Annotated in this window: 48 protein-coding genes (2 of these 48 running past the window's edge); 27 read left to right on the top strand and 21 right to left on the bottom strand. The window is 69.5% G+C overall.

Going from position 1 to position 57,050, the window contains the following annotated elements:
- The 12 genes from ACZ5LB_RS13000 to ACZ5LB_RS12945 all read left to right on the top strand — a co-directional run.
- On the top strand, positions 1-223 hold the final stretch of the coding sequence (locus ACZ5LB_RS13000) for an O-antigen ligase family protein (protein ID WP_464602653.1). 932 nt of this gene lie to the left of the window's left edge; 223 of the gene's 1,155 nt are visible here — the last part of the coding sequence; its start codon lies beyond the left edge, outside the window; the stop codon is at positions 221-223.
- A complete protein-coding gene (locus ACZ5LB_RS12995; RefSeq protein WP_464602652.1) occupies positions 220-1,362 on the top strand; it encodes a glycosyltransferase family 4 protein in 1,143 nt (380 codons plus the stop codon). The genes ACZ5LB_RS13000 and ACZ5LB_RS12995 overlap by 4 nt, the downstream gene beginning before the upstream one ends.
- Entirely contained in the window at positions 1,359-2,606 is a 1,248-nt protein-coding gene (locus tag ACZ5LB_RS12990) for a glycosyltransferase family 4 protein (protein ID WP_464602651.1), read from the top strand. Before ACZ5LB_RS12995 ends, ACZ5LB_RS12990 begins: the two co-directional genes overlap by 4 nt.
- Complete coding sequence (locus tag ACZ5LB_RS12985) at positions 2,596-3,603, top strand: GNAT family N-acetyltransferase (protein WP_464602650.1); 1,008 nt, start codon at positions 2,596-2,598, stop codon at positions 3,601-3,603. The genes ACZ5LB_RS12990 and ACZ5LB_RS12985 overlap by 11 nt, the downstream gene beginning before the upstream one ends.
- Positions 3,604-3,610: 7 nt before the next feature.
- On the top strand, positions 3,611-4,585 hold the full coding sequence (locus tag ACZ5LB_RS12980; RefSeq protein WP_464602649.1) for an ATP-grasp domain-containing protein: 975 nt from the start codon (positions 3,611-3,613) through the stop codon (positions 4,583-4,585).
- Positions 4,582-5,262, top strand: coding sequence for an HAD family hydrolase (locus tag ACZ5LB_RS12975; RefSeq protein ID WP_464602648.1), 681 nt, complete (start codon positions 4,582-4,584; stop codon positions 5,260-5,262). Before ACZ5LB_RS12980 ends, ACZ5LB_RS12975 begins: the two co-directional genes overlap by 4 nt.
- Positions 5,259-5,870, top strand: coding sequence for a sugar transferase (locus ACZ5LB_RS12970; protein ID WP_464602647.1), 612 nt, complete (start codon positions 5,259-5,261; stop codon positions 5,868-5,870). The genes ACZ5LB_RS12975 and ACZ5LB_RS12970 overlap by 4 nt, the downstream gene beginning before the upstream one ends.
- Positions 5,867-6,538: a PIG-L deacetylase family protein gene (locus ACZ5LB_RS12965; protein WP_464602646.1), complete on the top strand. Its 672-nt coding sequence runs from the start codon at positions 5,867-5,869 to the stop codon at positions 6,536-6,538. Before ACZ5LB_RS12970 ends, ACZ5LB_RS12965 begins: the two co-directional genes overlap by 4 nt.
- Positions 6,539-6,551: 13 nt before the next feature.
- Entirely contained in the window at positions 6,552-7,685 is a 1,134-nt protein-coding gene (locus ACZ5LB_RS12960) for a DegT/DnrJ/EryC1/StrS family aminotransferase (protein ID WP_464602645.1), read from the top strand.
- Between the two features lie 265 nt (positions 7,686-7,950).
- Positions 7,951-9,384, top strand: a complete 1,434-nt coding sequence (locus ACZ5LB_RS12955) for a hypothetical protein (protein ID WP_464602644.1) — start codon at positions 7,951-7,953, stop codon at positions 9,382-9,384.
- Between the two features lie 40 nt (positions 9,385-9,424).
- The gene (locus tag ACZ5LB_RS12950; RefSeq protein ID WP_464602643.1) at positions 9,425-10,567 is read left to right on the top strand and encodes a hypothetical protein; all 1,143 of its coding nucleotides are present in this window, start codon (positions 9,425-9,427) and stop codon (positions 10,565-10,567) included.
- 117 nt (positions 10,568-10,684) lie between these two features.
- A complete protein-coding gene (locus ACZ5LB_RS12945; protein WP_464602642.1) occupies positions 10,685-11,959 on the top strand; it encodes a two-component system sensor histidine kinase NtrB in 1,275 nt (424 codons plus the stop codon).
- Here the strand turns inward: ACZ5LB_RS12945 and ACZ5LB_RS12940 are convergent.
- The 9 genes from ACZ5LB_RS12940 to ACZ5LB_RS12900 all read right to left on the bottom strand — a co-directional run bounded on the left by ACZ5LB_RS12940 (position 11,949) and on the right by ACZ5LB_RS12900 (position 26,483).
- Positions 11,949-13,184 carry a thiolase C-terminal domain-containing protein gene (locus ACZ5LB_RS12940; RefSeq protein ID WP_464602641.1) on the bottom strand — a complete coding sequence of 412 codons (1,236 nt, stop codon included), beginning with the start codon at positions 13,182-13,184 and terminating at the stop codon, positions 11,949-11,951. The genes ACZ5LB_RS12945 and ACZ5LB_RS12940 overlap by 11 nt on opposite strands.
- A gap of 10 nt (positions 13,185-13,194) precedes the next feature.
- Complete coding sequence (locus ACZ5LB_RS12935) at positions 13,195-14,526, bottom strand: 3-hydroxyacyl-CoA dehydrogenase family protein (RefSeq protein ID WP_464602640.1); 1,332 nt, start codon at positions 14,524-14,526, stop codon at positions 13,195-13,197.
- A 12-nt stretch (positions 14,527-14,538) separates the two neighbouring features.
- Complete coding sequence (locus ACZ5LB_RS12930) at positions 14,539-15,315, bottom strand: enoyl-CoA hydratase/isomerase family protein (protein ID WP_464602639.1); 777 nt, start codon at positions 15,313-15,315, stop codon at positions 14,539-14,541.
- Between the two features lie 15 nt (positions 15,316-15,330).
- Positions 15,331-15,864 (bottom strand): biotin/lipoyl-containing protein, encoded by a 534-nt coding sequence (locus ACZ5LB_RS12925; protein WP_464602638.1) that lies wholly within the window; start codon positions 15,862-15,864, stop codon positions 15,331-15,333.
- 10 nt (positions 15,865-15,874) lie between these two features.
- Positions 15,875-17,395, bottom strand: a complete 1,521-nt coding sequence (gene accC, locus ACZ5LB_RS12920; RefSeq protein WP_464602637.1) for an acetyl-CoA carboxylase biotin carboxylase subunit — start codon at positions 17,393-17,395, stop codon at positions 15,875-15,877.
- Positions 17,396-17,406: 11 nt separating this feature from the next.
- Entirely contained in the window at positions 17,407-18,963 is a 1,557-nt protein-coding gene (locus tag ACZ5LB_RS12915) for an acyl-CoA carboxylase subunit beta (protein WP_464602636.1), read from the bottom strand.
- A gap of 211 nt (positions 18,964-19,174) precedes the next feature.
- Positions 19,175-20,314 (bottom strand): acyl-CoA dehydrogenase family protein, encoded by a 1,140-nt coding sequence (locus tag ACZ5LB_RS12910; protein ID WP_464602635.1) that lies wholly within the window; start codon positions 20,312-20,314, stop codon positions 19,175-19,177.
- A gap of 86 nt (positions 20,315-20,400) precedes the next feature.
- Positions 20,401-23,520 (bottom strand): fused isobutyryl-CoA mutase/GTPase IcmF, encoded by a 3,120-nt coding sequence (icmF, locus tag ACZ5LB_RS12905; RefSeq protein ID WP_464602634.1) that lies wholly within the window; start codon positions 23,518-23,520, stop codon positions 20,401-20,403.
- A 101-nt stretch (positions 23,521-23,621) separates the two neighbouring features.
- Positions 23,622-26,483, bottom strand: coding sequence for an immunoglobulin domain-containing protein (locus tag ACZ5LB_RS12900; RefSeq protein ID WP_464602633.1), 2,862 nt, complete (start codon positions 26,481-26,483; stop codon positions 23,622-23,624).
- A 249-nt stretch (positions 26,484-26,732) separates the two neighbouring features.
- On the opposite strand from ACZ5LB_RS12900, the gene ACZ5LB_RS12895 reads away from it, so the two are divergent.
- Entirely contained in the window at positions 26,733-27,314 is a 582-nt protein-coding gene (locus tag ACZ5LB_RS12895) for an HD domain-containing protein (RefSeq protein WP_464602632.1), read from the top strand.
- Here ACZ5LB_RS12895 and ACZ5LB_RS12890 read toward each other — a convergent pair.
- Complete coding sequence (locus ACZ5LB_RS12890; protein WP_464602631.1) at positions 27,298-28,677, bottom strand: MFS transporter; 1,380 nt, start codon at positions 28,675-28,677, stop codon at positions 27,298-27,300. The two genes, ACZ5LB_RS12895 and ACZ5LB_RS12890, sit on opposite strands and share 17 nt — an antisense overlap.
- A 126-nt stretch (positions 28,678-28,803) precedes the next feature.
- Here ACZ5LB_RS12890 and ACZ5LB_RS12885 point away from each other — a divergent pair, with 126 nt between their 5' ends.
- Entirely contained in the window at positions 28,804-29,766 is a 963-nt protein-coding gene (locus tag ACZ5LB_RS12885) for a 4Fe-4S binding protein (RefSeq protein WP_464602630.1), read from the top strand.
- A 12-nt stretch (positions 29,767-29,778) separates the two neighbouring features.
- Here the strand turns inward: ACZ5LB_RS12885 and mqo are convergent, their stop codons facing one another.
- The 7 genes from mqo to ACZ5LB_RS12850 form a co-directional block, all read right to left on the bottom strand.
- Complete coding sequence (mqo, locus tag ACZ5LB_RS12880) at positions 29,779-31,263, bottom strand: malate dehydrogenase (quinone) (protein ID WP_464602629.1); 1,485 nt, start codon at positions 31,261-31,263, stop codon at positions 29,779-29,781.
- A gap of 96 nt (positions 31,264-31,359) precedes the next feature.
- Entirely contained in the window at positions 31,360-33,417 is a 2,058-nt protein-coding gene (locus ACZ5LB_RS12875; RefSeq protein ID WP_464602628.1) for a dipeptidyl-peptidase 5, read from the bottom strand.
- Between the two features lie 135 nt (positions 33,418-33,552).
- Positions 33,553-35,307 carry a cytochrome c biogenesis protein gene (locus ACZ5LB_RS12870; protein ID WP_464602627.1) on the bottom strand — a complete coding sequence of 585 codons (1,755 nt, stop codon included), beginning with the start codon at positions 35,305-35,307 and terminating at the stop codon, positions 33,553-33,555.
- A complete protein-coding gene (locus tag ACZ5LB_RS12865) occupies positions 35,304-36,473 on the bottom strand; it encodes a cytochrome c biogenesis ResB family protein (protein WP_464602626.1) in 1,170 nt (389 codons plus the stop codon). The genes ACZ5LB_RS12870 and ACZ5LB_RS12865 overlap by 4 nt, the downstream gene beginning before the upstream one ends.
- Entirely contained in the window at positions 36,466-37,074 is a 609-nt protein-coding gene (locus tag ACZ5LB_RS12860; RefSeq protein ID WP_464602625.1) for a hypothetical protein, read from the bottom strand. Before ACZ5LB_RS12860 ends, ACZ5LB_RS12865 begins: the two co-directional genes overlap by 8 nt.
- An 83-nt stretch (positions 37,075-37,157) precedes the next feature.
- A complete protein-coding gene (locus ACZ5LB_RS12855) occupies positions 37,158-37,568 on the bottom strand; it encodes a hypothetical protein (RefSeq protein WP_464602624.1) in 411 nt (136 codons plus the stop codon).
- A 168-nt stretch (positions 37,569-37,736) separates the two neighbouring features.
- The gene (locus ACZ5LB_RS12850; protein ID WP_464602623.1) at positions 37,737-38,270 is read right to left on the bottom strand and encodes a hypothetical protein; all 534 of its coding nucleotides are present in this window, start codon (positions 38,268-38,270) and stop codon (positions 37,737-37,739) included.
- Between the two features lie 175 nt (positions 38,271-38,445).
- Between ACZ5LB_RS12850 and ACZ5LB_RS12845 the strand changes: the two genes are divergently transcribed.
- The 13 genes from ACZ5LB_RS12845 (at position 38,446) to ACZ5LB_RS12785 (ending at position 51,429) form a co-directional block, all read left to right on the top strand.
- Complete coding sequence (locus ACZ5LB_RS12845) at positions 38,446-38,913, top strand: RrF2 family transcriptional regulator (RefSeq protein ID WP_464602622.1); 468 nt, start codon at positions 38,446-38,448, stop codon at positions 38,911-38,913.
- Positions 38,914-39,425: 512 nt separating this feature from the next.
- Entirely contained in the window at positions 39,426-39,623 is a 198-nt protein-coding gene (locus ACZ5LB_RS12840) for a hypothetical protein (RefSeq protein WP_464602621.1), read from the top strand.
- A complete protein-coding gene (locus tag ACZ5LB_RS12835) occupies positions 39,598-40,086 on the top strand; it encodes a QcrA and Rieske domain-containing protein (RefSeq protein WP_464602620.1) in 489 nt (162 codons plus the stop codon). The genes ACZ5LB_RS12840 and ACZ5LB_RS12835 overlap by 26 nt, the downstream gene beginning before the upstream one ends.
- Positions 40,083-41,372, top strand: a complete 1,290-nt coding sequence (locus tag ACZ5LB_RS12830) for a cytochrome b N-terminal domain-containing protein (RefSeq protein ID WP_464602619.1) — start codon at positions 40,083-40,085, stop codon at positions 41,370-41,372. Before ACZ5LB_RS12835 ends, ACZ5LB_RS12830 begins: the two co-directional genes overlap by 4 nt.
- 10 nt (positions 41,373-41,382) lie before the next feature.
- Positions 41,383-43,197: a c-type cytochrome gene (locus tag ACZ5LB_RS12825; protein WP_464602618.1), complete on the top strand. Its 1,815-nt coding sequence runs from the start codon at positions 41,383-41,385 to the stop codon at positions 43,195-43,197.
- Positions 43,181-44,575: a cbb3-type cytochrome c oxidase subunit I gene (locus tag ACZ5LB_RS12820; protein WP_464602617.1), complete on the top strand. Its 1,395-nt coding sequence runs from the start codon at positions 43,181-43,183 to the stop codon at positions 44,573-44,575. Before ACZ5LB_RS12825 ends, ACZ5LB_RS12820 begins: the two co-directional genes overlap by 17 nt.
- A gap of 19 nt (positions 44,576-44,594) precedes the next feature.
- Positions 44,595-45,164, top strand: coding sequence for a cbb3-type cytochrome c oxidase subunit II (locus ACZ5LB_RS12815; protein WP_464602616.1), 570 nt, complete (start codon positions 44,595-44,597; stop codon positions 45,162-45,164).
- 2 nt (positions 45,165-45,166) lie between these two features.
- Positions 45,167-45,340, top strand: a complete 174-nt coding sequence (locus ACZ5LB_RS12810) for a hypothetical protein (protein ID WP_464602615.1) — start codon at positions 45,167-45,169, stop codon at positions 45,338-45,340.
- Entirely contained in the window at positions 45,333-45,632 is a 300-nt protein-coding gene (locus ACZ5LB_RS12805) for a hypothetical protein (protein WP_464602614.1), read from the top strand. The genes ACZ5LB_RS12810 and ACZ5LB_RS12805 overlap by 8 nt, the downstream gene beginning before the upstream one ends.
- A 10-nt stretch (positions 45,633-45,642) precedes the next feature.
- Positions 45,643-47,571, top strand: a complete 1,929-nt coding sequence (locus ACZ5LB_RS12800; RefSeq protein ID WP_464606311.1) for an FAD-dependent oxidoreductase — start codon at positions 45,643-45,645, stop codon at positions 47,569-47,571.
- Complete coding sequence (locus ACZ5LB_RS12795) at positions 47,568-48,887, top strand: 4Fe-4S dicluster domain-containing protein (protein ID WP_464602613.1); 1,320 nt, start codon at positions 47,568-47,570, stop codon at positions 48,885-48,887. The genes ACZ5LB_RS12800 and ACZ5LB_RS12795 overlap by 4 nt, the downstream gene beginning before the upstream one ends.
- A gap of 2 nt (positions 48,888-48,889) precedes the next feature.
- The gene (locus tag ACZ5LB_RS12790; RefSeq protein ID WP_464602612.1) at positions 48,890-49,045 is read left to right on the top strand and encodes a hypothetical protein; all 156 of its coding nucleotides are present in this window, start codon (positions 48,890-48,892) and stop codon (positions 49,043-49,045) included.
- Between the two features lie 2 nt (positions 49,046-49,047).
- A complete protein-coding gene (locus ACZ5LB_RS12785) occupies positions 49,048-51,429 on the top strand; it encodes a heavy metal translocating P-type ATPase (protein WP_464602611.1) in 2,382 nt (793 codons plus the stop codon).
- Position 51,430: 1 nt separating this feature from the next.
- Here ACZ5LB_RS12785 and ACZ5LB_RS12780 read toward each other — a convergent pair whose 3' ends face one another.
- The 4 genes from ACZ5LB_RS12780 to ACZ5LB_RS12765 form a co-directional block, all read right to left on the bottom strand.
- On the bottom strand, positions 51,431-52,108 hold the full coding sequence (locus tag ACZ5LB_RS12780) for a DUF1648 domain-containing protein (protein ID WP_464602610.1): 678 nt from the start codon (positions 52,106-52,108) through the stop codon (positions 51,431-51,433).
- On the bottom strand, positions 52,084-52,347 hold the full coding sequence (locus ACZ5LB_RS12775) for an autorepressor SdpR family transcription factor (protein ID WP_464602609.1): 264 nt from the start codon (positions 52,345-52,347) through the stop codon (positions 52,084-52,086). The genes ACZ5LB_RS12780 and ACZ5LB_RS12775 overlap by 25 nt, the downstream gene beginning before the upstream one ends.
- Before the next feature lie 56 nt (positions 52,348-52,403).
- A complete protein-coding gene (locus ACZ5LB_RS12770; protein WP_464602608.1) occupies positions 52,404-55,628 on the bottom strand; it encodes a S41 family peptidase in 3,225 nt (1,074 codons plus the stop codon).
- A gap of 67 nt (positions 55,629-55,695) precedes the next feature.
- Positions 55,696-57,050 carry the 3' portion of an NHL repeat-containing protein gene (locus tag ACZ5LB_RS12765; RefSeq protein ID WP_464602607.1) on the bottom strand. Its footprint extends 646 nt past the window's final position, so 1,355 of the gene's 2,001 nt are visible here — the last part of the coding sequence; its start codon lies beyond the right edge, outside the window — the gene reads right to left on this strand; its stop codon occupies positions 55,696-55,698.

Here is a 57,050-nt window from a genome sequence, read left to right as displayed (position 1 = left end):
GGAGGTCACCCTCGAATCGGGGTGGGCCTGCGGCGCCTGCACCGCGCTGGTGCTGGGGGCGGCCCTCCGTGCCGCCCGGGCGCGCACGGACCGGGCCGAGGGACGGATCCTCTTCGCGGGCCTGGTCTTCTGGATCGTCAACGCCCTGGTGAGCGGGGACGTGAACGACAACCGGCCCCTGTTCGCCTTCGTCTCCGCCGCCCTGTGCCTGGGGGCCCCATGAGCCGCATGGCCGTGGTCACCACCGCCCATCCCTGGGGGGACCCCCGCGTCTTCGGGCGTGAACTGGCGGCCTGCCTGGAATGGGGACTGGAGGTGCACCTCTTCGCGGTGCCGCCGGCCCGGGAGGGATGGAGGCCGGAACCGGGGCTGCGGCTCCACCCCCTGCCGCACCGGGGCAGCCGCCTGGGGCGGATCGGCGCGGCCCTGGGTGTCTGGCGCCGCGTCCTCCGGGAGGGGCCCTTCCGGGTGGTGCACTTCCACGACCCCGAACTGCTCCCCGCCATGGCGCTCCTGGGCCTCCTGTCGCCCGGGACCTTCCTCCTGTACGACATCCACGAGGACCTGCCCCTCCAGTTCCGTTCCAAGGCCTACCTGCCCCCCTGGGCCCGGCCGGTCCTGGAGCATCTGGCGGCCTGGGCCATGGGACTGGCGGGAAGGCTCTTCGATGGTTTCGCCCCCGCCACCGAGGCCATCGCGGGCCAGTGGCCCCCCGCGGCCACCCGGGTGGTGCACAACTACCCCCGGGCCGTCTTCTGCGTGCCCCCCCGGGCGCCGGATCCCCGGCGGGTGCTGTACATGGGCGGTCTCTCCCGCGGCCGGGGCATCCCCCTCGCCCTCGAGGCCATGTGCATGGCCCGCCGCAGCGTGCCGGACCTGCGGCTGGAACTGGCGGGCTGGATCCTGGAGCCTGAGGTGGGCGCCCTCGTGGAGGCCGCGTCCCGGGAGGGCTGGTGCCGCCACGTCCCCACCCTGGATGCCGGGGCCCTGGCCGCCCACGCGGCGGGGGCGGGCATCGGCCTGGTGACCCTGCTCCCCCTGCCCAACTACCTGGAATCCCTCCCCACCAAGCTGTTCGAGTACATGGCCCTGGGGATCCCGGTGCTGGCCTCGGACTTCCCCCTGTGGCGCCGGCTCGTGGAGGACAGCGGCGCCGGCCGCGTGGTGCCGCCCGAGCCCGGACCCGTGGCCCGGGCGCTGGTGGAAATGGCCCTGGACCCCGAAGCGCTCCGGACCCACGCCCTCCGGGGCAGGGCCGCCTACCGGGAGCGGTACCGGTGGGAGGCCGAGGCCCCCAACCTCCGCTGGCACCTGGAACGGGCCGGCGCCCTGGAGCGGATCCCCGCGAAGGAGACCCCATGAACATCCTCCTCGTCAATGCCTATGCCCTGGCCCCGGACCAGCCCGGGGGCACCCGCCACTTCTCCCTGGCCCAGGCCCTCACGCGCAGGGGGCACGCCGTGGTCATCGCCGCCTCGGGCTTCGACCACCTCACCCGCACCGCCTCGGTGCCCCGGGGGGAGGCGGCCCGGCGCGAGACGCGGGAAGGGGTGGTCTTCGTGCGGCTGCGTACTCCTCCCTACCGGGGCAACGGGGCCGGGCGGCTGTGGAACATGCTGGCCTTCGCACGGAGCGTGGGAACGGTGCTGCCGCGGTACCTGGGCTCCTGGCCGGACGTGGTGGTGGGCAGCAGTCCCCACCCCTTCGGCGCCCGGGCCGCGCTCCGCCTGGCCCGGCGCCTGGGGGTGCCGTTCGTGCTGGAGATCCGGGACGTGTGGCCCCAGTCCCTCACGGACGTGATGGGCGTGTCGCCCCGGCACCCCATCGTCTGGGTCCTGGAGCGCATCGAGCGGGAGCTGTACCGGGGGGCGGACCACATCGTCACCCTCCTGCCCAAGGTGGCGGGGCGGGTCGCCGAACGCGGCGGGGATCCCGGCGCCATCACCTGGGTGCCCAACGGCATCGACCTGGCCATGGTCCCGCCCGTGGCCGAGCCCCGGGACGGGGACACCTTCACGGTCATGTACGCGGGTTCCCACGGGGTCACCAACGCCCTGGACGTGCTCTTGGACGCCGCGGCCATCCTGCAGGAACGCGCGCCGCACCTGCCCAGGCGCCTGGCCCTGGTGCTGGTGGGCACCGGCCCCGAGAAGCCCCGCCTGGAGGCCAGGGCCCGGAGCCTGGGCCTGGCCAACCTGACTTTCCGGCCCCCCGTGCCCAAGCGGGACGTGTACGCCCTGCTTTCCCAGGCCGACGCGTTCTGGGTCAGCTCGGCGGACGCGGGCCTCTGGGAGCACGGCATCAGCTTCAACAAGCTCTACGACTTCATGGCCATGGGACGGCCCACGGTCATCGGGGTGCGCTGCTCCACCAACCCGATCCAGCTCTCCGGCGGGGGCCTGACGGTGCTTCCCGGCAGCGCCCAGGCCATGGCCGATGGGGTCGAACGGCTCCTGGCCGCGGGCCACGGGCGGCGGCTGGCCATGGGCGCGAAGGCCAGGAGCTTCGTGGAGGCCAACTTCGACATGCGCCGGCTGGGGGAAGCCTTCGAATCGGCCCTCCTGGAAGCCCTGGCCACCGGTTGCGGAGGCGCCCATGCGTCGTGAATTCATCGGACCTTCGGACCCCGCCTGGGCCGCGTTCCTGGAGGCGGCTCCCCACGACTTCTACCACCTGCCGGGCTATGTGGAGCTCTGCGCCCGCCGGGACGCGGGCGAGGCCGCGGCCTTCCTGGCCGAGGAGGGCGGGCGGGCCATGCTCATGCCCCTGGTGCTGCGCCCCGTGCCGGGAGCGGCGTGGCGGGACGCGTGCGCGCCCTACGGGTATCCCTGTCCCCTCTTCCGCGGCGGGCCCACGCCGGACCAGGTGGGGGCCTTCCTGGCCGCGTTCGCCGAGGCCGGCGCGGGCGAAGGCCTCGTGAGCGCCTTCTTCCGGCTCCACCCCCTTCTGCCGGCCCCGGACGGACCCTTCGAGCGGTACGGCACCCTGGTGGACCACGGGCAGACCGTGTACCTGGACCTGGAACTGCTCCCGGAGGAGCTGGAGCGCCAGACCCGCGTGAACCACCGCGCCGACGCCCGCAAGCTCCTGGGCGAGGGGTTCCGGGTGGAGGTGGACGGCTGGGACCGCCTGGCGGCCTTCGTGGACATCTACGAGGCGACCATGGCCTACCGCGGCTCGGACGCCGCCTACCGCTTCGACGCCGCCTACTTCCGCGACCTGCGCGGGTGCCTGGGGGAGCGCCTCCACCTGTGCATGGTGGTGGCCCCCGAAGGGGAGGCGGCGGCGGGGGGCCTCTTCACCGACATGGGCGGCCTGATGCAGTTCCACCTGGCGGGCACCGCCCCCGCGTTCCGCCGGGCCGGGCCGGCCAAGCTCATGCTCCTGCACATGCGGGACCAGGCCCGGCACTGGGGTGCCCGGAGGCTCCACCTCGGCGGCGGGGTGGGCTGCGCGGAGGACTCCCTGGCCTTCTTCAAGCAGGGCTTCTCGCGGCTCCGGGCTCGCTTCTCCACCTACCGGATGGTCCTCCTGCCCCGCATCTACCGGGAGCTGGCCGCGGACCCCGCCGGCGACTTCTTCCCCGCCTACCGCCATCCCTGAGGACGCCATGGACCCCTTGAATCCCCGCCCCTTCACCCTGCTGCGCACCGCCGCGGGCTCCCCCCCCACGGTGAGCCAGTACCGCCACTTCCGCGAGCTGGGCTGCCGCATCGTGGCCGCCGACTGCGACGGCCGGAGCGTGGGGTTCGCCTTCGCGGACGCCGCCTACGTCGTGCCGAGGGTGGGCGACCCCGGCTACCTGGACCGCATGGTCGAGATCTGCGGCCTGGAGGGGGTGGATCTCTTCCTGCCGGCCCTGGACGAGGAACTGGCGCTCTGTTCGGCCCACCGCGACCGGTTCGCCGGGGCCGGAACCAAGGTGCTGGTCTCCGGCCCCGAGGCCCTGGCGGTGTGCACGGACAAGCTCCGGACCTTCGAGGCGTTCCGGGACCTGGGGATCCCCACGCCCCGCACCCTGCCCGCGTCCGAGTACCGGGAGGGCGCCTTCCCGTCCTATCCCGTGGTGATCAAGCCCCGGGCCGGCCGCGGGGGCACCGGCGTGCACGTGGCGCGCTCCCACGCGGAGGCGGCGTTCTTCGCGTCCTACGTGGCGGACCCGGTGGTCCAGGAACACTGCCCGGGCGAGGAGCTGACCCTGGACGTGCTGGCGGACCTGGACAGCGAGGTGGTGATCCTCTCGCCCCGAAGGCGCCTGGCCGTGGATTCGGGCATCTCCTCCAAGGGCGCGACCTGCTGGAGGGACGATCTGCTGCCCCCGGTGCGCCGCATGGTGAAGGCCCTGGGACTGGTGGGGCCGGTGAACGTGCAGTGCTTCGTGGACGGCGCCACGCGCTTCACGGAGATCAACGCCCGCATCGCGGGCACCGCCATCCTCACCCAGGCCGCGGGGGTGCCCTACTTCCAGGGGATCCTGGACCTCTGCCGGGGCCGGACCCCCGAACCCTGGCTCAAGGCCGCCGCGCCACTGGTGATGTTCCGGTACTGGGAGGAATCCTTCCTGACCCCCGGGGGCGGAGAATGAGCGCAACCCTGCTGGCGGTGGGCTTCGACCTGGACTACACCCTCTGGGACCATGGCGATTTCGCGGCCTCCTTCTTCGGGGCCATCGCCTGCGAGCTGGGGGGGCGCCTGGGCTGCAGCGGGCGCCGGGTGGAGTGCGTCCTGGCGGACACCCTGGCCCGGCTCACCCTGGGCCATCCCCGCCTCTTCGACGAGGCCCTGCTCCGCATGGGCGTGGAGGACCCCGGCCTGGTGGCGGAACTGGTGGAGCGCTACCACCGCCACCGCCCCCCCCTGCGGCCCTATCCCGGCGCCCTGGACGAACTGCGGCGCCTCCGGAACCGGGGCTACCGCACGTTCCTGGTCACCGACGGCCTGAGCGACACCCAGCGCTACAAGGTCGAGGCGCTGGGCCTTCGGCCCTGGTTCGACGAGCTGGTGTTCACGGGGGACTTCCCCCGGATCCTCCACAAGCCCAGCCCCTTCCCGTTCCTCCTGGCCTGCCGGAGGCTGGGCGTGAGGCCCCGGCAGTGCGCCTACGTGGGGGACAACCCCCTGTGCGACTTCGAGGGGCCCATGCGCCTGGGGATGCTCACCATCGGCGTGCCCACCGGGCCCTTCGCGGGGCGGCCGTCGCCCCCGGGCCATCCACCCGAGCGCCTGGTGGCGGGCCTCGGGGAACTGGGAGGCCTCCTGTGAGCCGGCTCAAGCGCGCCTTCGACGTGGCCGGGAGCCTGGCCCTGCTGGCGGCCCTGGCGCCCCTCCTCGCCGCCGCGGCCCTGGCCGTGGCGCTGGACGGCCCGGGCCCCGTCCTCTTCCGCCAGCGGCGCCTGGGCCTGGGGGGCCGCCCCTTCACCATCCTGAAGTTCCGCACCATGGCCGCCGGGGACCCGGAGGCCGAGACCCGCCGGGACGACCCGCGCATCACCCGGGTGGGGGCCGTGTTGCGGGCCTGGCGCATCGACGAGCTGCCCCAGCTGGTGAACGTGCTGCGGGGGGAGATGAGCCTGGTAGGGCCGCGGCCGCTGCTGGAGCGCTACCTGCCGTACTATTCCGACCTGGACCGGCGGCGCATGGAGGTCCCGCCGGGCATGACGGGGTGGCAGCAGGTCCAGGGCGCCGCGCGCCACGGCTGGCGGGAGCGGGTGGACCTGGACGTGTGGTACGTGGACCACCGGAGCTTCGGGCTGGACCTGCGGATCCTGGCGCTCACCGTGGGCGTCGTCCTGCGGGCCGACAGCGCCTACGCCCCCGACGGCTCCCAGCGCAGCGGCATCCCCGACGGGGCCCCGCGGGAGCGCCCATGAGACCCGTCACGAAGCTCGTGCTGGCGCCCCATGCCGACGACGAGGTCCTGGGCCTGGGGGGCGCCATCGCCCGGTGGGCCCGGGAGGGCCACGCCGTGCACGTGGTGGTGGCCACCCGGGGGTACCCCCCCGTCTGGTCCCCCGACGAGGAGAACGCCTGCCGCGCGGAGGCCCTCCAGGCCCACGCCCGCCTGGGGGTGGCCTCGGCCCGGTTCCTGGACCTGCCCGCCGCGGAGCTGGACACCCTCATGCACCGGGAGCTGAACCGCCACCTCCTGGACGCGGTGCGGCGCCTGGCCCCCGAGGAGCTGTACCTTCCCTTCCCGGGCGACCTGCACCGGGACCACCAGCTGGTGTTCCATTCCGCGCTGGTGGCCGCGCGCCCGGGCAATCCCGGCTATCCGCGCAGCATCCACGCTTACGAGACCCTTTCCGAAACCAACTGGAACGCGCCGTCCCTGACCCCGGGGTTCATCCCCCACCATTTCGTGGACATCGGCGAAACCCTGGAGGACAAGCTCGACGCCTTCGCCCTTTTCCGGACCCAGGTGAGGCCGCCGCCCCACGAGCGGTCCCTGGAGGCGCTGCGCGCCCTGGCGGTCCTGAGGGGCGCCACCGTGGGCCTGGCTGCGGCCGAGGCCTTCGTCACCATTCGCACCGTCGACTGACGGGGAGGAACCCATGCTTCGAACTTCCGAAATCACCATGTCCAGCGCGGACCTGGACGAGAGCGACATCCGCTCCGTCGTGGAGGTCCTGCGCGGCGGGCGCCTGGCCCTGGGCCCCGCGGCCGCCGCCTTCGAGGAGGCCGTGGCCGCCTACGCGGGCGTGGCGCACGCCGTCGCCGTGAGCTCGGGCACCGCCGCCCTGCACCTCGTGGTCAAGGCGCTGGGCCTGGGTCCCGGGGACGAGGTGCTGGTGCCCAGCTTCACCTTCGCGGCCTCCGTCAACGCCGTCCTCTACGAAGGCGCCACGCCGGTGTTCGCCGAGGTCGAACCCGTCACCTTCAACCTGGACGTGGAGGACCTGGAGCGGCGGATCACCCCGCGCACCCGGGCCATCGTGGCCGTGGACGTCTTCGGCCACCCCGCGGACTGGGACGGCCTGGCCCGGGTGGCCCGCAGGCACGGCCTGGCCCTCGTGGACGACTGCTGCGAGGCCCTGGGCGCCGAGTACCGGGGCCGCCGGCTGGGCTCCTTCGGCGCCGCCGGCACCTTCGCGTTCTACCCCAACAAGCAGATCACCACCGGGGAGGGCGGCATGGTGGTGACCTCCGATGCGCGCCTGGCCTCCCTTTGCCGCAGCCTGGCCAACCAGGGGCGGGAGGAGGGTTCCAGCTGGCTCCACCACGGCCTCCTGGGCCACAACTACCGCATGGACGAGATGAGCGCCAGCCTGGGCCTGAGCCAGATGGCGCGCCTGGAGCGCATCCTCGAACGGCGCGAACGGGTGGCGACGATGTACGGGGAGCGGTTGTGGCGCGTGCCCGGGGTCCAGCCGCCCCGGGTGCTCCCCCACGTGCGGGTGAGCCGGTTCGTGTACGTGGTGACCCTGGAGGAGGGCCTGGACCGGGACCGGACCCTCGAGGCCATGGAGGCCGAGGGCGTCCCCGCCCGGGGCTACTTCGCCCCCATCCACACCCAGCCCTACATCCGCCAGCGCCTGGGGAACCTGGAAGGCACCCTCCCCGTCACCGAGGGCCTGGCCCGCCGCACCCTGGCCCTGCCGTTCCACAACCGCCTGGCCGAAGGGGACGTGGACCACGTCCTGGCCGTCCTGGGGCGTAGCCTCCGCCGCACCGGGACCCGTATGTAATCCTTGGCCGGTTTCCCAAGCCCAAAAACACCAACCCCGCGCCCGTCCCGTTTCTGGATTCTGGATCCAGGATACGGAATGGGCCGTTCTTTGTTGATTTCTAAACATTGTAAATAAAGAACAAATAGCGGCACCACCTCCTGGCACCGCCCTTGCTCCTTCCGGATCGCCCCGCCCCGTCGGGTGAGGCGACCGAGGGAACCACGGACTGGTTTGCGATTCGGCCCGTCGCGGCATGCGGCGCGGCCCTGGAGGAGGTGCGCCCATGAAGACGCTCGATTCTTTTCTGTTCACCACGAGCCTGGTCGCCCTGGGCTGTTCCGGGCAGGCCGCCCAGGGCGGCAGCAGCACCCCCAAGGCCCCCGTCCCGGCCCTGACGGCCCCCGCCCCGGTGGGCGGCACCGGCGTCATCCGCACCCCCGCCCTGGTGTCGGCGGGCATGACCCGGATCCAGGCCTTCGTGCCGGCCCAGGCCGGCGCCACCTACCAGTGGTCGGTGACCAACGGGAGCATCCCGGGCGTGACGGCCAACGCCGCGGTGTACTACGACGCCCCGGCCTCCGGCGTGGTCTCCCTGGCCTGCACCGTCACCGTGGCGGGCCTGGCGACCACCTACACCCAGGACGTGCCGGTGGTGCCGGTCATGCCCCTCACGCCCTTCTACTACGGATCGGGCTTCAGCGCGGATTCGCTGGCCAACACGGTGGTGGGCGGGCCCAGCGGGAACGTGGTGAGCTACCGCTTCCAGGCGAGGTACACGACGCCCCTGGAGGGCTTCCGCATCTTCTTCATCTGGTCCACCACCAAGCCCGGCTACAACGCGGGCCTGGGGGGCACCGTGCGGGTGGATCTCTTCGCCGACGACGGCACCGGCGCCCACCTGCCCACCGGCCCAGCCCTCGCCACCACCTCGTACGGAAACATCATTCCCCAGAACAACTTCTATCCCAAACTCACCTTTCCCAATCCGGTGAACCTGACGGGCGGCGGCCTGTACCACCTGGTCTTCACGAACATCGACGTGGACCCCGTGGCCAACTACGTCTCCCTGGACACCCTCTACACCGACGCCCAGACCGCCCCCATGCAGCCCGTCATCAGCGACGCCACCTTCGCGGTGCTCTTCAAGCCCGCCGGGGGCGCCTGGAGGCTGCGGCAGGGCTACACCCCCACCCTGGAACTGGACTACAGCACCGGCAGCCAGGGCAACGGGTACATGGAGGTTTGGTCCACCAACCCCAAGGCCGTCTCCGGCGCGGCCTCGGTGCGGGAGGCCTTCAAGGTCTCCGGGCCCAGCCGGAACTTCAGCAAGGTGAACGTGCGCCTGAGCCGCACCGCCGGTTCCAGTCCCTTGACGGTGCGGGTGGAGGAGGCCGACGGCACCCTCGTGGACGAGGCCGACATCCCCGCCGACCGGTTCCCCCTGGGTGTCCCCGCCTGGGTCACGGCCGCCTTCCCCCTCAGCCACGTGCTCAACACCGGGGTCGCCTACAACCTCGTACTCAGCTGCCCCGGGGACACCTCCTTCTCGGCCTTCCCCATGCGCAAGGGACGCGACAAGGGCTTTTCCAACTCGACCTTCTTCCCCGACGGCTACGCCCAGTTCACCACCACCGGCGCCGCCGGGTGGAAGGGATGGGACATGTGGGGCACCCAGAACCTCACCTTCAGCGACCTCCAGTTCGCCTTCGTACCGTGAGGCCCCCGGGTGGCATCCAATCCCCCAAGAACGTGATGCCATGCGCGTGCCGGCCTTCCTCCTGCTCCCCCTGCTTCTCCAGGCCCAGGCCGGGACCTACGGGTCCCGCATCCAGGGGGACTCCCTGGCGAACACCCCCATCGGGCCCCACGGCAACCAGGTGAGCTACCGCTTCCGCGCCAGGCCGGGCGGTCCCTTGCGGGGCCTCCGGCCCTTCCTCATCTGGAGCTTCCGCAAGGCGGGGTACCACGGCGGCACCGGCGGGACCCTCAAGGTGGAGATCCAGACGGACGACGGCAGTGCCGCCCATGCGCCGTCGGGACGGGTGCTGGCCACCAGCCGGCAGACCCTCAACCTGGTGCCCGCCAGCGACCGGTTCTACCCCCTGGTCGCCTTCGACCGCAAGCCCGTGCTGGCCGCCGGAACGCTCTTCCACGCCGTGTTCACCAACGCGGATCCCCGCGCGGGCGTGAACTTCGTTTCCGTCAACGCCATCTTCTCCCGCACCGCGGGGGCCCCCATCCAGCCCACCCTGCCGGACGAGGACTGGGCCATGCTCTTCCGGAGCGCCGCGCACCCCCGCTGGGAACCCCGGCGCACCCCGGGCACCGCCGAGGGATTCACCCCCATCCTCGAGGTGTACTACGAGGGCGGTGCCTCCCAGGGGGTCGGCTACATGGAGTTCTGGATGGGGGCGCCCCGGCCCGTGGACGGGTCGGCCTCCGTGGGCGAGGTCTTCACGGTGACGGGGGCCTCCCGGACGGTGGAGGCCGTCCACCTCCGGGTCCGGCGCCTGGCGGGCAAGGGGCCCCTGGCGGTGCGCATGGAATCCACCGACGGGAAGGCGCAGGCCGAGGCCGCCTGCGACCCGGCCTGCCCCCCGGTCAGCGCCTCCTGTGCCATGGGCGGGTGCGGATGGGTGGAGGCCACCTTTCCCCGTCCGCCGCCCATCCTCCAGGGGGGCCATACCTACCGGCTGGTCCTCGGGGCCCGCGGGGATGGCCGCTTCGAAGCCTTCCCCATGCGGAAGGGGACGGACAAGGGCTTCACCGCGGCCACCCTGTTCGCGGATGGTCATGCGGAGTTCAAGGACAAGGGTGGCTGGAAGGGGTGGACCCAGTGGGGCCAACCGAATCGAAAGGATTCAGATTTGCAGTTTTATTTTACGTTATCTGAAAAATAGTACCCTGGAGGTGCCTATGGGTTGCGGGATGCTATTAATTAATAATACTGATGGGTGCACCGACCCCCGGTCCCACCCGAGCCTCGTCACCCAATGCGCATTCCGTGGTTGCAATCCGTGTTCGCCCCTTCCAGCCCGCGACTGGGCCGGGGACTCCTGGGTGCCTGCGCCCTCCCCGCAGCCTACGGGCTGGTGGCTTCAGGCGGGCTGAGCGCGGGAGCCCAGCGGACGCTGCTCCTGGCGGGCGCCCTGGCGACGGCCGCCTCCCTGGCGACGCTGGCCGTGGGCGCGCTCCGGGCCTACCGCACCAAACTGGACGACCAGGCCCTGGGGAAGGTGCTGCAGGGCTCGCCCCTGCCCACCCTGGTCCTGGACCGGGAGGGCCGGGTCCAGGGCCACTGGAACCGGGCGGCGGAGGAACGCTTCCGCCTTTCCTCCGCCCAGGCCCTGGGAAAGCCGCTGCCCGTGGCCCTCCCCGGCCTCCGGCAGGAGCTCGGCCGGCTCCTGGAGCGCGCCTTCCAGGGGGATACCTTCACCGGCATCCGGGGCCAGGGCCTCCCGGGATCCGGTCCCACGTTCCCCTTGACCCTGTGCATGACGCCCCTGCGCGGCCCCGGAGACGCCGTGGAGGCGGTCCTGGTGATCCTCCTGGACGCCTCCGAGGCCCTGGGCATCGAGCGCCAGCTCCTGCACAGCCGCAGCCTGGAGGCCGCCGGGGAGCTCCTCAGCACCGTCACCCACGACGTGAACACCATCCTCACGAGCATCCTGGGCTGCAACGAGCTGCTGCTGCGGGACCCCCACCTGAGTCCGGACCAGAAGCGCCGCCTGGAGGTCATGCGCAGGGGCGCCAGCCGGGGCCATGACCTGGCCGCACGGCTCCTCCGCCACGTGCGCAGGGCACCGGCGGAGCGGCGGAAAACGGACCTGAACGACCTGGTGCAGGAGGTGGCAGGGCTTCTGGAGGACGCGGCAGGCTCCGGGGTGAAGATCCGGTGCCAGCTGGAGCCGGACCTGCCGGCCCCCCTGGTGGAGCCCACCGAGATCCACCAGGTGATCCTGAACCTGGGCACCAACGCCCGGGATGCCATGGCGGGCGGCGGAGACCTCACCTTCCGCACCCGGCTGGCCCGTCCGGGCGAGGCGCCGGAACTGCCGGACCCCGTGATCCTCCTGGAGGTCCAGGACACGGGCAGCGGGATCCCCGCCGAGGTGCGGGAGCGCATGTTCGAGGCGTACTTCACCACCAAGGTGGAGGGGAAGGGCACCGGGCTGGGGCTGGCCATGGTGGCCCGCATCGTCCAGGCCCACGGCGGCCGGGTGGGTTGCACCAGCCGGGAGGGCGAGGGCACGCTGTTCCAGGTCTTCCTGCCCGTGGGCGTCAGCGCCTGAGGATCATCGACACGACGGTCTTGTCGTTGCCGCCCATGGACACCAGGATGCCGTGGTCCTTCCGGACGTCCACCTGGTAGCCGGCGGCACGGCCGGTGAGCTGCCGCCACAGGTCCACGGCCATGCGCACCCCGGTGGCGCCGGTGGGATGGCCGTAGCCCACCAGGCCGCCCCCCGTGTTGGTGGGCCAGCGCCCGTCCCGGCGGGTGACGCCTTCCAGCACCGCGTCGGCGCCGCCCCCGGGCGGGGCCATGCCCAGGGCCTCGGTCAGCAGCACGCCGGAGATGGTGAAGCAGTCGTGGACCTCGGCGACGCCCATGTCCGCGATGCTGGTGCCGGCCATGGCCATGGCCTGTTCGGCCGCCCTGCGGCAGGTGGTCATCTCCGTGAGGTCGGGCGGGGGCGCGGTGAGGTTGGCGGCCATCTGGCCGTAGCCGGCGAGTTCGACCACGTCCTCCCGGGCCAGGCCCAGCCGTCGCCAGCCTTCCTCGGAGGCCACGAGGATCGAGGCCGCGCCGTCGGAAACCTTGGAGCAGTCGTAGAGGTTCAGGTGGTCCGTGAAGCTCTTGGGGTTGGGCGGGGTGAGGCCCTGGGCCAGGAGATCCTTGGCCGAGTTGAAGTGCTCCTGGGCGTCGGGGTTGAGCCGGGCGGATTCCACCGCGTTGCGGTACCAGTGGGCGAAGGCTTGCCTGGCCTTCTCCGGGCCCACCTTGGCGGCATACGCGCCGGCGCGGTCGGAGAACTTGCCGGGGAAGAAGTAGGCGTGGCCGTCCTTGCGCTCCCCGTCGTACCATCCGGCTCCCGCGAGGAAGTCCGCGCAGTAGATGGCCTTGACGGTGTTCTGCACCTCCACGCCCATGACCAGGACCACGTCGGCCATGCCGCTGAGCACGCTCTTGACGGCCGAGGCCAGGGCCAGGCCCCCGGAGGCGCAGGCCCCCTCCACCCTGAGGCTGGGCTTGTACTCCAGCGCGGGGTGGACGATGGTGAGCAGCGAGCCCAGGTGGCCCTGGCGGTTGAACCGCGCGGCCATGAAGTTGCCGATGACGCTCTCGTCGATGGCGGCGGGGTCCCCGATCTGGGCCAGGGTGGCCGCGCCGGACTGGCGGATGTAGTGGTCCAGGCCCGGCCGGGGGGACCGGGGATTGAACTCGGGGCGGCCGGTGCCCAGGCTCGTGGTGTAGGCGCCGGCGGCGAGGTAGACGGGCTTGTGCAGGGTCTTCATGGTTCCGCTCTCAGTCCAGGTAGTCGTTGATGGGGCCGTACAGGTGGAAGAAGCCCAGGGTCAGAACGGCGTTCACGTCCTCGGCCCGGGCGGCCACGCCCTGGCGCACCAGGTCCAGGGCCGCCTCGCGGCTGTCCTCCGCGTGGTTCCGGGCCATGCCGGCGCCCAGGGAATCCAGGCCCTTGAGGGCCGCGAAGTAGGCGCGCAGCCGGCTTTCCTTGCCGGGGTCCCGGGAGAGGGCCTTCCAGGAAAGGGACGGGTCGGGGTGGAGCCCCAGCCGCCCGTCCAGGTCGGCGGTGAAGGCCGGGTCCATGGGCACGTACTCCCGCGTGGCCGGATCGAAGATGCCCGCGGGCCGCCCCTTCTCGTACCGCAGGAAGCCGTCCTTCTGGCCCCCGGAGGAGGTCTGGCCCCCCCGGACGCCCATTTCCAGGAGCGTGTCCACCAGGTCGGAGTGGAGGCCCTCCTGCAGGTACTTGTCCATGACCCGGAGGATGAGCTGGAACACGTCGATGCCCACGTAGTCGATGAGCTGGAACATGCCCATGGGCCGCAGCAGCCAGTCCCGGCTCACCTTGTCGACCATGTACACCGCCTGGACGAACCCGTAGTCCCGGGCCAGGTGCTCCATCTCGCGGATGCACCGCAGGCCGTCCCGCATGAAGTGGCCGTTGCCGATGAAGCCCGCGATGTCCCGGGCCGGAACGGTCTTCTTGCGGAGGGCCAGGGCCAGTTCCTCCGAGGCCGCCACCAGTTCGGGATCGCACCCTTCGGGGACGATGAGCTCCACCAGTTTCTGGACCGCGGGCGGGTTGTAGAAGTGGAACCCGATCATGCGGCCTTGGATGCCGCACTGGTCGGTGAGCACGTGGAGCGGGATGCTGGACGTGTTGGTGAGGAACCAGGCCGAGGGCGGGCAGAGCACGGCCAGCTCGTTGTAGATCTGGAACTTGACCTCCTCCTTCTCGAAGGCGGCCTCGAAGACGAGGAGGGCATCCCCGGCCAGGGCGAGGGTCTTGCCGGTGCGCAGGTGAAGCATGACCTCGGCCACGAACGCCTCGACCATCTCGGCGTTCTCCACCAGGTCGGCGCGGTCGCGGAAGAGCGCGCGCAGGCGGTTCACCTGGCGCTCCCCGTCCTTGCGGGCCTGGTCCCGGACGTAGCGCAGCAGGCCCTGGAGGCCGGCGTCGTGGGTGTCGATGAGGCTGAGCACGAAGGTGGCCTGGGGGTTCTCCAGGGCGCGGTAGGCCATGTCCAGGGCGAGCAGCAGGGCGATGCCGCTGCCCATCTTGCCCGCGGCCCCCACCACGGCGACGTTCTGCATTCGGGTGTTCAGGTCCATGTCGGGAGTCCTCTACTGGCCCAGGAACCGGGCGGGTCGCTTGTCGATGAAGGCCTGCATGCCTTCCTTCTGGTCGAGCGTGGCGAAGGCGCGGGAGAAGAGCTCGGCCTCGAGGGCGAGCCCGTGGGCCAGGGGGCCGTCGGTGCCTTCGTTCACGGCCCGCTTGACGCTGGACACCGCCAGCGGGGCCTTGGCGGCGATGGCGGCGGCGATTTCCATGCACCGGCCCATGAGGGCCTCGGGCGCCACCACCTCGTTGAACAGGCCCAGTTCGAGGCCGCGGGCGGCGCCGATCACCTCGCCGGTGAACAGCAGGTGCTTGGCGGCGGACCGGCCCAGGATGCGGGCCAGGCGCTGGGTGCCCCCGAACCCGGGCGGGACGCCGAGGTTCACCTCGGGCTGGCCGGCCTTGGCCCGATCGCTGGCGATGCGGATGTCGCAGGTCATGGCGAGCTCGCAGCCGCCGCCAAGGGCGTAGCCGTTCACCGCGGCGATGACGGGGTGCGGGTAGTCCTCGATGAGCGTGAAGATCCGCTGGCCGCGCTGGGCGAAGGCCTTGGCCTCCACGGGCGTGAAGCGGGCCATGGCCTTGATGTCGGCCCCCGCCACGAAGGCCTTGCCCGCCCCGGTGAGGATCACCACGCGCACCGAGGGGTCGCGGCCCAGGGCCAGGAAGGCCTCCTCGAGCCCCGCGAGGATCGTGTCGTCCAGGGCATTGAGCGCCTCCTGGCGGTCGATCGTCACGATGCCGATGCCGTTGTCGATGTCCAGCTTCACATGGTCGCTCATGGCGTCTCCGTGCCTTCAAACGTTGGGGAACTGCGGTTCCCAGGGCTCCACCACCAGGAGCGGGTCCCCCGCGGACACCGCCACGCCCTCCCGGGCGGTGACCGAGGCCACGATCCCGTCAATGGCGGACTTCAGTTCGTTCTGCATCTTCATGGCCTCGAGGATCAGCACCACCTGGCCCGCTTCGACGCGGTCCCCGGGCTGGACCAGCACGGCGCGCACGTTGCCCGCCATGGGGGACTTCATGTCCTGGCGTCCCGTGGCCCCCTTGCCCATCCTCATGGCCAGCTTCTTCTTCTTCTCCTCCACCATCTCCACTTCGTAGTGGTCGCCCCGGATGAACACGTCGAAGGTGTCCCCGCCGGGCTTGGCGTCCACGTCCACCTCGAAGGAGCGTCCGTCGATGAGGAGGGAATAGATGTTGGGCTGGGGCTCCAGGAAGTCGACGTGGTACTCCTTCTCGCCCAGGGTCACGGTGAAGAGCCCGGGGCGGGGCTCGACGACCTTCGCCCGGGTGGTGCGTCCCTGATGCGTGCCGATGTAGACCATCCCTGCCTCCTCAGAATCCCGGATCCCGCCTGACCCTGCCGCTGGCCTTCCACGCCGAGGCGTCGCCGGCCGGTCCTTCCTCGACGCCCGACCGGCCCAGGGCCTTCTCCTTGTCCCTGCGGTAGGCGCCGATGGCCGCCGCCACCAGGGCGATGTCCTCGTTGGGCTTCTCGCGGGCCTCGTCGTTGGGCTGGAACTCGTTGTCGATGAAGTTGGTGTCGATGTCGCCGGAGAGGAAGCGCTCGTTCTTGAGCATCCGGGCATGGAAGGGGATGGTCGTCTTGACGCCCTTCACGGCGTATTCGGACAGGGCGCGCTGCATGCGGGTGATCATGCGCTCGCGGGTGCTGCCCCAGACCACGAGCTTGCTCAGCATGGGGTCGTAGTGGATGGGCACGTCCAGGCCCTCGTACATGCCCGATTCGTCGCGCACCCAGGGGCCGCCCGGGACCCGCAGGCCGATGATCCGGCCCGGGGTGGGCAGGAAGCGGTTGTCGGGGTCCTCGGCGTAGATGCGGCACTCCAGGGCGTGCCCGTGGCAGGGGATGTCCTCCTGGCGGAAGGGGAGGACGTAGCCGGCGGCGCTGCGGATCATCTCCTTGCACAGGTCGATGCCCGTGATCATCTCGGTGATGGGGTGCTCCACCTGCAGGCGCGTGTTCATCTCCAGGAAGAAGAACTCCCGGGATTTGCCGGAAACGATGAACTCCACCGTGCCCGCGGAGTCGTAGTCCACGGCCCGGGCCGCCTTGATGGCGGCCTCGCCCATGGCCCGGCGCATCTCCGGGTCCACCAGGGTCGAGGGGGCTTCCTCGATGACCTTCTGGTGCCGGCGCTGGATGGAGCACTCGCGTTCCGGACAGTAGATGAGGTTGCCGTGCTTGTCGCCCAGCACCTGGATCTCGATGTGCCGGGGGTTCTCGATGTAGCGCTCCAGGTACACCGCGTCGTCGCCGAAGGCCGCCAGGCTCTCGGCCTTGGCGGCGCGGTAGGCCGCCACGACGTCCTCGCGGCGGTGGATCTGGCGCAGCCCCTTGCCGCCGCCGCCCGCGGCGGCCTTCATCATGATGGGGAACCCGATGCGGTCGGCCCACTCCAGGGCCTGGGCCTCGGACTGGAGGTTCTCCCGCATGCCGGGCACCAGGGGGACCCCCATCTCGTGCACGGCCACCCGGGAGGTGGTCTTGTTGCCCATGACGCGGATGGCCCGGGGGTTGGGCCCGATGAAGGTGATGCCCTGGGCGGCGCAGGCCTCGGCGAAGGCCGCGTTCTCCGACAGGAACCCGTAGCCGGGATGGATGGCGTCCGCGCCGCACCGGGCGGCCACCTCCAGGATCCGGTCCTGGCGCAGGTAGGATTCGCGGCTGGGGGCGGGGCCGATGCAGTAGGCCTCGTCCGCGGCCCGCACGTGGAGGGCGGCCCGGTCCGCCTCGGAGAAGACGGCGACGGTGGGAACCCCCAGCTCCTTGCAGGCGCGGATGACCCGGATGGTGATCTCGCCCCGGTTGGCGATGAGAATCTTCCTGAACATGGTCGGTGTCCTCAAAGCGGCAGGTTGCCGTGCTTCCGGGGCGGGGTGCCCACGCGCTTGTTCCTGCACATCTCCAGGGCGCGGATGAGGACGGGCCGGGTGTTCATGGGATCGATGACCTCGTCCACGTAGCCCAGCTCCGCGGCATTGTAGGGGTTGGCGAAGGTGTCGCGGTAGTCCTGCAGCAGGGCGGTGCGGGTGCGCTCGGGTTCCAGGGATTTGTCCAGCTCCTTGCGGTGGATGATGTTCACCGCGCCTTCCGGGCCCATGACGGCGATCTCGGCCGTGGGCCAGGCGATGGCGTAGTCGCAGCGGATGTTCTTGGCGTTCATCACGCAGTACGCCCCGCCGTAGGCCTTGCGGGTGATGACGGTGAGCCTGGGAACCGTGGCCTCGGTGATGGCGTAGAGGAGCTTGGCCCCGTGCTTGATGATGCCGCCGAGTTCCTGGCCCACCCCGGGCAGGAAGCCGGGGACGTCCTCGAAGAAGATCAGCGGGATGTTGAAGCAGTCGCAGAACCGCACGAAGCGCGCGCCCTTGAGGGAGGAATCCACGTCCAGGGCGCCGGCGAGGTGGTTGGGCTGGTTGGCCACGATGCCCACGGGCCTCCCGTTGAGGCGGGCGAAGCCGATGACCAGGTTCCTGGCGAAGTGCTCCTGCACCTCGAAGAAGTAGCCGTCGTCCACCACGGCGTGGAAGATGTCCTTCATGTCGTAGGGCAGGCTGGCCGAGTCGGGCACCAGGGTGCGCAGGGCGATCTCGGTGCGGTTGGGATCGTCGGTGCAGGCCCGCGTGGGCGGGTCGTCCTGGTTGTTGAGCGGCACGAAGCTCATGAGCTCACGGATCATGAGCAGGCACTCCTCGTCGTCCGCGCAGGCGAAATGGGCGCAGCCGGAGCGGGCGTTGTGGGTCATGGCCCCGCCCAGGTCCTCCTTGCTGACCTCCTCGTGGGTGACCGCCTTGATGACGTCGGGCCCCGTGATGAACATGTAGGAGGTGTCCTTGACCATGAAGACGAAGTCCGTGATGGCCGGCGAATAGACCGCGCCGCCCGCGCAGGGCCCCATGATGGCCGAGATCTGCGGCACCACCCCCGAGGACAGCACGTTGCGGGTGAAGATGTCCGAATAGCCCGCCAGGGACTGGACCCCTTCCTGGATGCGCGCGCCCCCAGAGTCGTTGAGCCCGATGACGGGCGCCCCGTTGCGGGAGGCCATGTCCATGATCTTGCAGATCTTTTCCGCGTAGGCCTTGGAGAGGGAGCCGCCGAAGACGGTGAAGTCCTGGGCGAAGACGTACACCAGGCGCCCGTCGATCTTGCCGAAGCCCGTGACCACGCCGTCGCCGGGGATCTTCACCTTCTCCATGCCGAAGTTGTCGCAGCGGTGCAGGACGAACTTGTCGATCTCCGTGAAGGAGCCCTCGTCGAGCAGGATGGCGATGCGTTCCCGGGCCGTGAGCCTGCCCGACGCGTGGTGCTTGGCGATCTTGTCCGCGCCCCCGCCCTTTTCGGCTTCCTCGTGCTTGGCCTTCAGCAGACTCAGCTTCGCGTCCTGTCCCGTGGTCATGCCCCCTCCTGGAAAGAGCCCTGAATACCCTTTTCTTTTCCCAGCGATCCTCGGCGTGCCTCGGCGCCTCGGCGATAAGTCCTTTTCTTGGTTGTTTCGACGCATCCGATTCCAGCGCCGGCGCAACCGTGAAAAAGATCTATCGCCGAGGCGCGGAGGTTCGCCGAGGGTCGCAGAGAAAAGATGAAAGAAGTCATTTTCCTGATCCGGCTTAGAGCAGCTTGGCGATGGTCTGCAGCTGCATGAAGGTCGTGCCTTCGTAGATCTTGCCGATCTTGCTGTCCCGGAAGTACTTTTCCGCGGGATAGTCCTTCGTGAAGCCGTAGCCGCCGAAGAGTTCCAGGCACTCGCTCGACACCCACTCCGCCACCTGGCTGGTGAAGTACTTGGCCATGGCGGCCTCCCGGATGAAGGGGAGCCCGGCGTCCTTCATGCGGGCGGCGTTGTAGGTCATGAGGCGGGCGGCCTCCACGCGGCTGGCGCATTCGGCCAGGCGCATCTGCACGGCCTGGAAGTCGAAGATGGGCTTGCCGAACTGCCGGCGCTCCTTCGTGTAGGCCAGGGCGTGGCCCAGGGCCCCCTCGGCCAGGCCCAGCATCTGGGCGGCGATGCCGATGCGGCCCTCGTTGAGGGTCTCGATGGCCACCTTGTAGCCCTTGCCCACCTCGCCCAGCACCTGGCCGGGCCCCACCTGGACGTCGGCCAGACTCAGCTCGCAGGTGGAACTGGCCCGGATGCCCAGCTTGTTCTCCTTCCTGGAGACCGAGAAGCCCGGCGTGTCCCGCTCGACGATGAAGGCCGTGATGCCCTTGTAGCCCGCCGCGGGATCCACGGTGGCGAAGACGATGAAGATCCCGGCCTCCTGGGCGCTGGTGATGAAGAGCTTGCTGCCGTTGAGCCGGTAGCCGTCCGCGTTGGGCGTGGCGCGGGTGGCCAGGGCGAAGGCGTCCGAGCCCGAGCCCGCCTCGGACAGGGCGTAGGCGCCCACGGTGTCCTTGCACAGGCGCGGCAGGTAGAGCTTCTTCTGGGCCTCGCTGCCCCAGCGGCTGAGGCAGTTGTCCACGAGCGTATTCTGCACGTCCACCAGGACGCCCACGGACGGGTCGACCTTGCTGAGCTCCTCGATGACGAGGATGGCGTTGAAGAAGGTGGACCCGGCGCCGCCGTACGCCTCGGGCACCTCGATGCCCATGATGTCCAGGCCGAAGAGCTTCTTCACCAGGTCCGGGCGCATCTCCTGCTGCTCGTCCATGGCCTCGCGAAGGGGTTCGATCTCGTTTTTGGCGAAGTCGGCCACCAGTTCCTGGAAGGCGAGTTCCTCTTCGCCAAGCTGGGTCAAGGGCATGCTCATTCTGGGCTCCGGAGGGTGTCGGTTCTGGGGGTGGTGATGAAGTTGAACATGAATCGGGACGGGGATGGTAATGATGAATCGGGGATTCACATGGAGCGGCGGTATTTTCCTCCCATTTCGTAGAGTACGGAAGTGATCTGCCCCAGGCTGGCCACCCGGACCGTGTCCATGAGGACCTCGAAGAGGTTGCCCCCCAGGCGCACCTGGTCCCGGAGGCGGTCCAGGGCGGGGCCCGCCTCGGCGGCGTGGCGTTCCTGGAAGGCTCGCAGGTCCCGGAGGCGGTCGTTCTTCTCCTCAGGGGTGGCCCGGCTCACGGGGCGGGGTTCGGCCCCGGGCTCCTCCTCGCGCACGAAGGTGTTGACCCCCACCACGGGGAGTTCCCCGGAGTGCTTGCGGGTCTCGTAGAGCAGGGACTGCTCCTGGATGCGCAGGCGCTGGTACTGGGTCTCCATGGCGCGCAGGACGCCGCCCCGCCCGTTGAGGCGGGCGAACTCCTCCAGCACGGCCTCCTCCACCTGGTCCGTGAGGCGGCTGAAGAAGTACGAGCCCTGCAGGGCGTTCTCGTTCCAGTAGACGCCCCACTCCCGGGTGATGATGAGCTGGATGGCCATGGCCAGGCGCACCGACTCCTCGGTGGGGGTCGTGAGGGCCTCGTCGTAGGCGTTGGTGTGCAGGGAATTGCAATTGTCCACCAGGGCCGTGAGGGCCTGGAGGGTCGTGCGGATGTCGTTGAACTTCATCTCCTTGAGGTGCAGGGAGCGCCCGGAGGTCTGGATGTGGTACTTGAGCTTCTGGTTCTTGTCGCTGGCGCCGTACACGTCCCGCAGGGCGATGGCCCAGATGCGCCGCGCCACGCGCCCCAGGACGGCGTACTCCGGGTCCAGGCCCGAGCTGAAGAAGAAGGAGAGGCTCGGGGCGATGTCGTCGATGGCCATCCCGCGGCTCAGGTAGTACTCCACCAGGGTGAAGCCGTTGGCCAGGGTGAAGGCCAGCTGGGTCACGGGGTTGGCCCCGGCCTCCGCGATGTGGTAGCCCGAGACGCTCACCGAGTAGTAGTTGCGCATGCGGTGCCCGATGAGGAAGGCCTGCATGTCGCCCATCATGCGCAGGGCGAACTCGATGGAGAAGATGCAGGTGTTCTGGGCCTGGTCCTCCTTGAGGATGTCGGCCTGGACGGTGCCGCGCAGGCTGCGCAGCGTGGTCTCCCGGTCGATGCCCTTGGCCAGCTGCTGGTCGATGGCGGCGTTGAAGAACATAGCCAGGATCACCGGCGCCGGGCCGTTGATGGTCATGGAGACCGAGGTGTTGGGGTCGCACAGGTCGAAGCCCTGGAAGAGGGTCTTCATGTCGTCCAGGGTGGCGATGCTGACGCCGGATTCACCGACCTTGCCGTAGATGTCGGGGCGTTCGTCGGGGTCTTCGCCGTAGAGCGTCACGGAATCGAAGGCGGTGGACAGGCGCTTGGAGGCCTCTCCCCGGCACAGGAAGTGGAACCTCCGGTTCGTGCGCTCCGGGCCGCCCTCCCCCGCGAACTGACGCTTGGGGTCCTCATCGGTGCGGCGGAAGGGGAAGGCGCCGGCCGTGTAGGGGAAGCTTCCGGGAACGTTCTCCTGGCGGAGGAACCGGATGATCTCGCCGGCCCGGTCCGTGGGAGGAAGCTCCACCTTGCGCACCGGGGTGCCCGACAGGGACGTGAGGGTCAGGGGCACGTGCACGTCCCGGTCCCGCACCCGGTAGGTGAAGGCCTCGCCGGAATACGCCGCCTTGAGGCGGTCCCAGCGCTCCAGGAGCCCGGCGCCCTCCCCCAGGTCCTCCCGGGCCCTGGCCGCCTCGGCCTTCAGGTCCTCGGGGGGCTCGGCCATGGCCGCGCAGGCCCCCTCCAGGGCCTGGAGCCGGTCCGCCCGGGCCGCGAGGGTCTCGGTGCGGAGGCGGTAGTCCCGCACCGCCTTGATGATCTCCTGGAGGTACTTGCCCCTTTCGAAGGGCACGATGGGCGCGGCCCGCTCGCAGGAGAAGGCCGCGGGGCCCGGGTCGGGCAGGGCCGAACGCAGGTCCAGGGCGAAGGCCTCCCGCAGGTGGGCCAGCAGGTCCAGGTAGAGCCGGTCCACGCCCGCGTCGTTGAAGTGCCCGGCGGCGGTGCCGTAGACGGGCAGCGCCGCGTCGGGGACGGAGGCGGGGATGTTCCGGTTGCGCCGGACCTGGCGGCGCACGGCCTGCAGGGCGTCCTCGGCGCGCTTGTCCTCGAACTTGTTGATCACCACCAGCCGCGCGTAGTCCAGCATGTTGATCTTCTCGAGCTGGGTGCCCGCGCCGAATTCGCTGGTCATCACGTAGACCGGCACGTCGGCCATGTCCAGGATCTCGGTGTCGCCCTGGCCGATGCCGCTGGTCTCCACCAGGATGAGCCCGGCCCCCGAGCGCTTCAGGAGGTCCGCCCCGGCCCGCACCGTCGCCGTGAGGTTCCCCGAGGCCGCCACGCTGCGGAAGAAGACCCGGTCGCTGGCCGTGGATCCCATGCGCAGGCGGTCCCCCAGCAGGGCGCCCCCCGAGGCTTTGCGGGTGGGGTCGATGGCCAGCACCGCCACCTTCAGGTGGGGGAAGTCCAGGAGGAGGCGGCGCACCAGCTCGTCGGCCAGGGAGCTCTTGCCCGCGCCGCCGGTGCCGGTGAGGCCCACCACGGGAATCCGGGGGGCATCGCCCGTGGGGATCTCCCCGGTTAGCGCCGCGGTGAGGCGCCGGGACAGGGCGAGGCGCTCCCCGGGAGGGACGGCCTGGGCGGCCCGCGGGCGCCGCACCCGGGCCAGGAGGTCGGCGATCATGCCTTCGACCCCCAGGATCATTCCGTCGTCGGGGGTGTAGATCTTCTCCACGCCGGAGGCCTCCAGGACCTGGGCCTCCTCGGGCAGGATCACGCCGCCGCCCCCGCCGAAGACCCGGATGTGCCCGGCGCCCATGGCGCGCAGGGTTCCGGCCAGGTAGGTGAAGAACTCCATGTGGCCGCCCTGGTAGGACGACACGCACACCGCGTCGGCATCCTCCTCCACCGCGGCCTTGGCGATCTCGGCCACGCCGCGGTTGTGCCCCAGGTGGACGACCTGGGCCCCCTGGACCACCAGGAGCCGCCGGACGAGGTTGATGGCGGCGTCGTGGCCGTCGAACAGGGCCGCGGCGGTGACGATCCTCACGGGCTGGCTGGGTTCACTCATGGGTGCTCCGGAAGGCGGATTTTAAGCGAGATGGGTTCTCATTCTCGCTCAGAATCGGACTCGGCCTTCCGGAATATTTATGGACCCATAACCGGGACCAATCAGGGCGTGTACACCGCCTCGGTGCGCGCCGAGTTCCCGAAGCCATCCACCACCGCCACCGTCCAGGCATAGGGGGTCCTCACCGCCAGGGCCCCGGTGGGCAGGTTGCCGGGGTCGTTGGGGTCCCCCAGGGTCCAGTCGAGGGTGGTGTCGGAGAGCCCGTCCACGGTCCAGGAAGCGCCGGCCCCCGCGAGCGTGAAGACGTAGTGGAAGGGCGCGGGGGGCAGGGCCGGAGCGACCCAGCTGAAGGCGGGCTGGAGGTTGGCGGTCTGGCCCGTGCCGTCCCCTTCGGTGGGCTGGAGGTTCGTGGGGAAGGCGTCCAGGACGCCGGTCACCGGGGCGGTGAGGGTCAGGGTGGTGCCGTCGTGGCAGGTGGCGAGGAGGGTGTAGGCGTCTCCCACGGCGGGCCGGCCCGTGGCGGCGGCCTCGAACGTCATCACGGGGCCGCCTGCGTTGGTGCCCAGGCTCGCGGGCACCGGCAGCTTCGGTCCCGAAACCGCCTGGGCCGCGGCCACGTGGTGGGTCCCGTCCCGCAGCGTGAAGATGAGGGTGTACTGGTCGGAGGCGTCGGCCCCCCGGGTGTGGCGGGTGGTGACGGTCGCGGTGGCCGGGGCCGTGGGCAGGGCCAGGTCCAGGCCCGGGGTGTCGCCGGCCACGGCGGCGGCGCGGGCGCCGGTGGGGTTGTCGATGGAGATGAGCCCGTTCCGGTCCGGGTCCAGGAAGGCCACCATCCGGTAGGGAGCGCCGGGCGCGGAGGCCGGGAGGCCGGTGACGGCGTAGGCCTGGGGGCTCGAGGCCGCCTCCGCCAGGGTCATCCACACCCGGCGGGTGGCCGGGTCCCGGAAGCCCACGTAGAGCGGGCCCGGGTCGCCGGCGCCGAAGGTGACCTGGCCGCTGGCGGTGAAGCCCCCCGTGGCCCCGCCCACGGTGACGGCCGGCGCGGTGGACCAGGCCGTGGCCGTGGCGGTCCCCAGCCCCCGCATGCGGAGATGCAGGATGGCGCCGTTGGGGAAGGAGGTGCCGGTCAGGAGGAGCAGGTGGCCGGCGGAGGGCGGAACCTGCCGGAACCCGCCCGGGGTGGCGAAGGTGGGGTCCTCGCTCCACTCCACCCGGTAGGACCGGGGCTGCTCCACCCCGGACGACAGGATGGGGGCGTAGTCGATGGCGACCCCTGAATCCATGGGGTTCGCCTGGAATTGGGGACCCGGCAGGGCGGAAAGGTCGGGGGCCTCCGCCTCCAGGGGCAGGACCAGGCCCGTGACGTTCGCGTCGGTCACGGTGACCTCGGCGGACAGGGTTCCGGCGGGATCGTGGGCGTTGGGCAAGCCCTTGTCGAAGAGGTCCTTGCGGCCGGAGAGGAGGTAGCTGCCCGGCGGCACGCCCTTGAACGTGAAAGCGCTGCCGCCGTTGAGCTCGAGGTGGGCCGTGCCGAGGCTGGAGCCGCCGCCGGCGGGCCGGAGGGTGAGGTAGACGGTGGCGGGGTCGGGGTTCGGGTCCACGAGGGAGCCGGAGACGGCGTAGCCCAGGGCGGCCGTGAAGGGGGCCTCCACGGGGGCGCTCACCACCGTGACGGAACGGGCGGTGGGCTCGAAGACCGAGGAGAAGGCGGGGATGGAAGGGGTGAGGGTGTAGGTGCCCGGAGGCACGTCCGGGAAGGCGTAGGCGCCGGTGGAGTCGGTGCTGGCGGTCCGGGCCGGGTGGGTGCCGAGGGTGAGGGTGGCGCCGGTGACGCCCTCGTCCCCCGCGGTCACCCGGCCCGACACGGTGTAGCCGGCGGCCACGGTCACGACGGCGTTCCGGCTCCGGGTGGGCTCGCCGGCGCCATTGGAGACGGTCACGGCGTATTTCCCGGCGTCGTCCACGGTGGCGCGATCCACGTGGTAGGTGGCGCCGGTGGCGCCGTTCAGGGGCTCGTCGTCCCGGCTCCACTGGTAGGTGAAGACATTGGGCACCCCCACCGCCGCGACGCTCAGGGTGAAGGCCGAACCGGCCGCGAGGCTCTGGCCCTGCGGCTGGGTGGTGATCACCGGGGCCGCGGTGACGTTGAGCAGCGCCGCGTCGCTGGTGACGGCCTTCCCGGCACAGGTCACGGTGACGGTGTAGACGTCCCCGTCCATGGCCGGGAGGGTGGCGGGGATGGCCCAGGAGGACGCGGTGGCCCCGGGGATGGGGCGGCCGTTGCGGTTCCACTGGTAGGCGAGGGGATTGCCCTCGGCCTCGACCGTGAAGGTGGCGGCGGCCGGGGAAAGGACGTTCTGGGTCACGGGCTGGACCCGGATGACCGGACCATAGGCCACCGTGAGGGTGGCCGGAAGGCTGGTGACCGAGCCGGTGGGGTTGGTCACCGTCACGCTGTGGGTGGCGCCGTCCATGTCCCGGGTGACGGCCGGGAGGGTGTACGTGGGCCCCGTGGCCCCATCGATGGGGGTGGATCCCTTCTGCCACTGGTAGGTGAGGCCGCCAAGCCCCGCGGCGGCCACCGTGAAGGTGGCGGCGGCGCCCGGGGCCACGGTGGCGTTGGCGGGCTGGGAGGTGATCACCGGGGGCCCGGTCACCTCCAGGACGGCGGCAGCGCTGGTGGCCGTCCCGAGGCTGTTGGTGGCGACCAGGGCGTAGGCGTTGCCGGTCATGGCCGAATCCGTGGGCGGGGTGGTGTAGGCATTCGAGGTCGCCCCGGGGATGGGGAGGCCGTTCAGGGTCCACTGGTAGGTGGGCGCGGGGTTGCCCGAGACGGAAGCCGTGAAGGTCGCGGTGGCGGGTGCCTTGACGGCCTGGTTCCGGGGCTGGGCGGTGACGAGGGGCTCCAGGGGCGTCAGGGGCGCGTCGCCCCGGCCGCCTCCGCAGTGGACGGCGAGCGCCATGAGGCATCCCGGGAGGGCACCTTTGATGAATTTATAAATAATACTTTTCATTCCAGGCCTCGGGGGTCGCCGCTTCGGCCGAAGCGGGTAGTCCAGCATTGGGGTTACATTAAATAAACAATGCCTTGGAGTTGAATCCAGCGACCCATTCGGGAGGCCTGAATGGGTCGGCAAGGGTTTGTCATAAGAATTTAATTCAATTTGCGCTTCGCGCCACGCCGCATACTGGGAACGTCCAGCGGAGATCCCATGGCCTTCCCCCTCGGCCCGCGCTTCCAGGAAGCCCTGGCCTACGCCGCCCGGATCCACACCGGGCAGTTCCGCAAGGGGACCTCCGTCCCCTACGTCTCCCACGTGCTCGCGGTGACCGCCCTCGCCCTGGAGCACGGGGCGGATGAGGAGGTGGCCGTGGCGTGCCTCCTCCACGACGCGGTGGAGGACGGCGGGGGCCTGCCGGTGCTGGAGGAGATCCGGGAGCGGTTCGGCGAGGGGGTGGCGGCCCTGGTGCTGGAGTGCACCGACGCCACGGCCACCCCCAAGCCCCCCTGGCGGGGGCGCAAGGAGGCCTACCTGGCCCACCTGGCCGAGGCCAGCGCGGGGGCCCGCCTCGTGGTCCTCTGCGACAAGCTCCACAACGCCACGTCCCTGGTGCGGGACCTGCGCGCCACCGGCGCGGCGCTGTGGGACCGCTTCAGCGCGGGGCCGGAGGAGACGGCGTGGTACTACCGAAGCGTGGTGGACATCCTGGGGCGGAAGGGCCGGCCTCCGCTCCTGGAGGAGCTGGACGCCGTGGTGCGGGAGCTGGAGGCCGCGATCAGGCCTGGCGCTTGAGCCAGGCGTTGTAGGCGTACATGCTCGCCGCGCTGCAAAGGCCGATGCCCGTGAGGATCACCCAGCCGGTGGCCGCGGCGCCGGGGTCGAGCTTCAGCAGGCCGCTGGGGAGCTTCGTGGCCCCCTTGCACATGACGGCGTTGAAGAGCCAGGCGCCCGCGGGCCCGCCCACGAGGGAACCCACGGCCATGGGAATGTTGGCGTAGCCCAGGAAGAGCCCCTCCTGCCCCTTGGGGGCGAGGGAACCGATGTACTCGTAGAGCCGGGCGGAGGCGAACAGCTCGCCGAAGGCGATCAGGGCGACCGTGAGCACGATGAAGAGCGATCCCAGGGGCAGCAGGTCCCCCACGCGCAGGCCGACGCCCCCCGCCATGTAGAGGGGCGCGATGTTGATGAGCATGGAGAACCCGATGATCACCGTGCCCACGACGATGGACTTGATGGGGGGCAGCTTGCCGAAGGCCATGGTGATGAGCAGCTGGCAGGTGACGATGACGAAGGGGTTGGCCATGGTGTAGATGTCCATGGCCGGGGTGAGTTCCACGGTGCGTTTCAGGTAGAGGGGCAGCAGGTTGTACACCTGGTTGTAGATGAAGTAGAAGCCGCTGGAGACCAGCAGGAACATGGCGAAGCGCCCGCTGCCCAGCACCTTGACCATGCCCAGGAGGATCTCGCCCATGGAGCGCACGGGCTTCTTCTCGGTGTTGCCCATCTCCACGTCGGGATCCTTGTACACCAGGAGCACCACGAGGAAGGCCACCACGGCGGCCGCCATGGAGACGGCGAAGATCGCGCTGAGGTCGAAGCGCCGGCGGAAGTAGAAGGCCACGCCCCGGCCCACCAGACTGCCCACGTTGATGATCATGTAGAAGATGGCGAAGCCCAGCGTCTTGCGGGCGCCCGCGGTCTTCTGCACGGTGCCGGCGATGCAGGGCTTCACGATGCTGCCACCCAGGCCGATCAGGACCACGCCGCCGACGATGGGCACGGCGGTGCGCCAGCCCACGGTCACCTCGGAGGAGAACACCGGCGAGAGCTGGGCCCCGCCGAACCACACCGGGTAGCCCATGAGGAAGTAGGCCACCGCCAGCAGCACGAAGGCCACCAGGAGGGACTTCTTGAACCCGTACTGGTCGGCCAGGGAACCCGAGAGGATGGGCAGGAAGTACACCAGGAACCACAGCACGCTGCTGTTCAGGAAGCTGGGCCAGTAGGCCCCGAACCCCAGCTGGCCGAGGTAGAGCACGACGAAGCTGGCCATGGCGTAGTAGGCCGCGCGTTCGCACAGTTCGGTGCCGTTGGCGGTCCAGAAACTGCTGGGGAACCCAGGCTGGGCCCCGCCCTGGGGGCTGGTCTCGTTCATCGTTGTCTCCCAATCTGCCTCGTAAAGCTTGGCATGGAGCGGTGCGGGAGAGAAGCGGCGTGGCATAGGTCACAAAAGGGATCAGGAACTCCGAAATAGACGAAGGCCGGTGCTAGGCTCGAAGGCATGAAGAAGCGTCCGTTTCCCCTTCGCCACGCGGTGCAGGCCGCGTTCCTGGCCCTCTGCGCATGGATCGGGATCGAGTTCGTGCTCTTCATGCACGGCCGCGGCGCCCATCCCCCGGGAGCGGAGGGCTTCCTGCCCATCAGCGCGCTGCTGAGCCTCAAGTTCTGGGCGCTCACCGGACGCATTTGCGAGCTCCATCCGGCCGGGCTCTTCATCTTCCTGGCCATCGTCGCCCTGGGCCTGTTCCTGAAGAAGGCCTTCTGCAGCTGGCTGTGCCCCGTGGGAACCCTCAGCGAGGCCCTCTGGCGCCTGGGGGCCAAGCTGTTCGGGAGGAACCTCGAGCCGCCCCGGTGGCTGGACTACCCCCTGCGCTCCCTGAAATACCTCCTCCTGCTCTTCTTCCTGTGGGCCGCCTGGAGGATGGACGGCCCCGCCCTGCAGGGGTTCCTCTACAGCCCCTTCAACGCCGCGGCCGACATCCGCATGTACCTCTTCTTCGTCCGCATCTCGACCACCGCCCTGGTCGTGGTGCTCGTCCTGGCCGCCCTGTCCCTGGTGGTGAAGAACGTCTGGTGCCGCTACCTCTGCCCCTACGGGGCCCTGCTGGGCCTGCTGAGCCTGGCGAGCCCGGTGCGCATCACCCGGTCCAAGGCGACCTGCATCGACTGCAAGCTCTGCACGAAGGCCTGCCCTTCGCGCATCCTCGTGCACGAGGCCTCCCGGGTGGGCAGCGACGAGTGCACCGGATGCTACCAGTGCGTGGAGGCCTGCCCCGTGAAGGACACCCTGGAGATGCGCGCCCCCGGCGGCAAGGCCGTGCCCAGGGCCGTCTTCGCGGCCCTGGTGGCGGGGCTCTTCCTGGCGGTGACGGGCCTGGCCCTGCTCACGGGCAACTGGCACAACGTCATCACGGCCGAGGAATACCAGGAGCTCATCCGCATGCAGGACGGCCCCGTCCGCTGAACCGGGCCCTGGCTACCCCAGGCCCAGCACCGCGTTGGTGCGATCCCGCACCGACTTCAGCACATCCGTTTCCCGGGTGAGGTCGTGGCCGTGGGAGGGGACCATCTTCCGGATGAGCGCCTGACCCTCCGCGGTCCGGGATTCGGAGAAGCACTTGAGGATGAGGTCCACCATGGTGGCCGCGCAGGTGGAGGCCCCGGGCGAGGCGCCCAGGAGGGCCGCGAGGGTCCCGTCCGCCGACGCGACCATTTCGGTGCCGAATTCCAGCTTGCCGCCCTGTTTGGGATCCTTCTTGATGATCTGGACCCGCTGGCCGGCGATCTCCAGGTCCCAGTCCTCGGGGCGGGCGGTGGGGATGAAGTCCCGGAGCGTTTTCACCCGGTCCTCGTGGGACTGGAGCACCTGGCCGATGAGGTAGCGGGTCAGGTCGAGGTTGTGCAGGCCCGCGAAGAGCATGGGCTTGAGGTTGCTGGGTTTCACCGCGCGGGGGAGGTCCAGGTACGAGCCCTCCTTGAGGTACTTGGTGGTGAACCCGGCGTAGGGGCCGAAGAGCAGGGCCCGGGATTCCCCGATGATGCGGGTGTCCAGGTGGGGCACGGACATGGGCGGGGCGCCGATGGTGGCCTTGCCGTACACCTTGGAGGCATGGCGGGCGACGATGGAGGGGTTCTTGCACACCAGCCACTGGCCGCTCACGGGGAAGCCGCCGTAGCCGTCCGCCTCGGGGATGCCCGACTTGAGCAGGAGGGGCAGGGCGCCCCCGCCGGCCCCCAGGAACACGAACTTCGCGGTGAACTCCTTGCGGCCGCCCTCCTTGCGGTCCGCGGCCTCCAGGCGCCAGAGGCCGTAGGGTTCACGGGTGAGATCCTTCACGTCGTGGTTCACCTCGAGGCGGAAGCCGGGCCGGGCCTTCAGGGCGTCGAACAGGGTGCGGGCCAGGCTCCCGAAGTCCAGGTCGGTGCCCCGGTTCACCCGGGTGGCGGCCAGGGGCGTGCCGGGCTCGCGGCCCTCCATCACCAGGGGCATCCATTCGGCCAGCTCCGCCGGATCCTCGGTGATCCGCATGTCCGCGAACATGGGGTGGGCGCTGAGGCGGGCCTGCCGGGTGCGCAGGAAGCGGGTGTTGGCCTCGCCCCACACGAAGCTGAGGTGGGGGCAGGGGTTGAGGAACGTGGACGGGGAGGGGATGATGCCCCGCTCCACCAGGTGGGACCAGAACTGCAGCGACACTTCGAAGGAGGCGTTGATGTTCAGGGCCTTGGTGATGTCCACCGACCCGTCGGGCTTCTCGGGGGTGTAGTTCAGTTCGCAGTTGGCGGCGTGGCCGGTGCCGGCGTTGTTCATGGCCTGGCTGCTCTCCTCGGCGACGTCGCCGAGGCGCTCCAGCACGAGGATCCGCATGTCGCTCCGGAGTTCGGCCAGCATGGTGGCCAAGGTGGCGCTGACGATCCCGCCCCCCACGATGGCGACGTCGACCTGATTCTCCTTGGGAACCACGGGCCCTCCTGGGAAATTTCCCCATTATGCCTAGGGCGCGGCCCTGCCGGCCGGAGAATTTCGGATCGGCGTTTCGATAATCCTGGAGGGCGAGTCTCAGTCTCCGAACACCTGGTTGCGCACCAGGGCTTCGGTCGACCAGGGGGCCGGCGCCCCGCCCAGGTATTTCGCGAACCACTCCAGGTGGGCGTTGTAATAGACGGGCATGGACTTGAGCCGGTCGGGCCAGTGGCCGTCGTTCTTGAAGACCAGCAGGCGCGAGGGCACCCCGGCCAGCTGGAGGTCCGTGAAGAACTCCAGGCTCTGGGTGTACGGCACCCGGTAGTCCCGTTCGCCGGTGATGACCAGGCAGGGGGTCTTGAAGGCCCGGGCGTGGCTGGCGGGGTTCATGCGCTCATAGGCGGCCCGGTTGCTGGTGGGCGTGCCGCCCAGCTCCCACTGGGGGAACCACAATTCCTCCGTGGCGCCATGCATGGCGGGAAGGTCGTAGACGCCCATCATGGCGGCCAGGGCCTTGAAGCGGGTGGTGTGCCCCTCCAGCCACATCATGGCGTACCCGCCCCAGGACCAGCCCATGGCGCCCATGCGCGAAGCGTCCACGTAGGGCAGGGCGGCCAGGGCGTCGGTGACCTTGGCGATGTCGGTCATCACCTTGCCGTCCCAATCCTTGGAGATGGCGTTGGTGAAGGCCTGGCCGTAGCCGGTGGAACCGTGGGGGTTGGGGAAGGCGACCACGTAGCCCGCGCCGGGGTACACCTGCCAGTCGCCCCGGAAGGTGTCGGACCACATCATCTGGGGACCCCCGTGCACGTTGAGGATGAGGGGGTACTTCTTCGCGGGGTCGAAGCCGTGGGGCTTGACGATGAACACCTGCACGTCCTCGCCGCCGGCGCCCTTCACCAACATCTCCTCCGCCGGGCGCAGGTCCACCTCGGCGGCCACGGCGTCATTGAAGGAGGTGAGCTTGCGCAGCTCCTTGCTGGGAAGCCCGCAGCGCCAGATCTCCGAAGCCTCGCCCACGCGGTTGCGCACGAAGAGCACCGAAGCCTGGTCGGGGGCCACCACGAACTCGCGGATGCTCTGGCCGTCCAGCACGCGCACGGGCTTGCCCGAGGGGAGGTCCACCCGGTAGAGCGGGTAGCGCCCCTTTTCCTGGATGGTGAACCACAGGGACTTGCCGTCGGCGGACCACTGGAAGGCCTCGACGGGGTTGTCCAGGGCCTCCGTGAGATTCAGGAAGGCCTTGGCGGAGCGGTCGTAGACCCCCAGCCGGAACCGGTCGGACTCGAAGCGTGGGACCTTCTGGAACTTGTAGGCGATCCAGCGGCCATCCGGCGAATACCGGGGCGCGCCGTCGGCGGCCGGGTTGGCGCCGGTGATGCAAACGGGGGTGCGGTCGCCGTCCATGCGGATGAGGAAAAGGTCCGTGTTGGTGGACTGGGCCGGATCCGGGCCGTTGGGCGTGGCCACGCACACCTCCCGTCCGTCGGGGGCGACGTCGTAGCCCTGGTCGTAGCCCGGGAAGTCCCGGGGGCCGGAGGTGAGGGCCTTGACCTCGCCGCCCTGGGCGGGGGCGGTGAACAGGTGGGTGTACTGGAAGTCCCGGTACGAGGTCCAGTGGCGGTACAGCAGTCCGTCGGCCAAATGGGCCTGGACGGGCCCCTTCTCGAGCTTGTCGGCCATGGTCTTGTTCCGGGCCTCGTCCGCCAGGGCCTCCGGGAAGACCGTGGACTGGAAGAAGAGGGTCGTTCCCACCACGAGGGGGTCCGCGATGCCCGGGCCGAAGGACGTCACCTGCCGGGCTTCCCCGCCGGCCATGTCCAGGCGCCACAGCTGGGAGCCCTCCCCCCGGTTGGAAACGAACGTGAAGGACCGGCCGTCGGCGGACCAGCGGGGGTAGGTGTCCGAGCTGCCCGCTGAGGTCATCTGGCGCACGGAACCGGTCTTCAGGTCCGCCATCCACACGTGGGTGGCCCGGGTCGACCGGCGCAGGTCCTGGCTGGCGACCTCGAAGAGGAGCCGGGAACCGTCCGGCGACAGGGCCAGGTGGGCCACGTCCTTGAGGCGGTAGAGGTCCTCGATGGAAAAGGCCCGCGGCGCGGCGGCGAGCCAGGGGCAGAGGAGAAGGGGCAGGGCGGTGCGGAGGATGTTCACGGGACTCCCAGGATGCTTCCAGGTTCCTGAAACTTCCGGCCGGACACAAGGGAAAGGTGGGGCGAGAAGCGGGCGGACGTACGGCCAAATACGAAGCGGCCCCCGAAGGGGCCGCGTCGCCGGGGCGGGGAGGCCTCAGGCCTTGGCGCCCACGTGGAAGGTGTCGGGCAGGAGGCACATCCCGATCAGCACCAGTTGGCTGCCCACGAACAGGAACAGCCAGAGGAAGGCCGCGTCGGTGAACCCGTAGGAATGGAGCCCCACGCCCAGCATGTTCACGCCGAACCAGGACAGGCTGGTGATGATGTTGCCGAAGATGGCGCAGGCCATGAGGCCCCGCTCGCGGATGTAGCCCGCCCAGCGCGCGTGGAGGATGACGGCGTTCCACAGGACGATGAGCAGCGCGCCGTTCTCCTTGGGGTCCCAGCCCCAGAACCGGCCCCAGGACTGGTCGGCCCAGATGCCGCCCAGCACCGTGCCCACGAAGCTGAAGAGCAGGGCGAAGCAGACGATGCCGTAGGTCATGTCCGCGAGGACCTTGGTGGTGGCCTCGTCGCGGTTCCTGCCGAAGATCTTGCGCAGGGTGAAGGCGATGGCGATGGCCCCGGCCAGGAAGGTGGCGCTGTAGCCGATGGTGATGGTCACCACGTGCGTGGCCAGCCAGAAATTGGAGTCCAGCACGGCGCGCATCATCTCCATGGTGTCCCCCTCCATGGCGAGGTGGTGGGCGATGATCAGCGAGACGAACCCGGAGGCCGAGCCCACCGCGGTCGCGAAGCCCCGGCGGTACATCCGCTCCAGCACGATCGCCAGGATCACCGCGCCCCAGCCCACGAAAACGGCCGAGGAGTAGAGGTTGGTGACCGGGGGCCGCCCCTGGAGGATGACGCGGGAGGCCAGGCCCAGGGTGTGGATGATGGCCGCGCCCCACATGAAGGAGAAGGCCCCTTCCTGGAAGAACTCGCGCCGGCCCAGCCAGGAGAAGAAGATCCCGCCCAGGGCCAACAGGTAGAAGATCATGCCGATGTAGAAGGGCTCCACTCGGTTGAAGAGCAGCTCGGAGCCCGCGTGCCTCAGGGCCTCGGGGCGGGCGGCGCTCACCAGGTGGGCGAGGTCGGAGGCGGCGGCGTTGAAGGAGGCCGCGTCGCCCACGGTGTAGGCGGCGCCGGCCCGGGCCAGGGGCACCAGGCCGGGGTGCACGTTGCCCGCGGCGGCGTTGTCCAGGGCGGTGCCCACGGAGATCCAGGCGTCCGGGTCCTGCCCGGCGAGGGGGGCCAGGGGCTTGAACAGCGCGAGCTCAGCCAGGGCCCGGTGGCGCGCGGGGGCGTCGGGGGACTGGAGGGTCTGGAGCTCCATGAAGAGCCCCGGGGTGTCCATGAGCTGCATGGAGTTGCGCAGGCCGTGGTACTTCTCCAGCCGGCCGTAGAGTTTCACCACCGCGGACTGGAAGCGGGAGCGCTTGATGCCCTCGACGCCCATGGCCATCTGGGCCTGCTTCACGATCTCGTCGATGTGGGGCGAGAGGGTTGCGAAGCTGAAGCGCCGCTGGGTGCTCTGGGCCATGCCCATGAGGCCCAGCACGTCCGGGTCGTCGATGCTGAAGATGGGCTGCTGGTCGGCCACGGCGGGACGGAACATGACGTCCAGGATCCACTCGTCGGGGCTGAGGGTGCGGTTCTCGAAGCGGATGGTCTGGCGCTCCTGGATGACCAGGATGGCGTTGCGCGCCACCGAATCCAGAGGCTTGACGCGCCCGCCCTCGAGCACGGGCATGCGGCAGAACTTCTCGATCTCCATGCCGCGCACGGGACGCGGGGGGAGCATGACGAAGAGGGCCGCGGCCAGGGTGAGGACCGCGGGCAGCCACTTGGCGAGGCGGTTGAGGTTCATGCCATCACCTCCTTGGTTTCATTGCGCTTCTTCATGGAACGGCGGAGGGTGATCCCGAAGTGGATGAGCAGGCCCAGGGTGATGAGCGAGCAGGAGATGTAGGGAATCAGCCACCCGGGGTTCCGCACCACCTGGAGGATGCTGAGCTGGTCGCCCTTGCCGAAGCTGGCCTGGTAGAAGGCCATGCCGTCGTAGCGCAGGGGCTGGTTCATGGAGATGAGCACGTCCCGCTCCTCGCCCCGGACCGGGTCCGAGATGTGGACGAGGCTGGAGAAGTTCTTGGGGATCTGGGTGCCGGGGTAGACGTCGTGGCTGAACTTCTTGAGGGTGATGGAATAGGGCAGGTAGTACCGGCGGTTGTGGATGCCGAGGGTGTAGGTGCGGCCCTCGTGGATGAAGCTCTGGGGGGCGCCGATGCCGTTGGAGGCCAGCCAGGTGCCGTAGCTGATGCCTCCGGCCAGGGGCTCCACGACGGCCGTGACCATGTTGACCTCGGTCTCGGTGGCGGCCAGCGGGGCCTCGACGACCTTGACGGCCGCGCCCACGCCCTGGGTGGCCAGGGCCGGGGGATCCCCGGGGCCCAGGCGGGTGAGGGTGGCGTTGGGGAAGAATTTCTTCACCCGGATGGTGAGGGGCGTGCCGGGCAGGGGCACGTCCTTGCCCTTGGCCAGGAGGCTCTCGGGCACGCCATAGGCCTGGGGCCGCTGGGGGTCCGTGACGTCGGTGACGGTCAGCTCGTAGTCCCGGGGGCTCTCCAGCCAGTTCACGGTCTGGCCGTTCTCGATGGACATGTTCGTTTCCACCTGGAAGGCGCCGGTGGAGAACTCCCCGGCGATCAGCAGGATCAGGCCGCCGTGGGCCAGCCAGAGCCCGCACTTGTTCCAGTTCAGTTCCAGCCGCCGGATGCCGGCCAGGCTGAGGTTGAACACGAGCACCAGGCCCACCAGGGCCCCGCCGGGGAAGATGGGCAGGGGGAACGGCAGTCCCGGGAAATAGCGCCAGACCAGGAACGAACGCATGTAGACCTTGGTGGCCCCGAAGGTTCCCAGGTCGGTCTGGGCCAGGGTGCACAGGACGACCAGGGCCATCAGCAGCACCATGGACACGATGGTGACCTGCATGGATGACAGGCCTTTCCAGAAGCGGAGCGCGAAGGTCTTAATCAAGGTGGAGGCTCTCCAGGTAGCGCATGAAGTCGGGTCTGGCCTTGGCCACGGGAGCGGCGTCGCCCAGGAGCTTGAGGAACCAGGTGCCGCCGTCCTTGGTGGTGAGGGAACCCACGACCATCCGGGTCTGGGTCTGGCCCTGGCTGGTGAAGTCGAAGACGGCCACGGCGCCCGCCTTGCTCTTGACGGTCTGGCGGGAGGCGGCGAGGGCCTTGTCGTCCATGGGCTCCAGGCCGATCTGCCCGCGCCAGCGGTTCACGTTGGCCAGTTCACCCCCGGCCTGCCCGGGCAGGCACACCACCGAGACCTCGACCTTGCCGGGGCCGGGCGGGTTGAGGGTCGCGAAGCGCATGCCGTTGCCCGGCGTCTCGGTCCAGCCCTTGGGCAGGGTCCAGTGGAGGGGGCTTGAGGGCGTCGGCGGCAGGGGCACCTCCCCGGACATGCCCGCGGGCGGGGCGGCCGGGGCGGTACCGGGCGCGGCCGTGACGGGAACCGGGGCCGAGCGGCTCACCTGGTCCCGGTTGCAGCCGGTGTAAAGCATCGCGCAGGCAGCCAGCACCGCGCAGGCGCCGATGGGCGGCCTCAGGGAAGGGGTAGGCATGGTGACATCTCCAAGGAAACGACCTCGGATCCAAGCATAACCGGACTGGTCCCATATCCGGCCGGCGCGCCCTGGAATGTGATTCAGATCTTCTCTGCGATCTTGAGGACCGCGTCGCTGAGCTGCACCTTGGCCGTCTTCAGGTTCGCGGTGTTGAGGATGAGCTTGGGCCGGCCCCCGTCCTCGACGATGAGGACCGAGGCGCTGGAGGCCAGGTCCCGCTTGTTGGTGATGACGAGGCGGCCGAACTGCTTCATGGTCTTGGCGATGTTGGGGTTGGTCACCCAGCAGATGGGGGCGGACGAATCCACGACGATGCCCTGGGCCTCGAGGGCCGCCTTGAGGGCGGCGTCGTCGCAGGAGATCTTGTTGGTTCCGCTGGAGGCGATGATGGCCTTCAGGAACTTGGCTTCCACTTCCGGCGACAGTTCCGCGCGGACCGTCAGGGACGCCACGGCGGCGGCGGCGAGGAGGAACGACTTGGTGTAGTTCATGGCTTCCTTTCGTGGAGACACGGGTACGGAGCTTCCCCCATTTAGCGGATCGCCCTGACCCCGGTCGCGGGAACCTTCCCTCCCCGAGAGCTAGGGTCGGTCTCCATAATCTTAATTAATCAGGGAAATGGGAACAATCTTTTTATCCTGCCTGCTTTTTCACAGGCCCTAAGATCGGAGATCCCCCAGGTTCCTCCACAGGGACACCACCAGGATGCCCAGGCCCAGGCCCATCAACCCGTGGGCGAGGCCATAGGTGCCCGCCCTAAGCGCATGGTTGGAAAACATGAATTGATCATTAAGGATGGCCAGATCATGGGTGCCGTGGCGCACGCCCAGCACCCGGTGGTAGCCCTTGAAGAGCATGAGCAGGATCGTGAGCACCGCGCCGGGGAGGTACAAGGCGGAAGTCCATGCGAGCGAGCGTTCGGAAACGGCCTTCCCGCCCAGCAACAGGGAAAGGTGGACCATCCAGGCGAAGGCCAGCGGCAGGAGCACGCCCACCAGGAAGGCGTGGCCGTGGACCAGCGCCAGGGTGAGGAGGAACTCCAGGTGGGCCCCGGCGGGCACCTCGGGGGAGATGAGCACTTTCTTCCCGGACTCCTGGAAGGAGATGCCGGCCAGCAGGGCCACCCCGATCATGATCAGGGCGAAGCGCAGGTGGAGGCGGCAGAACCGCCGGTAATGGTCGGGAAGGCTCACGGGGACTCCTGGGTCGGTGCGCGTCGCGGGACGGACATCGTTGGGATTCTGGGGTAGCACGTGACCAATATCAAGGTGCCGGCCCGGGTTCCGTCGGATACTGGACCCGTATTCTTTCCGCCCCCGGCTGGGGGCGGAAGTCTTGTCCTCCCGCTTTCCTTTTTCCTGGTGGCCCATGCTCGGGATCTCGCGACAGACCGATTACGCCGTTCGGGTGGTGCTGCACCTGGCCTGTCTGGAGAAGGGCGCGCAGGTGTCCATCGCCGAGATCTCGGAATCCCGGGGCCTGCCCATGCCCTTCGTGCGCCGGCTCATCAAGCCCCTGGTCACCCGGGGTATTCTCGTGTCGGCCCGGGGCTCCTCGGGCGGCATCCGCCTGGCCAGGCCCGCCGGCGAGATCTCGCTGCTGGAAGTGGTGCGGGCCATGGAGGGCGGTCTGGCCCTCAACCATTGCGCCGACGCCGACAAGGGCTGCCCCCTTTCCCACAGCTGCCCCGTGGAGTCGGTGTGGGTGGGCGCCACCGGCGTCCTGGAGCGCCACCTGGAGAAGGTCCGCTTCGACGACCTGGCCGTGGGTCCCCAGGGTCATGTGGTGGCCCATCAGCGCATGCAAGGCGGAGCCGCCGCGGTGGGCCAGGCCTGACCCCGGCTCTTCAGCCATAGCCGCAGGCCGGGGTCGGGACCCGGGCATGCTTCGCTCCGCGCCGGGGCGAACGGAATGGGCTGTACGCCGGTGATGCAGGGGATGGAAAGGATGAAGAAAGGCATGGGGCCTCGTCTTGGCCTCTCCGTGGGGTTTTCGTTCGGGGGCATGCGGGGCTCCGGGGCTTGCCCTGAGTGCGGGGGAGAACGGGGCCGCAGGACCGATTGAGGCCCGGGCTTGAGGGTGTATGCAAATGAGTCTCAATAGAAAAAAATAGGTCAAAATTGAACGATTCAAGGGTCGATTTTTAATTTTTATTTACTGTAATACCTTGGCTTAATAAAAACATTACCAAAAACATCACAAATGTGACAAAAGGGTCTTGTGAACTAGTGGATGTTTCCAGCAGGATAGGACATCGCAATCACGAGGTAACCGATGGAGTGCTGGTCCCTGACCGGATACGCCGCGACCTCCGCCACGGGGTTTCCCTGCCCCGGGGGGGGAGCGACATGGAAATGACGTGGATAGCCATCGCCGCGAGCCTCGCGATGGGCCTTTCCGCGGCCTTCCTCTTCGTGTTCGCGGTGCGGCGCGGGTGGTTCAAGGACATCGAGGACGCGAAATACCAGGTCTTCTGGTCGGACAGGAACGATTCCAAGGATTCAACGAGGGAGGCTGCTGATGGCGGTCAATCTGAAAAGAAGTAGTGGGGGAGGCACCCAGGTGGCGGTCTCCCGCCGCAGGATGCTGGCCTGGATCGCCGGCACGGGCCTGGTCGGCTCGGGGGTCCTGAGCGCCATCTCCAATTTCGTCTTCATCAAGCCCAGGGCTACGTACGGCCAGCCCCAGCGCTTCAGCATCGGCAAGCCCGAGGACTTCCCCCCGGGCACCCGCATCGCCCTCGAGACCCGCCGGATCTGCGTGGTGCGCGAAGGCAACCGGCTCGCGGCGCTCAGCACCACCTGCACCCACCTGGGCTGCATCGTGGGCCTGGCCGACACGGGCTTCGCCTGCCCCTGCCACGGATCGCGCTTCGACGGCGACGGCACGGTCACGGGCGGCCCCGCCCCGCGCCCCCTCCCCTGGTACAAGGTCACGCTGGCTCCCAACGGGGAGATCGAAGTGGACAAGGATACCGAGATCACCCCCGGGAGCTACCTGACGCTATGAGCAAAGAGACGGCAAGCCCCTCCCTCCTGACCGCGGTGAAGGAACTGCCGGGGAACGTGTGGAAGTCCCTCTTCCGCAATCCCCTGCCCACCAACGACCTGGAACGTTCCAGCACCAGCTTCACCAACTTCTTCCTGCACATCCACCCCGTGAAGGTGCACAAGAACACCCTGCGGCCCCTGTACACGCTGGGCCTGGGGCTGGTGTCCTTCTTCCTGTTCGTCATCCTGGTCGTCACCGGGATCCTGCTGATGTTCTACTACGTGCCCAGCACGGCCCAGGCCTACGACCGCATGCTGGACCTGCGGGGCTCCGTGGCCTTCGGCACCATCCTCCGCAACATGCACCGGTGGTCCGCCCACGGCATGGTCGCGGTGGTGGTCATGCACCTCTGCCGCGTGTTCTTCACGGGCTCCTACAAGAAGCCCCGGGAGTTCAACTGGGTGCTGGGCGTCGTGCTCCTGCTGCTCACGCTCCTCATGAGCTTCACCGGGTACCTGCTTCCCTGGGACCAGCTGGCCTTCTGGGCGATCACCGTGGGCACGGCCATCGCCGGGTACGCGCCGGTCATCGGCAAGGACATCCAGTTCCTCCTCATGGGCGGATCCACCGTGGGGCAGGAGGCGCTTCTGCGCTTCTACGTCCTCCACGTGGCCGTGCTCCCCGCCACCCTGACCCTGGCCATCGCCATCCACTTCTGGCGCATCCGCAAGGACGGCGGCCTTTCCCGGCCTGCCGACGCCGACCCCACCCCGCCCATGGAGATGATGGGCGCCCTGGCCGGCGCCAAGCCCTCCCTGCCGGAAGGGAAGAAGACCTACGGCCTCCAGGGCCTGGTGCGCGGGCCCCTCACCAAGGTGAACAACATTCCCGACAACACCGTGTTCTCCTGGCCGAACCTGTTCATGTCCGAGTTGTTCGTGTTCGTCATGACCCTCGCGGTGATCCTGGTGCTCGCGCTGCTCTTCAACGCGCCGCTGGAAGAGCCGGTGAACGTCATGCATCCGCCCAATCCCGCCAAGGCGCCCTGGTACTTCCTGGGTCTCCAGGAGATGGTCTCCTACTCCGCCTTCTGGGGCGGCATCGGGGTTCCGGGCATCTTCGTGGGCCTGCTGCTCCTGGCGCCCTACCTGGACCGCTCCCCCAAGGGGGTGGGCGTCTGGTTCTCCCGGGACCGCCTCCTGGCCAACACCATCTTCCTGACCTTCCTGGTGGCGAACATCATCTTCGTCATCATCGGAACGTTCTTCCGCGGTCCCAACTGGGCCTTCGTTACCCCTTGGTGAGGACCAACCCATGAGATTCGCACTCGCCGTCGGAACCTTCCTGATCCTCGTGATCCACGGGGTGATCCTCTACAACCAGTTCTCCCACAAGTGGGAGGCGCACCAGATCGCATATTTCAACCAGGCCAAGGCCATGGCCAAGGGCGACGCCGAAAGGGCCTCCCTGGAGGCGCGGAGCCCGCGCATCGAGCAGAACGTGGTGGCCGACTTCGGGGAGACCCGGGTGGACCGCTGCATCACCTGCCACATCGCCGCGGACGATCCCCGGTTCTCCACCTACCAGCAGCCCCTGAAGACCCATCCCTATTCCCTGGCCATGGGCGACGTCCAGAAGAACGGGAGGTGGGAGCGCCGGCACAAGTTCAGCGAGTTCGGCTGCACGGTGTGCCACGACGGCCAGGGCCGGGGACTCAGCCCCCGGGACGCCCACGGCGAGGACGAATACTGGCCCGATCCCCTCCTGGGCGCCGCCGTCCAGGAGAACTGGCGCAAGGAGTTCGTGCCCATGCTCAGGGGCAAGGAATTCCTGGAGGCCAACTGCGCCCAGTGCCACACCTCCCCGGCCTTCGCCGGCACGCCCACCGTGCGCCGCGGCATGGACCTCTACTACGCCAGCAACTGCTACGGCTGCCATCGCATCGAGGGCCTCTCGGACGGCACCATCGGCCCCGACCTCACCGAGGTGGGCCGCAAGTTCAAGGTCGACTACATCTACGCCCGCATCAAGGATCCCAAGTCCGTGCTGGCGACCTCCATCATGCCCAAGTTCAACATGCTCACGGACCAGGACATCCGCGCCCTGGTGATCTTCCTCAAGAGCCGCAAGGGCAAGAACTTCTCCGAGACGGAGATGGACCGCTACCGCCTGCGGGCCACGGGAGGCGCCGAACTGGTCCAGGCCCACATCAAGCCCGTGCAGATCAACCCGGCCCAGATGGCCAGGCAGGGCGAGCAGCTGGTCCTCGACCGCGCCTGCACCGCCTGCCACAAGCTGGGCGCCAAGGACGGCGCGGTGGCCCCCGACCTCACCTTCGAGGGGCTCCTGAAGGACCCCGCGTGGCTGGACGCGCACTTCCGCAACCCGCGCTCCACCATGCCCGACTCCATCATGCCGGCGTTCCGGTTCACCGAACCCGAATTCAAGGCCATGACGGCCTACCTGTCGGGCCTGAAGACGGTGCCGGCCATGCCGACCCCCGAGGCCACCTACAAGGCCCTGTGCCTACGCTGCCACGGGGACAAGGGCAACGGCCTGGGGCCCATCGCCGAGCACCTGGATCCCGCGCCCCGCGACTTCACCAAGGCGGCCTTCATGAACTCCAAGCCCATGGACCGCCTCGTGGCCTCCGTGCGCAAGGGCGTCGACGGCACCTCCATGCCCGCCTGGGAGCGGATCCTCGACGACCGGCAGGCCAAGGCCCTCCTGGACTACATCCAGACGGCCTTCGTGAAGGAGCCCCGCCAGGAGCCCAAGGCCCGGAACCTGCCCGCCGCCAACCCGGTGGCCTCCAGCCCCGAGTCCATCGCCCGCGGCGAAGCCACCTTCGTGAACCGGTGCGCCGGCTGCCACGGCCGCAAGGGCGACGGCAAGGGCCCCAACAGCCTGGACATCCTTCCCAAGCCCAGGAACCTGCGCAACGCCTTCTTCCTGTCCAGCGTGAGCGACACGCGGCTGTTCGACTCCATCCTCTACGGCGTGCAGGGCACGGCCATGCCGTCCTGGATCGACTACGGCCTGAGCAACAACGATGTGGGCGACCTCGTGAATTTCCTCAGGAACCTCAATCCCAAACCCAAGGGGGGCCAGAATGCAGGAACAATTTAGCCGCGCGGAGTCCGGAGGCGCCGCCCCGGGGGCCATCATCCACGAGGACACGACGGTCAAGTGGTTCGTGGTGAGTTCCATCTGCTACTTCTTCATCGTCGGCATCATCGCCCTGGTCATCGCCGCCAAGTTCGTCTGGCCCGACCTCATGGGCACCACCGCCTGGCTCACCTACGGCCGTCTGCGGCCCCTGCACGTGAACGGCATGCTCTTCGGGTGGCTCCTGGCCGCCGACATGGGCCTCACCTACTACATCGTGCCCCGGCTGTGCGGCGTGAAGATCTGGAGCGAGAAGCTCGGGGTGGCCACGGGCATCCTGTGGAACGTCATCATCCTCGGCGCCGTGGTAAGCCTGCTCCTGGGCCGCAACAAGGGCTTCGAGTACGGCGAGCTGGAGATGAGCCTGAGCGTGCTGGTGGTGGTGGCCTGGCTCATGTTCACCGCCAACATCCTCATGACCGTCTTCCAGCGGAAGTACCAGGCCATGTACGTCTCCATCTGGTACTTCATGGGCTGCCTGCTCTGGACCGCCTTCGTCTACCTGACGGGCAACTTCGCCACGCTGCTCGCCACCGGCGTGAACCAGGCCAACCTGAACTGGATGTACGTGCACAACGCCGTGGGCCTGATCTTCACGCCCGTGGGCCTGGGCATCGCCTACTACTTCATTCCCCGCACCTCCAACACGCCCCTGTTCAGCCACAAGCTGAGCATGGTGGGCTTCTGGTCCCTGGCCTTCGTCTACGTCTGGACCGGCGCCCACCACATGCTCCACGGGCCCATCTCCCAGTGGCTCCAGACCATCGCCATCGCCTTCAGCCTCATGCTCCTGGTGCCCGTGTGGGCCGTGGTCTACAACCTCATCATCACGATGAAGGGCCAGTGGCACCAGCTGCGCGACAAGGTCGAGCTCAAGTTCCTCATGTCCGGCGTGGTGTTCTACCTGCTCACCTGCTTCCAGGGCCCCATGCACAGCCTGCGCACGGTCAACGCCATCGTCTCCAAGACGGACTGGATCCCCGGCCACGCCCACATGGCGGTGCTGGGAGCCTTCAGCTTCTTCGCCATCGCGGGAACGTACTACGCCGCGCCGCGGGTGTTCGGCAAGCTCCTCCATTCCGTGGCCCTGGCCAACTGGAGCTACTGGATGATCATGATCGGCGGGCTCGGATTCTTCACCACCCTGTGGCTGGGCGGGTTCTGGCAGGGCTGGCAGTGGAACAACGTCTCCATCCCGTTCATCGACACGGTCGTGGCCCTCAAGCCCATCTGGACCGTGCGGTTCATTTCCGGCGTGATGATCTTCGTCGGCATCGTGATGTTCGCCTACAACATCATGGCCACCGTCCTCGGCCCCGAAACCGAGGCGGCCGCGTAGCGGCCAGAAAGGAGCGAACATGTTGAGAAAAGCCGACACCTCCGCCGTCTGGGCCATCGTCGCGTCCCTCGTCCTCTTCTTCATCGGGGGCCTGCTCACCACCGTGGTGCCCCCCATGGTGGACAAGAGCTGGGGCAAGCCCTTCGCCAACGCGGACCCCGCCAAGGGCCCCACCGGGACCCTGGTGAGGCTCAACGCCCAGCAGCAGCTGGGCCGTGACATCTACGTGCGCGAAGGGTGCTGGTACTGTCACACCCAGCAGATCCGAACCCTGCTCGCCGACACCAAGCGCTACGGGTGGAAGGGCGTGGACGCCCCCATCTCCACGCCCGACGAATTCGTCTACGACACGCCGCACATGTTCGGCACCAAGCGCACCGGTCCGGACCTCGCGCGGGTGGGAGGCCGCTACGACACCCAGTGGCACCGCACCCACTTCCGGAATCCCCGGGATCTGGTCAAGGGCTCGATCATGCCGGCCTTCCCCTGGATCGTCGCGGACCCCAAGGAGTTCCCGGCCCTGGTGGCCTACCTGCAGACCCTGGGCCGCGCCAAGGACTGGCGCCCCTCCAACGACTACGAGAGGTAGCCATGGACTACACCTGGCCCAGCGTCTACTTCGCCTACCTTTTCTTCTTCCTGATGTTCGCCCTGGCGGTCTTCTTCTTCGTCAAGACCGCCCGGGACGGCTACTGGGGCAAGGACGGCGAGGACATCAAGTACCGCATGCTCGAGGACGGCGATCAGAGGAGAACCCATGAGTGAGCAGAAGGAAGAGCTCAAGGACTACGCGGGCGGCTGGATCATGGAGAAGCAGGGCACCGACTTCCCCTTCTTCCTCAAGCTGGCCTTCCCCATCATCGGCCTGGGGTGCGTGGCCTACATCGTCCTCCAGATGATGGGCGACGTGGGCCACGCCACCCGCGGGACCTTCGTGCAGCAGTTCAACAAGGTCAGCCAGACCAGCCCCGTCCTGCAGTACGTCGTGGCCGCCCTGGCCCTGGTCTACGTCCTCATCATGGCCGTGTACACCTTCCGGTCCGTCAAGGAGCATTAGAGCCGTGGATATGGGGAATTGGCAGCTCAGGGTTCCGGACGACTCCCAGTACTGGCTGGAGATGGTCAAGTGCCAATACGCATGCCCGGTGAACACCGACGCCTGCGCCTACGTGACCGCCATCGCCGAAGGCCGGTACGAGGACGCGTACCGGGCCGCGAGGGCCACCAACCCCTTCGCGTCCATCTGCGGCCGGGTCTGCGGGGCCCCCTGCGAGGCGAGCTGCCGCAGGGGTTCCCTGGACGAGCCCGTGGCGATCCGCGCCCTCAAGCGGTTCGTCACGGACACGTTCGGGCCCGAGACGGGCGACTACACGAAGTACAAGGAGGGCTGCGACCAGCGCATGCTGCCCGCCAACCGGGGCGACTACGAACGGGTCGCCGTCGTGGGGGCCGGCGTCTCCGGCCTTACCGTGGCCCACGACCTGGTGCAGGTGGGCTACAAGGTCACCGTGTTCGAGGCGGACGCCAAGCCCGGGGGCATGCTCATGACGGGCGTCCCGGTCTTCCGGCTGCCCCGGGACCTGGTGAACCACGAGATCGGGGCCATCCTTTCCATGGGCGTGGAACTCAAGTGCAACATGAAGCTGGGCCGGGACTTCACGATCCAGCAGCTGCGCGACCAGGGCTTCAAGGCCATCTTCCTGGGCGTGGGGCTTCCCAACGGGCGCAAGCTGTCCCTGCCCGGCGGGGACGCCCGGGGCGTCTACGACGGCATGGAGTTCCTGCGGGCCTTCAACGACGGCAGGCCCCTGGAACTGGGCCGGCGGGTGATGGTCGTGGGCGGCGGCAACGTGGCCTATGACGTGGCGCGCAGCGCCCTGCGGCCCCTGGACGCCTCCGAGGAGGACCAGGTGCGGGAGGCCATGGGCCACGACGAGAAGGTGGCCTACGACGTGGCGAGGTCGGCCCTGCGCATCTCGGGGGACAAGGAGATCCACCTCATGTGCCTGGAGTCCCTCGAGGAGATGCCCGCCGACAAGGTGGAGATCCACGAGGGCGCCGAGGAGGGCATCCACCTCCACAACCGCCGGGGCCCCAAGGAGATCGTCGTCGAGAACGGCAAGGTCAAGGCCATGCGCACCGTGAAGTGCCTGTCGGTCTTCAACGAGGAGCGTCGGTTCGCGCCGACCTTCGACGAGGCGGCCCTGGAGGACATCCCCGTGGACACGGTGATCTTCGCCATCGGCCAGGCTTCGGACCTGACCTTCCTCTCCGAGGCCGACGGCGTCCAGACCGAGCGCGGCCTCATCAAGGTGGACAAGGAGACCTACCAGACCACCGCCCCCGACGTCTTCGCCTGCGGCGACATCGCCCACGGCGCCCGGCTCTTCATCGACGCCATCGCCTCGGCCCACACCGCCGCCCGCAGCATGCACGACTTCCTGCGGGGCACCCGCACCGACGTGGTGGTGCGCAAGCGCTGGGAGCCCGCCGTGTACACCATGGCCGAGGGCTGGCACCGGGAGGAGCGCTGCAACGCCCCGGTGCTCGACAGTGGCCTGCGGGCCGCCTCCACGGAGATCGTGGAGCTGAGCTACCCCGAGGAGATGGCCCGGCGCCAGGGGGCCCGCTGCCTCCGGTGCAACATCAACACGGTGTTCGACACCTCCACCTGCATCGCCTGCAACGGGTGCGTGGACGTGTGCCCCGAGGACCTCATCAAGCTGGTGGGTCTCAGCCGCCTCAAGGACGAGGACGCCTGGCTCAAGCTGGAGCAGGCCGGCGCCGGCATCCCGTTCGAGGCCTACCGGGCCATGTCCATGGAGGAGAAGGACGAGCTGGGCGGGATCATGCTGAAGGACGAGAGCACTTGCATCCGCTGTGCCATGTGCGCCTCCCGGTGCCCGACGCACGCCATTCTCATGAAACGCTTTGTGCATTACAAGGAATGCGTCACCGTGCCCAGCCCGAACCCGCGAATCCTGTACCGCCGATGAACACGCCGGTCCCTCCCGCGCGGCACTGGCTCCTGGCCGAGAAGCGCCCGGCGCTGCCCCCCCCGGGGCGGGGTCACCGCCCCCTCCGGAAGCTGATCCACCTGGCGTGCTTCCTGGTGTTCCTGGCGCTGCCCTTCGCCAACGTCATGCGCTTCGACATCCCGAGGCAGCGGTTCTTCTTCGCGGGCTTCGAGGTGCTCATCAGCGAGTTCAGCATCCTCTTTTTCGCGCTGATGTTCCTTATGTTCGTCATCGCGGTGGTGGCGATCATGTACGGCCGCGTCTACTGCGGCTATGCCTGCCCCCAGATGATCTTCAGCGAGGCAAGCACGGCCGTGGAGGCCTGGACGGCCGGCCTTGCCCGGAGGTGGGCCGCCGGGCCCCGGGCCCGGAAGCTCCTGGGCAGGGGCCTCTTCCTGGCCATCCTGGCGGCGGCCTCCGTGTTCCTGGCCTTCGTCTTCATGTCGTATTTCATCGAGCCCCGGGACCTGCTGCACCGGCTCCTGCGCCTGGACCTGGTCTCCACCGGGGGCATCCTGGGGGCCTCGGTGACCCTGCTGACCTTCCTGGACTTCACCCTGGTCAAGCAGACCTTCTGCACCACCGTCTGCCCCTACGGCTATTTCCAGGGCCTGCTGCAGGACCGGCACTCCCTCCTGGTGGCCTACCAGGACGGAACCGGCGCCTGCATCGACTGCAAGAAGTGCGTGCGCGTCTGCGAGATGGGCATCGACATCCGCAAGGGGCCCTACCAGATCGAGTGCGTCCACTGCGGCGACTGCATCGACGCCTGCGACGAGGTGCTGGCCAAGGTGGGCCACCCCGGCCTCATCCACTACTCCTGGGGCGGGGCGGTGCCCTCGGGCACTGCCGAGCCCTGGTACCGGCGCTGGGGTCTGCGCGACCCCAAGCGTTTCGTGATCCTCTTCGTGATGGTGGCCTACCTCTCGGCCCTGGGCCTGACCCTGTACCTGCGCAAGCCGGTGCTCATGCGCCTCACGCCGGACCGCACGACCCTGTACACGCTGCTTCCGGACGGCAGCGTGGCCAACCGGGTCCGCATGAACCTGGCCAACCGCTCGCCCAGGGCCGTGGAGATCCGGGTCTGGGTGGAAGGCCTCGCCGGCGCCCGGGTTCTGCTGGACCGCAACCCCCTGACCCTGGCCCCCGGCGCGGCCCTGGAGCGGACCTTCGACATCGCCGCCCCCGCCGGCGGCCAGGAGCTGAACCCGATCCGGGTGGTGATCCAGTCCTCGGACCAGGCCGCCTCCGACGCCGCCGAAATGAACTTCATCATGCCCACGAAGGGGAACTGACCATGGACGAGAAGAGGAAGACCGGCCGGTTCTACCTGACGTTCTTCGGGCTGGTGTGCGCGCTGTTCATCGGCCTCATGGGCTACGTGTACAACCGGGTCTCCCACGTGCACATCGAGATGCTGGACGAGCACGGCAAGCCGGCCACCTCCCGCTGACCATGGCGGCCTGCGACCTCTGCGGCAGCCCCGCGGGAACCGGGTCCTGCTCCAGGACCTTCCTGGAGGTCCCGCGGACCTTCTGCTGCGCCGGGTGCATGAACGTCTACGCGATCCTGGTGGAAAGCGGCGCCGTGGCCGCGGGGGAGGACCTGCGCTCCTCCGAGGTGTACCTCCAGAGCCTCAAGCTCGGTCTCATCGCCGCCGCGGAGGAGGGCCGCCCTCCCATCCCCGAGGGCGCCGAGACCCGGGAGGAGCTGTTCCAGGTCACGGGCATGTGGTGCGCGTCCTGCGCGTGGCTGGTGGAGCACGCCCTGGCCCGGGAGTACGGCGTGGTCAGCGCCGACGTCCTGTTCACTTCGGACCTCCTGAAGGTCCGGTACTGCCCCCAGTACCTGCCGCCGGGCGTCATCCCGGACCGGGTGGCCTCCCTGGGGTACCGGGCGCTGCCCTTCGGGGCCGAGGGGGACCGTGCGGGGTGGCAGGACCTGCTCCTGCGCCTGGGCATCGCCTTCGGCATGTGGATGAACGTGATGCTCTTCAGCCTGGTGGTGTACGCCTCGTTCTTCGAGGGCATCGCCGAGGGGGCGCGCCGGGCGGTGCCGTTCATCCTCATGGGGCTGGCCCTGCCGGCGGTGACGTACTCGGCCTGGCCCATCCACCGCCTGGCCTGGCTGGGGATCCGGCAGGGGCGCCTGCGGCTGGAGGCGCTCATCTCCACGGGCGTCCTGGCCGCCTTCGCGTACAGCTCCGTGCAGGCGTGGCTGGGCGGGCGCCACTACTACTTCGACACCGCCTGTGCCATCGTCACGCTCATGCTCCTGGGCAAGGCCCTGGAGCGCTCCGCCAAGGAGCGCAGCGCCAGGGCCATCGCCCTCCTGCACCGGCTCCTGCCCCGCAAGGCCCGCGTCCGCGTGGAGGGCGAGGAGCGCTTCGTGGCCATCGAGGCCCTGGAGCCCGGCATGGTCTTCCTGGTGAAGGCCGGGGAGCGCATTCCCGCCGACGGCGTGGTGGTGGCGGGGTCCTCCACGGTGGACGAATCGGTGCTCACCGGCGAGTCCGAACTGCGCCTCCGGGAGCCGGGCGACGTGGTGGCCTGCGGCAGCCTCAGCGCCTCCGGCGTGCTGGAGGTGCGGGTAACCCACGCCTCCGAGGACTCCTCCCTGGCCCGGATCGTCAAGTCTGTGGAGGGGGCCCTGGCCAACCGGAGCCCCCTGGAGCGGGCCGTGGACCGGGTCTCCCGGCTCTTCATACCCTTGGTGCTGATCCTCGCGCTGGGGACCCTGGTGGGCTGCCTCGCCCTGGGCCTGGGGCCCACCACGGCCATGCTGCGCGCCATCTCCGTGGTGGTGATCGCGTGCCCCTGCGCCCTGGGCATCGCCACCCCCCTGGCCACCACCTCGGCGGTGGGCGCCGCCTCCCGCAAGGGCATCCTCATCCGGGACGTGGCCGTGCTGGAGACCTTCCGGAAGGTGGATGCGGTGGTGCTGGACAAGACCGGCACCATGACCGAGGGCGTCTTCAAGGTGCGGGGGGACGCCTTGGAGCGCCTGGACCTGGCCGCCGCCCTGGAGTCCTATTCCGAGCATCCCCTGGGGCACGCCCTGGTGGCCCACGCCCGGGAGAGGGGCGTGGACCCCCTGGATGCCACGGAGCTGGAGATCCTTCCGGGCCTGGGCCTCACGGGCCGGGTGGGCCCCCACCGCGTGGCGCTGGGCAACCGCCGGCTCATGGAACGGGAGGGCGCCGAGCCCACCCCGGCCATGACCGCCCAGGCCTCGGACTGGCAGGGCGAAGGGTATACGGTGGTCTTCGGCGCCGTGGACGGCGAACCCACCGGGGCCCTGGCCTTCGGCGACGCCCCCCGGAGGGACGCCGCGGCGCTCGTGGCGGCCCTCCAGGCCCGGGGCGTCCGCACCATCCTGCTTTCGGGCGACGCCCGGAGCACCACCCTGCACATGGGCCGGCGCCTGGGCGTGGACGCGTGCCTGGGCGAGGTGCCCCCCGCCGAGAAGGCCGAGGCGGTGCGCCGCCTGCAGGCCAAGGGCGCCGTGGTGGCCATGGTGGGCGACGGCGTCAACGACGCCCCGGCCCTGGCCGCCGCCGACCTGGGCATCGCCCTGGGCTCGGGCGCCGACCTGGCCATGCACGCCGCCCCCGTGGTGCTGCTGGGCGGAGGCCTCCTGCGCATCGACGAGACGTTCCGCCTGGCCGGGCGCACCGTGGTGATCATCCGGCAGAATCTGTTCTGGGCCTTCGTCTACAACGCGGCGGGCATCACCCTGGCCATGACCGGCGTGCTGAACCCCATCCTGGCCGCCGGGGCCATGGTGCTGTCGAGCCTCTCGGTGATCGGGAACTCCCTGAGGCTGGGGCGGGGCTGAGCTACGGCTGGGCCGGGCGGATGCGGTAGGCGTACCCGATGGGCACCAGGACCGTGGCCACGACGAGTCCCATGACCACCGGGTTGGCCACCCGGCCCGGGAGCAGGCATGCCGCCAACTGCAGCAGGCCGCCGGCCATGAAGACCCATCCCCCCATGCGGTGGGTTCGCCGCCACACCCCGCGGTCCTCCAGGGTCGGCGGGATGCGGATCCCCACCAGGGCGTTGGGTTCCAGGCGGGGCATCAGGTTGCCGAGCAGGATGAAGAACAGGGCCAGAAGGGCGAGGATGGCCGTGTCCCCGGGGGTGCCCTTCCGCAGGGCGCCGCCCAGGGTCAGGGCCTGGAGGCCGCCCAGGAACAGCACCAGCAGCAGGCGCACCCGGCGCGCCAGGGCGGGGTCCATGGACCGGGCGGCTCGGAAGTCGAAGGGGCCGTTCAGGAACGCCAGCGAGAGGCCGTAGACCAGGGTGATCAGGCCGGGCAGCAGCAGGGCCGCCTGCAGGGGCGAGGCCCACCCGTTGGGTTTGCCGTCCAGGCCCCAGTGCACGGCCACCTGGGCCGGCAGCCGGGGCAGCGCCCACAGGCTGAAAGCCCACAGGGCCCCGATCAGGATCCAGGTGGGCCATTCGCGCTTCAGCTGCAGCCCCTCTTCGCTCACGGGAAGAAGTTCATCATCCATTGCATCGCCTCCTGGAAGACCGTCGTGTGCAGGGTGTAGATCTGCTGCTGCCCCTGGCGCCGCACCCGCACCAGGCCCGCCTGCTTGAGCAGGTTCAGGTGGTGGGAGATGCTGGCCTTGGAAATGTCGAAACCCGCCGCCAGGTCCCCGGCGCTGAGGTCGCCACCCCGCAGCAGATCCAGGATCCGCCGCCGGGTGGGATCGGCCAGGGCCTTGAAGACCAGGGTGCCGGACTCCATCCAGGATGCCTCCGGGTCCCAGTTTAGGCCTATTTAGATGTTTAGCTAAATATCTTTTATTTGCCGGGGGACCGGGTCCCCGGCAGGGAGGAGAGCAGGGCGGCCACGGCCGCCTCGAGTTGCTGGTCCCTTCCGCCGGCCAGGGCCGCGGGTTCGTTGGCCACGTCGAGATCCGGTTCCAGCTGATTGTTCTCGCAGAACTTGCCATCGGGGGTGCGCCAGCCGCCCTGGGGGATGCCGAAGACGAGGGTGGGGTCGATCTGGGGCTCCCACCACACGAAGGTGCCGGTGCCGGGAACGGGCTTGCCCACGGTGGTGCCCAGGCCCTTGAGCTTGTAGGCCACGGGGAAGAGGTGGGCGTCGGAGTAGTTGCCTTCGCTCATGAGGACGATGGAGGGCTTGACCCACTTGAGCAGGGGCTCGTGGCCGTAGGGCAGGCCCCGGGGGATCACGTCGAAGTACTTCTTGCCGCTCAGGAAGTCCGAGAGCTGCTCGTGGATGTTGCCGCCGCCGTTGAAGCGGGTGTCCACCACCAGGGCCTCCCGGGCGCCGTACCGGCCCAGGGCCTCGTCCACCACCGTGCGCATGCTGGCGTCGTCCATGGACCGCACGTGCACGTAGCCCAGGCGGCCCTTGGAGAGGCGGTCGGTCTCCTCGCGGTTCCGCTCAACCCAGCGCCGGTAGAGGAGCTCGTTCTCGCGGCCCGGGGCGAGGGGCTTGACGGGCTCGTCGAAGGCGGTTCCGCCGTCGTCGAAGGTGAGGAGCGTCGCACGGCCGGCGCGGCGGTTCAGCAGGCGCGAGAGGGTCTCCGGGTCGTCCACGGGGGCGCCGTCCACGGCCGTGAGCACGTGGCCGGGCCGCACCCTGCTGGCGTCCAGGTCCACCGGGCCGCCCTTGAGCACTTCGACCACCTTCAGGCCCTTGCCGGCGGGTTCCAGGAACAGGCCCAGGGACGCCGTGGAGGGGGTGTTCACCTGGGGCGGGTTGTAGCGGGCGCCGGTGTGGGAGGCGTTGAGCTCGCCCAGCATCTCGCTCAGCAGTTCCTGGAAGTCGTAGTTGTTGGCCACGGAGGGCAGGAACCGGCGGTAGGCCTCGCGGTACAGCGCCCAGTCGACGCCGTGGAGGTCGGTGACGTAGAACTTCTTCTCCACCTGGCGCCACACGTGGTTGAAGATGTAGGCGCGTTCGGCGGCGCCGTCCTGCAGGAGCTCGGAGGCCACCGGGAGGTCCTCGCGCTTGGCGGTCTCGGGGTCCACCTTGAGCAGCTTGCCGTCGGCGAGCAGGAACAGGGCCTTGCCGTCGGCCGTGGCCTCCAGGGCGGCGCGTTCGGCGCCCACCTTGAGGAGGAGCTTCGTCTCGCGGGTGCGCAGGTCCACCGACCACAGGTCGTAGCCCTTCTCGAACTTCGCGAGGTAGTACATCTTGTCCAGGTTCCGCCCGATCTGGACGCCGCCCATGTCCGTGCTGTGGGTGGACAGGCGGGCCTTGCGGTCCTCCAGGCCGTTCCATTCGATGGCCACGGGTTCGGGCGTGGGCTTGGGGGCGTCCTTGGCCTTCGCCTTGCCCTTCTCCTTCTCCTCGGCTTCCTCCTTCTCCTTGAGCAGGGCGAAGTCCTCCTTGTTCAAGTTGAACCGGTCCCAGGCCTTGCGGGTGAGGAAGAGGCCGTACACGTCCTCGGTGACCCCCTGCTGGGCGATGTTGGTGTTGCCGTCGCGGGTGGAGTACCAGTAGATCATCGTTCCGCCGGGGGCGAAGCGCGGGTCGCCGCAGCCGAAGCCGCTGTGGGAGAGGTTGTGCGCCGTTCCGGAACCGTCCGAGGCCACCAGGGCGATGTCCTTCAGCCAGCCCAGGCCCCGGTCGCAGGCGTACACGATCCACTTGCCGTCGGGCGACCACTGGTAGTCCTGGTCCCCGTCGGCATAGGAGTAGTTGCGGCCTTCGGGCAGCAGGGTGCGAGCCTTGCCGGTGGCCAGGTCCGCCACCTTGATGGAGGTGCGCTCCTCAAGGTAGGCCACCTCCTTGCCGTCGGGGGAGAACAGGGGCTGGAACTCGTCGGCCTTCGTGGCGGCGACGGCCTTCTCCTCCAGCCGGGTGGAGGCGAAGAAGGTGGGTTCCTCCTTGCGCACGATGCGCGTGGTGAAGACGTCCCAGCTGCCGTCCCGCTCGGCGGCGTAGACGAGGGTGCGCCCGTCGGGGCTGAAGCTCACGCTGCGCTCGTGGCCGGGCCGGCTCGTGACGCGGCGGGTGACCTTGCCGTTGGCGCTGGTGACGAAGATCTCACCGCGCACCACGAAGGCGATCTCCTTGCCCGTGGGCGAGACCGTCATCTCGGTGATGGCCCCGTTCACCGGCAGCACCTTCTCCAGGGAAGCCCTGCCGTCCACCTGGATCGTCACCGCGAGCTTGCGGGGCTCGGCCCCCTGGGCCTTGAGCCAAACCTCCCCGTCGTAGGCGAAGCACAGGGTGTTGTCGCGCGCCGCGGTGAGGAAGCGCACCGGATGGGTCTTGAAGCGGGTCAGGGCCTCGGCCTGGCCGGGATGGGCCACGGAGCCCCGGAAGACGTTGAAGGAGCCGTCGCGCTCGCTGAGGTAGAAGAAGGCGTCGGGGTCCGACCCGAAGACCGGGTCGCGGTCCTCGCCCTTGAAGGAGGTGAGGCGCGTGAACGCGTTGGTTGCGGGCTGGAAGCTCCAGATGTCGCGGGTGACGGCGGAGGTGTGGTGCTTGCGGAAGGGATCCTCGTAGCCCTTGACGTCCTGGTACAGGATCCGGGTGCCGGTGGGGTCGTAGGCGGCGTTCTCGAGGGTGATGTCCGTGAGGCGCCGGGTGCGGCCGCCCTCCCTGGACACCAGCCAGGTTTCGGGGAAGGACCGTCCGGGGAACTGCCGGCTGGGGGCCGCGTGGCCCCGCTGGGAGGTGAAGAGCACCTCCTTGTCGTCGGGGGTGAAGGCGAAGGGCAGGTCCGTGGCGGAATGGAAGGTGAGGCGCCGGGCCTCGCCGCCCCGGCTGGGCATGACGTACACGTCCATGTTCCCGCCGCGGTCCGACGCGAAGGCGATCCATTTGCCGTCGTGGCTCCACACCGGGCGGGAGTTGTAGGACCCGCCCACGGTGAGCGGAACGGCGCTGCCCCCGGCGGCGGGGACCCGGTACAGGTCCCCCTGGTAGGAAAAGGCCACCGAGGCGCCGTCCGGGGAGATGGCGGGGTAGCGCAGCCACAGGGGCGGAGCCTGGGCCAGGGCGGCCGTGGCGGATGCGAGGAGGATGAGGCGGAGGGGTCGCATGGGTTTTTCCTCGGGCAGGGATCCCTCCAGGGTAGCCGCTATCCCGGGGGGGCGCAGGCCCAGGCCCTCACCGCACCGTGACCGAGAGGCTCCCCTGGGCCGGAATCCCGTCCTCGGTGATGACCGTGACCTGCAGGTTCACCTTCCCCGGCTTCCGGAAGACGAGCTCCGCCCGGGCTCCGCGGCCCCCGCGCTGCTCGCCGCGCACCCGGGGGATCAGGGGACGGCCCTCGGGGTCCAGGGCGTCCAGGGTCCAGTGGTAGTGGATGGGCGCGGCCAGGTCCCAATGGGGAGGATGGGCCGCGTGGGGCGGGGCGTCGATGTCCACCGTCAGGGGCAGGCCCACCGCCGAGTCCCAGGTGGCCAGGAACGGGACCGGGGTCAGGCGCGGCCCGGAGGAGCCCGGGGCGGAACCGTGGACGACGCAGGTTCCGTCGGCCAGGAACAGGTCGCCCTTGCCGTCCATCGCCAGGCCCCGGGGTTCGGCCAGGGCCGCGAACCCCTCCCCCAGGGGCGCCTTGATGCCCATGCGGAACAGGCCGAAGCGGGTGCCGGCCTGTTCCGGATCCCCTGCCACGATCCAGGGCTTCACCCGGCCGTCCTGGCGGAGGTGGATGGCCTGGAGGGTGCGGCCGCCGGTCTCCGTGACGTACAGGTCCGTCCCCAGGGCGACGACGCTGTGGGGGCGGTCCAGGCAGGGCCTGCGGCCGTCGATGCCGACGTCCACGGGGATCCGGGGGAACGCGCCGGGCAGGGCGGGGTCGCCGTACACGGTCGTCACGCACCCGCCGGCGACGCGGCGCACGCTGTGGCCGTCCACGGCGAAGAGGGTCGCGGGGGCCTGCCAAGCCAGGCCCATGAGGGCGCTGAAGGTGCCCTGGGGGCCGTCCTGGGTTCCCGCCGCGCCGGGAAGGCCCGCCACGGTGGTCACCGCCCCCTGGGGGCCGATCTTCCGGATGACGTGGTTGCCCCGGTCGGCGACGTAGACGTTGCCGGCGCCGTCCACGGCGAGTCCCTGGGGATCGTCGAAGAGCGCCTCCGCCCCCACGGGGGCGTCGCGGTGTCCCCGCAGGCCCGGCACGCCGGCCAGGACCGTGGCGGCGCCCTTGGCGTCCACGCGCCGGATGACGTGAGCGCCGGCGTCCGCCACGAGGATGGCGCCGCCCAGGACCGCCACGAAGGACGGCGAGACCAGGGGGATGTCCGGCAGCGTCCGGACCGAACCGGTGGGGTCCACGAGGCGGAGGGCGCGGGCCTGGGAATCGGACACCACCAGGGTTCCGTCGGCCAGGAAGGCCAGGCCTTCCGCGCGCCGGAACCGCGCCGACAGGCCCCGGCCGTCGGCATCGCCCGGCCCCAGGGGGTTGCCGGCGAAGGGCAGCACGCCGCGGACGGTGATGGCCAAGGGCTGGACCAGGCTCG

It is taken from the genome of Mesoterricola sp. MK458 (assembly GCF_055384935.1).
The sequence above is the reverse complement of the archived record's forward strand: the minus strand, read 5'-3'. Positions and strand labels throughout refer to the sequence as shown.

Bases quoted from the DNA above. Each gene is read 5' to 3' on its own strand.
- ACZ5LB_RS12985 (WP_464602650.1), top strand. From the start codon at position 2,596: ATGCGTCGTGAATTCATCGGACCTTCGGACCCCGCCTGGGCCGCGTTC.
- ACZ5LB_RS12890 (WP_464602631.1), bottom strand. From the start codon at position 28,677: ATGAACGAGACCAGCCCCCAGGGCGGGGCCCAGCCTGGGTTCCCCAGC.
- ACZ5LB_RS12820 (WP_464602617.1), top strand. From the start codon at position 43,181: ATGCAGGAACAATTTAGCCGCGCGGAGTCCGGAGGCGCCGCCCCGGGG.
- ACZ5LB_RS12925 (WP_464602638.1), bottom strand. From the start codon at position 15,864: ATGGTCTACATCGGCACGCATCAGGGACGCACCACCCGGGCGAAGGTC.
- ACZ5LB_RS12885 (WP_464602630.1), top strand. From the start codon at position 28,804: ATGAAGAAGCGTCCGTTTCCCCTTCGCCACGCGGTGCAGGCCGCGTTC.
- ACZ5LB_RS12770 (WP_464602608.1), bottom strand. From the start codon at position 55,628: ATGCGACCCCTCCGCCTCATCCTCCTCGCATCCGCCACGGCCGCCCTG.
- ACZ5LB_RS12835 (WP_464602620.1), top strand. From the start codon at position 39,598: ATGGCGGTCAATCTGAAAAGAAGTAGTGGGGGAGGCACCCAGGTGGCG.
- ACZ5LB_RS12800 (WP_464606311.1), top strand. From the start codon at position 45,643: ATGGGGAATTGGCAGCTCAGGGTTCCGGACGACTCCCAGTACTGGCTG.
- ACZ5LB_RS12795 (WP_464602613.1), top strand. From the start codon at position 47,568: ATGAACACGCCGGTCCCTCCCGCGCGGCACTGGCTCCTGGCCGAGAAG.
- ACZ5LB_RS12810 (WP_464602615.1), top strand. From the start codon at position 45,167: ATGGACTACACCTGGCCCAGCGTCTACTTCGCCTACCTTTTCTTCTTC.
- ACZ5LB_RS12955 (WP_464602644.1), top strand. From the start codon at position 7,951: ATGAAGACGCTCGATTCTTTTCTGTTCACCACGAGCCTGGTCGCCCTG.
- accC (WP_464602637.1), bottom strand. From the start codon at position 17,395: ATGTTCAGGAAGATTCTCATCGCCAACCGGGGCGAGATCACCATCCGG.
- ACZ5LB_RS12785 (WP_464602611.1), top strand. From the start codon at position 49,048: ATGGCGGCCTGCGACCTCTGCGGCAGCCCCGCGGGAACCGGGTCCTGC.
- ACZ5LB_RS12815 (WP_464602616.1), top strand. From the start codon at position 44,595: ATGTTGAGAAAAGCCGACACCTCCGCCGTCTGGGCCATCGTCGCGTCC.
- ACZ5LB_RS12860 (WP_464602625.1), bottom strand. From the start codon at position 37,074: ATGCCTACCCCTTCCCTGAGGCCGCCCATCGGCGCCTGCGCGGTGCTG.
- ACZ5LB_RS12825 (WP_464602618.1), top strand. From the start codon at position 41,383: ATGAGATTCGCACTCGCCGTCGGAACCTTCCTGATCCTCGTGATCCAC.
- ACZ5LB_RS12855 (WP_464602624.1), bottom strand. From the start codon at position 37,568: ATGAACTACACCAAGTCGTTCCTCCTCGCCGCCGCCGCCGTGGCGTCC.
- ACZ5LB_RS12900 (WP_464602633.1), bottom strand. From the start codon at position 26,483: ATGGCGCTCGCCGTCCACTGCGGAGGCGGCCGGGGCGACGCGCCCCTG.
- ACZ5LB_RS12775 (WP_464602609.1), bottom strand. From the start codon at position 52,347: ATGGAGTCCGGCACCCTGGTCTTCAAGGCCCTGGCCGATCCCACCCGG.
- ACZ5LB_RS12845 (WP_464602622.1), top strand. From the start codon at position 38,446: ATGCTCGGGATCTCGCGACAGACCGATTACGCCGTTCGGGTGGTGCTG.
- ACZ5LB_RS12965 (WP_464602646.1), top strand. From the start codon at position 5,867: ATGAGACCCGTCACGAAGCTCGTGCTGGCGCCCCATGCCGACGACGAG.
- ACZ5LB_RS12930 (WP_464602639.1), bottom strand. From the start codon at position 15,315: ATGAGCGACCATGTGAAGCTGGACATCGACAACGGCATCGGCATCGTG.
- ACZ5LB_RS12960 (WP_464602645.1), top strand. From the start codon at position 6,552: ATGCTTCGAACTTCCGAAATCACCATGTCCAGCGCGGACCTGGACGAG.
- ACZ5LB_RS12840 (WP_464602621.1), top strand. From the start codon at position 39,426: ATGGAAATGACGTGGATAGCCATCGCCGCGAGCCTCGCGATGGGCCTT.
- icmF (WP_464602634.1), bottom strand. From the start codon at position 23,520: ATGAGTGAACCCAGCCAGCCCGTGAGGATCGTCACCGCCGCGGCCCTG.
- ACZ5LB_RS12915 (WP_464602636.1), bottom strand. From the start codon at position 18,963: ATGACCACGGGACAGGACGCGAAGCTGAGTCTGCTGAAGGCCAAGCAC.
- ACZ5LB_RS12975 (WP_464602648.1), top strand. From the start codon at position 4,582: ATGAGCGCAACCCTGCTGGCGGTGGGCTTCGACCTGGACTACACCCTC.
- ACZ5LB_RS12790 (WP_464602612.1), top strand. From the start codon at position 48,890: ATGGACGAGAAGAGGAAGACCGGCCGGTTCTACCTGACGTTCTTCGGG.
- ACZ5LB_RS12895 (WP_464602632.1), top strand. From the start codon at position 26,733: ATGGCCTTCCCCCTCGGCCCGCGCTTCCAGGAAGCCCTGGCCTACGCC.
- ACZ5LB_RS12780 (WP_464602610.1), bottom strand. From the start codon at position 52,108: ATGGATGATGAACTTCTTCCCGTGAGCGAAGAGGGGCTGCAGCTGAAG.
- ACZ5LB_RS12950 (WP_464602643.1), top strand. From the start codon at position 9,425: ATGCGCGTGCCGGCCTTCCTCCTGCTCCCCCTGCTTCTCCAGGCCCAG.
- ACZ5LB_RS12980 (WP_464602649.1), top strand. From the start codon at position 3,611: ATGGACCCCTTGAATCCCCGCCCCTTCACCCTGCTGCGCACCGCCGCG.
- ACZ5LB_RS12830 (WP_464602619.1), top strand. From the start codon at position 40,083: ATGAGCAAAGAGACGGCAAGCCCCTCCCTCCTGACCGCGGTGAAGGAA.
- ACZ5LB_RS12995 (WP_464602652.1), top strand. From the start codon at position 220: ATGAGCCGCATGGCCGTGGTCACCACCGCCCATCCCTGGGGGGACCCC.
- ACZ5LB_RS12805 (WP_464602614.1), top strand. From the start codon at position 45,333: ATGAGTGAGCAGAAGGAAGAGCTCAAGGACTACGCGGGCGGCTGGATC.
- ACZ5LB_RS12935 (WP_464602640.1), bottom strand. From the start codon at position 14,526: ATGGACCTGAACACCCGAATGCAGAACGTCGCCGTGGTGGGGGCCGCG.
- ACZ5LB_RS12910 (WP_464602635.1), bottom strand. From the start codon at position 20,314: ATGAGCATGCCCTTGACCCAGCTTGGCGAAGAGGAACTCGCCTTCCAG.
- ACZ5LB_RS12870 (WP_464602627.1), bottom strand. From the start codon at position 35,307: ATGAACCTCAACCGCCTCGCCAAGTGGCTGCCCGCGGTCCTCACCCTG.
- ACZ5LB_RS12990 (WP_464602651.1), top strand. From the start codon at position 1,359: ATGAACATCCTCCTCGTCAATGCCTATGCCCTGGCCCCGGACCAGCCC.
- ACZ5LB_RS12940 (WP_464602641.1), bottom strand. From the start codon at position 13,184: ATGAAGACCCTGCACAAGCCCGTCTACCTCGCCGCCGGCGCCTACACC.